The 57671-nt window shown below is 48.1% G+C and carries 51 protein-coding genes and 1 pseudogene (1 of these 52 running past the window's edge); 24 read left to right on the top strand and 28 right to left on the bottom strand.

Annotated elements, in window-relative coordinates:
- The 4 genes in view from LRP50_RS11970 to cysG are tightly spaced (at most 14 nt apart) and all read right to left on the bottom strand, a layout consistent with a single transcriptional unit that may run on beyond the window.
- A protein-coding gene (locus LRP50_RS11970; RefSeq protein WP_274164702.1) for an SLC13 family permease crosses the window boundary here: on the bottom strand, positions 1 to 835 show its beginning. It extends 893 nt beyond the left edge of the window; the window shows 835 of its 1728 coding nt (coding positions 1-835); its start codon is at positions 833 to 835; the stop codon falls past the left edge of the window.
- A 6-nt stretch (positions 836 to 841) separates the two neighbouring features.
- Positions 842 to 2275, bottom strand: coding sequence for a sulfate adenylyltransferase subunit CysN (cysN, locus tag LRP50_RS11965; RefSeq protein WP_274164701.1), 1434 nt, complete (start codon positions 2273 to 2275; stop codon positions 842 to 844).
- A gap of 10 nt (positions 2276 to 2285) precedes the next feature.
- Positions 2286 to 3194: a sulfate adenylyltransferase subunit CysD gene (gene cysD, locus LRP50_RS11960; RefSeq protein WP_274164700.1), complete on the bottom strand. Its 909-nt coding sequence runs from the start codon at positions 3192 to 3194 to the stop codon at positions 2286 to 2288.
- A 14-nt stretch (positions 3195 to 3208) separates the two neighbouring features.
- The gene (gene cysG / locus LRP50_RS11955; protein WP_274164699.1) at positions 3209 to 4630 is read right to left on the bottom strand and encodes a siroheme synthase CysG; all 1422 of its coding nucleotides are present in this window, start codon (positions 4628 to 4630) and stop codon (positions 3209 to 3211) included.
- Positions 4631 to 4953: 323 nt separating this feature from the next.
- Here cysG and LRP50_RS11950 point away from each other — a divergent pair, with 323 nt between their 5' ends.
- Both LRP50_RS11950 and LRP50_RS11945 read left to right on the top strand, forming a co-directional pair.
- Positions 4954 to 6909 carry a bifunctional 2',3'-cyclic-nucleotide 2'-phosphodiesterase/3'-nucleotidase gene (locus LRP50_RS11950; protein ID WP_274164698.1) on the top strand — a complete coding sequence of 652 codons (1956 nt, stop codon included), beginning with the start codon at positions 4954 to 4956 and terminating at the stop codon, positions 6907 to 6909.
- 255 nt (positions 6910 to 7164) lie between these two features.
- Positions 7165 to 7629, top strand: coding sequence for a GNAT family N-acetyltransferase (locus LRP50_RS11945; protein WP_274164697.1), 465 nt, complete (start codon positions 7165 to 7167; stop codon positions 7627 to 7629).
- A gap of 40 nt (positions 7630 to 7669) precedes the next feature.
- On the opposite strand, the gene LRP50_RS11940 is transcribed toward LRP50_RS11945, so the two are convergent.
- Entirely contained in the window at positions 7670 to 8305 is a 636-nt protein-coding gene (locus LRP50_RS11940) for a LysM-like peptidoglycan-binding domain-containing protein (protein ID WP_274164696.1), read from the bottom strand.
- A gap of 337 nt (positions 8306 to 8642) precedes the next feature.
- On the opposite strand from LRP50_RS11940, the gene LRP50_RS11935 reads away from it, so the two are divergent.
- On the top strand, positions 8643 to 9263 hold the full coding sequence (locus LRP50_RS11935; RefSeq protein ID WP_274164695.1) for a BamJ family beta-barrel-assembly machinery protein: 621 nt from the start codon (positions 8643 to 8645) through the stop codon (positions 9261 to 9263).
- 194 nt (positions 9264 to 9457) lie between these two features.
- On the opposite strand, the gene LRP50_RS11930 is transcribed toward LRP50_RS11935, so the two are convergent.
- Entirely contained in the window at positions 9458 to 10390 is a 933-nt protein-coding gene (locus LRP50_RS11930; protein WP_274164694.1) for a LysR family transcriptional regulator, read from the bottom strand.
- Positions 10391 to 10538: 148 nt separating this feature from the next.
- Here LRP50_RS11930 and LRP50_RS11925 point away from each other — a divergent pair, with 148 nt between their 5' ends.
- The 8 genes from LRP50_RS11925 (at position 10539) to LRP50_RS11890 (ending at position 17689) form a co-directional block, all read left to right on the top strand.
- Positions 10539 to 11099 (top strand): rhodanese-like domain-containing protein, encoded by a 561-nt coding sequence (locus LRP50_RS11925; RefSeq protein WP_274164693.1) that lies wholly within the window; start codon positions 10539 to 10541, stop codon positions 11097 to 11099.
- Positions 11096 to 12013 (top strand): quinoprotein relay system zinc metallohydrolase 2, encoded by a 918-nt coding sequence (locus LRP50_RS11920; RefSeq protein WP_274164692.1) that lies wholly within the window; start codon positions 11096 to 11098, stop codon positions 12011 to 12013. Before LRP50_RS11925 ends, LRP50_RS11920 begins: the two co-directional genes overlap by 4 nt.
- A 15-nt stretch (positions 12014 to 12028) precedes the next feature.
- On the top strand, positions 12029 to 12823 hold the full coding sequence (locus LRP50_RS11915; protein WP_274164691.1) for a quinoprotein dehydrogenase-associated SoxYZ-like carrier: 795 nt from the start codon (positions 12029 to 12031) through the stop codon (positions 12821 to 12823).
- Positions 12824 to 13365: 542 nt separating this feature from the next.
- A complete protein-coding gene (locus LRP50_RS11910) occupies positions 13366 to 15174 on the top strand; it encodes a methanol/ethanol family PQQ-dependent dehydrogenase (protein WP_274164690.1) in 1809 nt (602 codons plus the stop codon).
- Positions 15175 to 15299: 125 nt separating this feature from the next.
- Positions 15300 to 15749, top strand: a complete 450-nt coding sequence (locus LRP50_RS11905) for a plastocyanin/azurin family copper-binding protein (protein ID WP_274164689.1) — start codon at positions 15300 to 15302, stop codon at positions 15747 to 15749.
- 81 nt (positions 15750 to 15830) lie between these two features.
- Positions 15831 to 16208 (top strand): hypothetical protein, encoded by a 378-nt coding sequence (locus tag LRP50_RS11900; RefSeq protein WP_274164688.1) that lies wholly within the window; start codon positions 15831 to 15833, stop codon positions 16206 to 16208.
- Between the two features lie 9 nt (positions 16209 to 16217).
- Positions 16218 to 17099, top strand: a complete 882-nt coding sequence (locus tag LRP50_RS11895) for a quinoprotein dehydrogenase-associated putative ABC transporter substrate-binding protein (protein WP_274164687.1) — start codon at positions 16218 to 16220, stop codon at positions 17097 to 17099.
- Positions 17100 to 17104: 5 nt separating this feature from the next.
- Positions 17105 to 17689 (top strand): DUF2380 domain-containing protein, encoded by a 585-nt coding sequence (locus LRP50_RS11890; RefSeq protein ID WP_274164686.1) that lies wholly within the window; start codon positions 17105 to 17107, stop codon positions 17687 to 17689.
- Positions 17690 to 17822: 133 nt separating this feature from the next.
- On the opposite strand, the gene LRP50_RS11885 is transcribed toward LRP50_RS11890, so the two are convergent.
- On the bottom strand, positions 17823 to 18596 hold the full coding sequence (locus LRP50_RS11885; protein WP_274164685.1) for a hypothetical protein: 774 nt from the start codon (positions 18594 to 18596) through the stop codon (positions 17823 to 17825).
- Positions 18597 to 18807: 211 nt separating this feature from the next.
- Here LRP50_RS11885 and LRP50_RS11880 point away from each other — a divergent pair, with 211 nt between their 5' ends.
- The 3 genes from LRP50_RS11880 to LRP50_RS11870 all read left to right on the top strand — a co-directional run bounded on the left by LRP50_RS11880 (position 18808) and on the right by LRP50_RS11870 (position 21240).
- Positions 18808 to 19710 carry a LysR family transcriptional regulator gene (locus LRP50_RS11880; RefSeq protein WP_274164684.1) on the top strand — a complete coding sequence of 301 codons (903 nt, stop codon included), beginning with the start codon at positions 18808 to 18810 and terminating at the stop codon, positions 19708 to 19710.
- A gap of 50 nt (positions 19711 to 19760) precedes the next feature.
- Complete coding sequence (locus LRP50_RS11875) at positions 19761 to 19919, top strand: hypothetical protein (protein WP_274164683.1); 159 nt, start codon at positions 19761 to 19763, stop codon at positions 19917 to 19919.
- Positions 19920 to 20526: 607 nt separating this feature from the next.
- Complete coding sequence (locus LRP50_RS11870) at positions 20527 to 21240, top strand: hypothetical protein (protein WP_274164682.1); 714 nt, start codon at positions 20527 to 20529, stop codon at positions 21238 to 21240.
- Positions 21241 to 21333: 93 nt separating this feature from the next.
- On the opposite strand, the gene LRP50_RS11865 is transcribed toward LRP50_RS11870, so the two are convergent.
- From LRP50_RS11865 to nosP, 6 genes are all read right to left on the bottom strand, one after another.
- A complete protein-coding gene (locus LRP50_RS11865) occupies positions 21334 to 22095 on the bottom strand; it encodes a phosphoadenylyl-sulfate reductase (protein ID WP_274164681.1) in 762 nt (253 codons plus the stop codon).
- Positions 22088 to 23806 (bottom strand): assimilatory sulfite reductase (NADPH) hemoprotein subunit, encoded by a 1719-nt coding sequence (gene cysI, locus LRP50_RS11860; RefSeq protein ID WP_274164680.1) that lies wholly within the window; start codon positions 23804 to 23806, stop codon positions 22088 to 22090. The genes LRP50_RS11865 and cysI overlap by 8 nt, the downstream gene beginning before the upstream one ends.
- On the bottom strand, positions 23806 to 25629 hold the full coding sequence (locus tag LRP50_RS11855) for an assimilatory sulfite reductase (NADPH) flavoprotein subunit (RefSeq protein ID WP_274164679.1): 1824 nt from the start codon (positions 25627 to 25629) through the stop codon (positions 23806 to 23808). The genes cysI and LRP50_RS11855 overlap by 1 nt, the downstream gene beginning before the upstream one ends.
- A 287-nt stretch (positions 25630 to 25916) precedes the next feature.
- Positions 25917 to 26147: a thymidylate kinase gene (locus LRP50_RS11850; RefSeq protein ID WP_274164678.1), complete on the bottom strand. Its 231-nt coding sequence runs from the start codon at positions 26145 to 26147 to the stop codon at positions 25917 to 25919.
- Between the two features lie 82 nt (positions 26148 to 26229).
- Positions 26230 to 28863: a hybrid sensor histidine kinase/response regulator gene (locus LRP50_RS11845; protein WP_274164677.1), complete on the bottom strand. Its 2634-nt coding sequence runs from the start codon at positions 28861 to 28863 to the stop codon at positions 26230 to 26232.
- Positions 28864 to 30132 carry a nitric oxide-sensing protein NosP gene (gene nosP, locus LRP50_RS11840; RefSeq protein WP_274164676.1) on the bottom strand — a complete coding sequence of 423 codons (1269 nt, stop codon included), beginning with the start codon at positions 30130 to 30132 and terminating at the stop codon, positions 28864 to 28866. It abuts the gene before it with no gap.
- Positions 30133 to 30487: 355 nt separating this feature from the next.
- Between nosP and LRP50_RS11835 the strand changes: the two genes are divergently transcribed.
- Positions 30488 to 31156, top strand: coding sequence for a LuxR C-terminal-related transcriptional regulator (locus tag LRP50_RS11835; RefSeq protein WP_274164675.1), 669 nt, complete (start codon positions 30488 to 30490; stop codon positions 31154 to 31156).
- 52 nt (positions 31157 to 31208) lie between these two features.
- Here LRP50_RS11835 and LRP50_RS11830 read toward each other — a convergent pair whose 3' ends face one another.
- The 11 genes from LRP50_RS11830 to pedF all read right to left on the bottom strand — a co-directional run bounded on the left by LRP50_RS11830 (position 31209) and on the right by pedF (position 44574).
- Complete coding sequence (locus LRP50_RS11830; protein ID WP_274164674.1) at positions 31209 to 33245, bottom strand: insulinase family protein; 2037 nt, start codon at positions 33243 to 33245, stop codon at positions 31209 to 31211.
- A 14-nt stretch (positions 33246 to 33259) separates the two neighbouring features.
- Complete coding sequence (gene pqqE / locus LRP50_RS11825; RefSeq protein WP_274164673.1) at positions 33260 to 34390, bottom strand: pyrroloquinoline quinone biosynthesis protein PqqE; 1131 nt, start codon at positions 34388 to 34390, stop codon at positions 33260 to 33262.
- A complete protein-coding gene (gene pqqD / locus LRP50_RS11820) occupies positions 34362 to 34628 on the bottom strand; it encodes a pyrroloquinoline quinone biosynthesis peptide chaperone PqqD (protein ID WP_274164672.1) in 267 nt (88 codons plus the stop codon). The genes pqqE and pqqD overlap by 29 nt, the downstream gene beginning before the upstream one ends.
- Positions 34629 to 34704: 76 nt before the next feature.
- A complete protein-coding gene (gene pqqC / locus LRP50_RS11815) occupies positions 34705 to 35466 on the bottom strand; it encodes a pyrroloquinoline-quinone synthase PqqC (RefSeq protein WP_274164671.1) in 762 nt (253 codons plus the stop codon).
- Positions 35467 to 35580: 114 nt separating this feature from the next.
- Positions 35581 to 36501 (bottom strand): pyrroloquinoline quinone biosynthesis protein PqqB, encoded by a 921-nt coding sequence (gene pqqB / locus LRP50_RS11810; RefSeq protein WP_274164670.1) that lies wholly within the window; start codon positions 36499 to 36501, stop codon positions 35581 to 35583.
- Between the two features lie 181 nt (positions 36502 to 36682).
- Positions 36683 to 36754 carry a pyrroloquinoline quinone precursor peptide PqqA gene (gene pqqA / locus LRP50_RS11805; RefSeq protein ID WP_081796241.1) on the bottom strand — a complete coding sequence of 24 codons (72 nt, stop codon included), beginning with the start codon at positions 36752 to 36754 and terminating at the stop codon, positions 36683 to 36685.
- Positions 36755 to 36918: 164 nt separating this feature from the next.
- Positions 36919 to 39078, bottom strand: coding sequence for a 4Fe-4S binding protein (locus LRP50_RS11800; RefSeq protein ID WP_274164669.1), 2160 nt, complete (start codon positions 39076 to 39078; stop codon positions 36919 to 36921).
- Positions 39079 to 39179: 101 nt separating this feature from the next.
- Entirely contained in the window at positions 39180 to 40688 is a 1509-nt protein-coding gene (gene exaC / locus LRP50_RS11795) for an acetaldehyde dehydrogenase ExaC (protein ID WP_274164668.1), read from the bottom strand.
- Between the two features lie 399 nt (positions 40689 to 41087).
- Entirely contained in the window at positions 41088 to 42854 is a 1767-nt protein-coding gene (locus LRP50_RS11790; protein WP_274164667.1) for a PQQ-dependent methanol/ethanol family dehydrogenase, read from the bottom strand.
- A 133-nt stretch (positions 42855 to 42987) separates the two neighbouring features.
- The gene (locus tag LRP50_RS11785) at positions 42988 to 44028 is read right to left on the bottom strand and encodes a substrate-binding periplasmic protein (protein WP_274164785.1); all 1041 of its coding nucleotides are present in this window, start codon (positions 44026 to 44028) and stop codon (positions 42988 to 42990) included.
- A 93-nt stretch (positions 44029 to 44121) separates the two neighbouring features.
- Positions 44122 to 44574 carry a cytochrome c-550 PedF gene (pedF, locus tag LRP50_RS11780; RefSeq protein WP_274164666.1) on the bottom strand — a complete coding sequence of 151 codons (453 nt, stop codon included), beginning with the start codon at positions 44572 to 44574 and terminating at the stop codon, positions 44122 to 44124.
- Positions 44575 to 44856: 282 nt separating this feature from the next.
- Between pedF and LRP50_RS11775 the strand changes: the two genes are divergently transcribed.
- Genes LRP50_RS11775 through LRP50_RS11760 form a run of 4 tightly spaced genes read left to right on the top strand, consistent with a single transcriptional unit; the run spans position 44857 to position 48509 of the window.
- Entirely contained in the window at positions 44857 to 45999 is a 1143-nt protein-coding gene (locus LRP50_RS11775) for an ABC transporter substrate-binding protein (RefSeq protein WP_337992915.1), read from the top strand.
- Between the two features lie 12 nt (positions 46000 to 46011).
- Positions 46012 to 46989, top strand: coding sequence for a PQQ-dependent catabolism-associated beta-propeller protein (locus tag LRP50_RS11770; RefSeq protein ID WP_274164664.1), 978 nt, complete (start codon positions 46012 to 46014; stop codon positions 46987 to 46989).
- Between the two features lie 6 nt (positions 46990 to 46995).
- Positions 46996 to 47724 (top strand): ATP-binding cassette domain-containing protein, encoded by a 729-nt coding sequence (locus tag LRP50_RS11765; protein WP_274164663.1) that lies wholly within the window; start codon positions 46996 to 46998, stop codon positions 47722 to 47724.
- Positions 47721 to 48509 carry an ABC transporter permease gene (locus tag LRP50_RS11760; protein ID WP_274164662.1) on the top strand — a complete coding sequence of 263 codons (789 nt, stop codon included), beginning with the start codon at positions 47721 to 47723 and terminating at the stop codon, positions 48507 to 48509. The genes LRP50_RS11765 and LRP50_RS11760 overlap by 4 nt, the downstream gene beginning before the upstream one ends.
- Before the next feature lie 111 nt (positions 48510 to 48620).
- Here the strand turns inward: LRP50_RS11760 and LRP50_RS11755 are convergent, their stop codons facing one another.
- From LRP50_RS11755 to dusA, 3 genes are all read right to left on the bottom strand, one after another.
- Complete coding sequence (locus tag LRP50_RS11755) at positions 48621 to 49271, bottom strand: TIGR04219 family outer membrane beta-barrel protein (protein WP_274164661.1); 651 nt, start codon at positions 49269 to 49271, stop codon at positions 48621 to 48623.
- Between the two features lie 164 nt (positions 49272 to 49435).
- Positions 49436 to 49702 (bottom strand): envelope stress response protein PspG, encoded by a 267-nt coding sequence (gene pspG, locus LRP50_RS11750; protein ID WP_274164660.1) that lies wholly within the window; start codon positions 49700 to 49702, stop codon positions 49436 to 49438.
- A gap of 202 nt (positions 49703 to 49904) precedes the next feature.
- Positions 49905 to 50885: a tRNA dihydrouridine(20/20a) synthase DusA gene (gene dusA, locus LRP50_RS11745; RefSeq protein WP_274164659.1), complete on the bottom strand. Its 981-nt coding sequence runs from the start codon at positions 50883 to 50885 to the stop codon at positions 49905 to 49907.
- A 241-nt stretch (positions 50886 to 51126) separates the two neighbouring features.
- On the opposite strand from dusA, the gene LRP50_RS11740 reads away from it, so the two are divergent.
- The 5 genes from LRP50_RS11740 (at position 51127) to LRP50_RS11720 (ending at position 57298) form a co-directional block, all read left to right on the top strand.
- Positions 51127 to 52212, top strand: coding sequence for a site-specific integrase (locus LRP50_RS11740; protein WP_274164658.1), 1086 nt, complete (start codon positions 51127 to 51129; stop codon positions 52210 to 52212).
- Between the two features lie 273 nt (positions 52213 to 52485).
- Positions 52486 to 53553 (top strand): site-specific integrase, encoded by a 1068-nt coding sequence (locus tag LRP50_RS11735; RefSeq protein WP_274164657.1) that lies wholly within the window; start codon positions 52486 to 52488, stop codon positions 53551 to 53553.
- A gap of 157 nt (positions 53554 to 53710) precedes the next feature.
- Complete coding sequence (locus LRP50_RS11730) at positions 53711 to 54334, top strand: recombinase family protein (RefSeq protein ID WP_274164656.1); 624 nt, start codon at positions 53711 to 53713, stop codon at positions 54332 to 54334.
- 529 nt (positions 54335 to 54863) lie between these two features.
- Positions 54864 to 56411, top strand: a complete 1548-nt coding sequence (locus LRP50_RS11725; protein WP_274164655.1) for a ParB/RepB/Spo0J family partition protein — start codon at positions 54864 to 54866, stop codon at positions 56409 to 56411.
- On the top strand, positions 56411 to 57298 hold the full coding sequence (locus tag LRP50_RS11720; RefSeq protein ID WP_274164654.1) for a DNA adenine methylase: 888 nt from the start codon (positions 56411 to 56413) through the stop codon (positions 57296 to 57298). Before LRP50_RS11725 ends, LRP50_RS11720 begins: the two co-directional genes overlap by 1 nt.
- A 28-nt stretch (positions 57299 to 57326) precedes the next feature.
- On the opposite strand, the pseudogene LRP50_RS11715 reads toward LRP50_RS11720, so the two are convergent.
- Positions 57327 to 57671: pseudogene (locus LRP50_RS11715) on the bottom strand (AAA family ATPase); the annotation flags it as partial.

The raw sequence follows: 57671 nt of genomic DNA, 5'->3' as shown, positions 1-57671 counted from the left end.
CTTCAATTTCTTGCAGTGTCGCAACGCTCTCTACATCACCACAAAATTGCAGTTTGTCCCCTTCGCGCATAACGGTGTCGGGACAAACAGGTGCAATGATCTCACCATCTCGCACAATTTCAGCAAGAAACAGTCGGCGCAATGCACGTAATCCATTTTCGGATACGGTGTTTCCTGCCAATGGCGATCCCTTAGACACAACCGCCTCTAACACATAAGGCAAGTCGTCATCACTGTGATCGTCATGGTTAGGCAGCAAATAGCAAAAAGGGATCAAAACCAACAAGCCACCCGCTAAGACAGCAAGACCAATCATGGTTGGGGCAAAGAAGCTCAATGTCGGGAGGCCGGCATTTTCGACAAAACTATTAATAATAAGGTTAGTCGAAGTGCCAATCAGGGTAAGGGTGCCGCCAAGAATTGCCGCGTACGACAGGGGGATAAGAAGACGCGACGGCGCATGGCGGCGGTTTCGTTTTACTGCACCAATCAATGACACGACGACCGCCGTGTTATTGGTAAATGAACTCAATACGGCAGTGGAAAGCCCAAGCTTTGCCACGACAGTACCCAAACGGCCACTGGCGAGTTGCCCACTCACCCAGCTCACCAATCGGGTTTTTTCTAACGCTGCTGACGCAAGGATCAGCATCACCAGTGTTAGCAGAGAACTGTTAGTGAAGTTCCCTGCCAATGCATCAATCGAGATCAATCCAGATTGAAACGCAATGAATGCCACCGCTGCGAATAAGATGGCAGGCTTGATCTTGGTAAACACCAAACCTGCAACCACCGCAAGCAGCAGCCCCACCACCAGAGACTGATCCCAGCTCATGACGGATTATCCCAGCAGCTTGCTGATGTCGCGAGCATTCCAATGAGGGAAATGCTTGCGAACCAGAGCGTTGAGTTCAACTTCGAACGCCGAAATATCGGTGCCTTGAACGTTTGACGCTTGATCTTCAAGCAGCTCACTGATCATGCCCGCACCCACGGTCACGTTGGTCAGACGATCAATCACAATGAAGCCACCTGTATCCGCGCAATCTTGGTAAAGATCAAGTGATACTGATTCTGTTAGCTCCACCTCACATTCGGCAATGCCGTTCAATGGCAAGCTATCAGTGTCAAAGGTTTCCAACGAGTTGATGTCGACTTGGTGACGGATTTTACTCACTGAACCGACAGTTTTCTTGCCCGCAACTTTAATGTCGTATTGACGACCAATCTCTAATGGAGACTCATCCATCCACACAATACTTGCAGCCAGCTTGCTGGTCGCTGTTTGTGTGTCAGCAACAGGGACAATCAAATCGCCACGGCTGCAATCAATCTCATCTTTCAGTGTTAGCGTGACAGCTTGGCCGGCATGAGCAAACTCAAGGTCACCATCAAAAGTAACAATGCGCTCAACCGTCGATGTCTTGCCTGACGGCAACACTTTGACTTCATCACCCGGACGCACAGAGCCGCCAGCAATGGTGCCAGAAAAGCCACGGAAATCGAGGTTTGGACGATTCACATACTGCACAGGCAGACGGAACGGCCCTTTATCTTTGTTGCTGCTTACGTCCACGGTTTCCAGCATGGTCAAAAGCGTATCGCCTTCATACCACGGAGATTGCGCACTGCGCTCAACCACGTTGTCGCCTTCAAGGGCTGACAAAGGAACAAGCTGGATATTGATGTTAGGGTTCAGCTTCTTAGCAAACTCCAAGTACTCCGCTTTGATTTCTTCAAAGCGTGACTCTTCAAAACCCACCAAGTCCATTTTGTTCACCGCAACAATGAACTGGCGAATTCCCAATTGGCTCGCAATGTAAGAATGACGACGAGTTTGATCCAATACGCCTTTACGCGCATCAATCAAGATCACCGCCAGATCACAGGTCGATGCACCGGTGGCCATGTTACGGGTGTACTGCTCATGCCCAGGGGTATCAGCAATGATGAATTTACGTGGACGCGTTGAGAAGTAACGATACGCAACGTCGATCGTGATCCCTTGTTCGCGCTCTGCTTGCAGGCCATCAACCAACAAGGCCAGATCCGGCTTCTCGCCAGTTGTCCCGACTTTTTGACTGTCGGAGTGAATTGCTGCTAGCTGATCTTCATAAATCTGGTGTGAATCGTGGAGCAAGCGGCCGATAAGGGTACTCTTACCGTCATCCACCGAACCACAGGTTAGAAAACGCAACAAGGATTTATGCTGATGCTGTTCTAGGTAGGCCTCGATACCCATCTCGGCCACTTGTTGTTCAATTACGCTGTTCATGCTTAATCCCTTAGAAATATCCCTGACGTTTCTTCAATTCCATTGAGCCGGACTGGTCGTGGTCAATCGCACGGCCTTGGCGCTCACTTGAGGTCGCCACCAGCATTTCTTCAATGATGCCCGGCAAAGTGTCTGCCGTGGATTCAACCGCACCCGTCAGTGGATAACAGCCAAGTGTTCTGAAGCGCACACTTTTGTATTCAACTTTCTCGCCTTCGCGCAATTCCATACGGTCGTCATCCACCATGATCAGCATGCCGTCACGGTCAACCACTGGGCGAATTTCTGACAAGTACAACGGCACAATGTCGATGCCTTCTAGGTAGATGTATTGCCAGATATCAAGCTCAGTCCAGTTCGACAGAGGGAAAACTCGAATGCTTTCGCCTTTGTTCACTTGGCCGTTGTAGGTGTGCCAAAGTTCAGGACGTTGGTTTTTCGGATCCCAACGGTGGTTCTTATCGCGGAAGCTATAAACACGCTCTTTTGCACGGCTCTTTTCTTCGTCACGACGTGCGCCGCCGAAAGCTGCATCAAACCCGTATTTATCTAGCGCTTGCTTCAAACCTTGGGTTTTCATGATGTCCGTGTGCTTTGAAGAACCATGTACGAATGGGCTACAACCCATTGCAAGGCCTTCAGGGTTTTGGTGAACCAGCAATTCAAAGCCGTACTTATCTGCCACTTCATCGCGAAACTTAATCATTTCCTTAAATTTCCAGTCAGTATCGACATGCAAAAGAGGAAACGGGATCTTGCCTGGGTAAAACGCTTTACGCGCTAGGTGAAGCATCACAGAACTGTCTTTACCGATGGAGTACATCATCACCGGATTATCAAATTCCGCCGCCACTTCACGAATGATATGGATACTTTCTGCCTCAAGTTGCTTGAGGTGGGTAAGGGTCTTGGCTTCCATTCTTTGATATTTCCTTAGCCTAAATTAACCACGGACGGTGCATGGATCTCACCTGCCGTATCGAAGGATTGCTTTCCAAACCAGTTCAACTGATCGGCAAGTTGAACCACTTCACCGACGACAATCAATGCAGGTGAACCTACACCTTCCGCCAGTGACTCAAGTTCACTTAACGTTCCCTTGTAGATTTTCTGATTGGTACGCGTACCGTTTTCTATGATTGCAACGGGCGTCTGAGGGTCACGCCCATGCTGAATTAATTGCTCTTGGATATGGGCACTTTTCATTAACCCCATATAGATCACCAAGGTTTGGCGACCTCGAGCCAGTGTTGCCCAACGGAAACTGTCGTCTTCTTTTTTCAGGTGACCAGTAATGAACATCGCCGTTTGTGCATGGTCGCGATGGGTAAGAGGAATGCCAGCATAAGCTGTAGCACCTGCCGCTGCGGTAATGCCGGGTACGACTTGGAATGGCACACCCGCTTCTTGAAGCACTTGAAGTTCTTCACCGCCACGACCAAACATGAAAGGATCGCCGCCTTTCAGACGCACAACGCGGTGTCCTTTCTGGGCATACTTTACCAACATGGCATTGGTCTCTTCCTGAGACACACTGTGGTAGCTTGCGCGTTTACCAACACAAATCAGCTCAGCATCGCGGCGGCAAAGCTCCATGATTTCGTCAGACACCAAGTAGTCATAAAGCACCACATCCGCTTGCTGCATCAATTGCAGGGCGCGAAGGGTCAGCAAACCAGGGTCACCGGGTCCTGCACCAATCAAGGCCACTTCGCCTTGCAGTGACACACCCTTTGTTAGCTTTTCAAGTTCTTCTTTGGCACCGTCTTCATCACCTGCTGCCACCAGCGAGCTAAAGCGACCATCAAACGCCATTTCCCAGAACTTTCTTCGCCCATTTAAAGTGGTGACTTTCTTTTTCAAGGTGTCACGGAAATCACCGGCAAGCTTTGCCATGCGACCCACGTGAGAAGGAATGAGGGTTTCGAGCTTTTCGCGCAACAAACGCGCCAAGACAGGGGATTTACCCGCAGAAGAAATCGCAATCACAATCGGACTGCGATCAACAATAGAAGGAACGATAAAGCTACACTTCGGTGTGTCATCCACCACATTGGCGAGAATGTTTCGTGCGTTTGCCGCTTGCGAAACCAGTTCATTCACCAACGGATTGTCCGTGGCTGCAATCACCAAAAACATGGATTTCAAGTGCTCAGGCGAGAAGCCTTCTTGCACCCAAGTCAACTCACCACGCGCTGCCGCTTCAACCACTTCGCGATCTGCATCAGGAGACACAACAGTGACTGCCGCGCCCGTTTTCATCAGCATGCGTGTTTTGCGCCATGCAACTTCACCGCCGCCAACCACTAAACACGGTCGGCCTTCCAGCTTCGCAAAAATCGGCAAGTAATCCATAGTGAGCGTCCTTTCAATCCTTTGACCATCACTATAAAGAGTTGCTGATATTACTTGAAATTCTAAAATTTCATTTTTTATAACGTTTTGGTTATTTAGCGTCTTTCTCGCGGTTAAAACAGGGCATGTAGTGAGATCACAAGTTTCACGCTTTGCGATGCACAAAGCGTGAGCACCATAAAATTATTTAAAAATCGAGATCACACTAATCAATGAAATGTAACCATTCGAGCTGTCTACTATGCACAATATGCCCATATCCACTCTTTGCATATTGAAGAAATCGGTATTGCCCCTTTGTCGTAGATCCTTAGGAGACACACATGACACTTTCACCTCGACCACTCTCTATTGCTGTTCTATCTGGCCTGCTCGTCATGGCAAGCCCTGCAATGGCAGAGACCATCAAGCTGCGTATCATCGAAACCACAGACATTCACACCAATGTGATGGATTACGATTACTACAAAGACAAGCCAAGCGAAAAAATCGGCTTGGTTCGCACAGCCACCTTGGTGAAAAAAGCACAAGATGAAGTGAAAAACAGTGTGCTGGTGGACAATGGTGACCTGATTCAAGGCAGCCCAATGGGCGATTACATGGCAGCCAAAGGCATTGCAGACGGTGAAATTCACCCTGTTTACAAAGCCATGAATCAACTCAATTACGACGTCGGTAACATTGGCAACCACGAGTTCAACTACGGCCTCGATTTCCTTGACCGCACCTTAGATGGCGCAAATTTCCCTTACGTCTCAGCAAACGTCTTCGATGCCAACACCGGCGAGTCATACTTCACGCCTTACATCATCAAAGAACACACCATGACGGACACTAATGGCAAAGCGCATTTGGTGAAAGTGGGCTATATCGGTTTTGTGCCACCGCAAATCATGGTGTGGGATAAGAAAAACCTCGACGGCAAAGTGATTGCAAAAGACATCAAAGCCACCGCAGACAAGCTGGTACCTGAAATGAAAGCCAAAGGCGCTGACGTGATTGTCGCTATCCCGCACTCAGGCCTATCGCAAGACGAATATAAAGCCATGGCAGAAAACTCGGTGTACTACCTCGCCGATGTTGATGGTATTGATGCCATTGCCTTTGGTCACTCTCATGCCGTCTTCCCAGGCAAAGGTTTTGATGACATTCAAGGTGTCGACAATAAAAAAGGCACCATCAAAGGCGTGGCGGCCGTTATGCCTGGTCGCTGGGGTAGCCATGTCGGCATCATGGATCTTCAATTAGATAAACAAGGCGAAGATTGGGTAGTGACCCCAGTGCAAACCGAATCACGACCGATCTTTGATGGTGAGTCTATCGCACAGGCCGATCCTGCGATGCGTAAGGCACTAGAAAACGATCACAAAGCGACCCGTGAGTTCGTCAACCAGCCGATTGGGAAAGCCAATGACGTGATGTACAGCTTCCTCTCACTGGTACAAGACGACCCAACGGTTCAGATAGTCAACCTTGCGCAAAAAGATTACGTTGAACGCTTTATTCAAGGCGATCCAGATCTAGAAGGTATCCCTGTTCTTTCTGCTGCCGCACCATTTAAAGCGGGTGGCCGTAAAAACGACCCAGGTAACTACACCGAAGTGGAAGCAGGCGAACTCACCTTCCGTAACGCCGCAGACCTTTATCTTTACCCGAACACATTGGTAACGCTGAAAGTCACCGGTCACGAGGTGAAAGAATGGCTAGAGTGCAGCGCTGGGCAGTTTAACCAAATTGACCCAACATCAACGGCGCAGCAATCACTGATAAACTGGGACGGTTTCCGTACCTACAACTTCGATGTTATCGACGGTGTTAACTATCAAATCGATGTCACCCAACCTGCGCGTTATGACAGCGATTGCAACCTCGTTAATCCAGATGCAGAGCGTATCAAAGGCCTGACCTTCAATGGCAAGCCAGTGCAGGCAACTCAGCCATTCTTGGTCGCAGCGAATAACTACCGCGCTTACTTGGGTAAATTCCCTGGCACAGGCAACGATTTCATTGCGTTTGCCTCGCCTGATGAGAACCGCACTGTGGTAGCAAACTACATCAGCAGCGTCACCAAGGAAAAAGGGGAAGTCACGCCAACGGCAGACAACAACTGGACGTTCGCCCCAATTGAAACTGACGCCAAACTGAATGTGATTTTTGAAACCTCACCAAGCGACAAAGCCGCGCAATTCATCAATGCCAAAGGACACTACCCAATGGAGAAAGTCGGTAATGATGATGTTGGTTTTGCTCAGTATCAAATTGACCTGAAAAAACATTAACAGACTGTTAACGCCCTGTTTAATTATTGAAAAAGACCAAAAATAAGACAAAAAACCGCGGCCTTAGTCGCGGTTTTTCATTATCTTATCGAGCAGTTTTGGGGGAATTGGACTAAAAACCTAAAGGCGTGTTTACCTTTTATGTTTGCCCTTCAGGGGGAATCCAACCCTCGCCTCGAAATACTGTTGTATAAAACAGAAAAGGTAAGCGCGTTGTCGCCCAAGATTTTTGATAATTATTAGGATACTAAAACCATGCAATGGATAAGCTTGACCTTTGGTCAGTTGTCTACGCGCCAACTGTACGATTTGCTTCGGTTACGCACCGATGTATTCGTGGTTGAGCAAAACTGTCCTTACCCTGAACTTGATGGTCACGACCTACATCCCGAAACCCGACATTTAATGGGCTATCGCGATGATAAAATGACCGCCTATGCACGCATACTGCCTGCTGGGCTAACATACCCAGAAATCAGTATCGGGCGCGTAGTGACCGCCAATACTGAGCGCGGAAATGGCAGTGGCAATGTCTTGGTGCGCCAAGCCATTATTGAAGCTCATGATGCCTGGCCTGAAGCACCAATCACTATTGGTGCTCAATACCACTTGCGAGAGTTTTACCGTCGACATGGCTTTGAAGAAATTTCGGAGCAATACCTCGAAGACGGAATACCGCACATTGACATGCGAAGAGCAGAAACAAAAACGGCTGCGTAACGCAGCCATTTTTATCGAGATATCGAATTAGCGTAAGCCACTATTTTCGGCGGGCAAAGCTACCGTCTGACAATCTAAAGAAGATCACTGACTGCGTGCCTGCGCTTTCAATTTGAATGATATCGAGATCGCCCTGCGTATCACGCTTAAAGCGCAATAACTGACCCGGCTGAATTTGACTGAGAGGTTTGTCGTCACCTTCAATCGCTGATATTGCGTACAAATCCTTTAACGACAAATTTTGCGCTCGGAAAATATTAGACAGCGTGTCACCACGAGCCACCTCGTAGTTAACCCAATCCGTATCAATGGTTTGTGGCGCGACGACTGGAGTCGATGTTCTCTCAAAGTCAGTATCTTCAGAAGCCGTGTTATTCGAGTTCTTGGTCGATTGAGGTTCATCCAAGTTCAAAGGGACAGCAACTCGCTGCCCATCAACGATAGCGTTAGTTTGCGATGGCTCGCTGGAAGGCCACAACAGCAGTAATACCAGTAACACGGCCAAGGCTGACACACCGATTCGATGCGGCTTTGGTAGCGCGGTCCAATACGGCTTCACTTTCTCTAACGCAGGGCGCAACGCGGCTATCACTTTATCACGCACCTGTTTTATCACCTCGCCCAGAGGCGGCGTGGTGGTTTCCTTTTGGTTTTCACGCTTTCCTTTCAAGGTCATCACCTCTCCCAATTTCCTCATCGGGTCTCGTCCAGTATGCTAAGAATGCTTGTGTGCATAGTAGACTCACAATATCAGCAAAGTGTCAGCGTCATCACATTGAATTCACGCACAATGCCGGATAATTCAAACGCTGTGAAGCGTGTATCGCGGCATGACACAGGCTAATAGTGGTACTGTCCGGCATTTTTAAACCAGATTCAAGTAACACGATTTGTCCCGAGCTACCCCCACCTGTTATCCTTTCACACTTTAAACCTAAACGCGGTGGGGATGTCACATTTCACCCGTGGTTTGGGTGTATACCCGAGTAACCTCAAAATTAAAGAGAGACGACATGTCTGAAGTAAAACTAGAGACCGTAGAACAAAAAGCAAGCTATGGCATTGGCCTACAAATGGGTCAGCAACTGGCTGGAAGCGGTCTGGAAGGACTGAACGTTGACGCTATCGCACAAGGTATCGCAACTGCACTGGCTGGCGAAATGCCTGCAATCGAAGTTGACGAGATCAACAATGCGCTGCGTGAACTGCACACTCAAGCAGAAGCCGTTCGTCAAGAAGCTGCAAAAGAAGCTGCAGCTGGCGGCGAAGCATTCCTTGCTGAAAACGCAAAGCGTGACGAAGTGACCGTGACTGATTCTGGCCTTCAGTACGAAGTACTGGTTGAAGGTACTGGCGAAATCCCAACCAGCGACAAGCAAGTACGTGTTCACTACCACGGCATGCTAACTGACGGCACTGTGTTTGACAGCTCAGTAGAGCGCGGTCAACCTGCTCAGTTCCCAGTGACTGGCGTTATCCAAGGTTGGGTAGAAGCTCTACAAATGATGCCTGTTGGCTCTAAGTGGAAACTGTCTATCCCTCAAGACCTAGCATACGGTGAACGTGGCGCTGGCGCTGCAATCCCACCATTTGCTGCATTGGTATTCGAAGTAGAACTGCTAGAAATCCTGTAATTTCACTGCATTTCTTCAAGCAAAAGCCAGCGTTCGCGCTGGCTTTTTTACCATTGGCATTCCATTGTTTTGCGGGAAGAGTACGGATATCCCGACGTTTTACCCGACCAATCAATTCAAACAACGCAGCATGCCAAACAGCGTAGCCTTTCAAGCGACGCAATGCATCAAACGACATAGCCTTTTCCACTGACCTAATTTGCCGCTTGCCGCTCATCGCCCTCGTCGTCATGCTCTTCATCGTCCCAGGGTAGATGCGTTGTAAAATGCTCTGAGAGAAAGTCCACAAACAAACGCACCTTGGCAGATAGATTTCGATTAAAAGGGTACACCGCCCATACCGCAGAATCACTGGGGCGATACTCAGACAATATTTCGACCAGCTCCCCAGATTGCAGTTTCTGCCTCACGTAATAATCAGGCAACTGCGCCAAACCTAGCCCACGTAGCGTCGCATCCAACACAGCGCTTCCACTGTTACCATGCCAACGACCCTTTGGCTTAAACTGAATCGTGGTGCCATTGTCTTGAAACGCCCAAGACTCCACCAACCCCACCAAACAATTGTGTTCATGCAACTGTTCCAGATCGCGCGGTACGCCAAACTCTTTGATATATGCAGGTGAAGCGCAGACATGCAGTTTCCGCGGCGCAAGTTTCTTGGCCATTAGCGTGCTGTCTTTGAGATCCCCCGTGCGAATCGCCAAGTCATACCCATCATGCACCATGTCTATCACATCGTTTGTGAAGTGAAATTCAACACTGAGCTTCGGGTGAACCTTGATAAAGTCGTTGGTCAATGGCGCGATATACTTTTCGCCAAACACTGACGGAGCAGTGATCTTCAACGTACCGACTGGCTCGGTTTGCATTTGAGTAACGAGCGCCTCTGCCTCACCGAATGCTTCGATAAGATTATTACAGTGCTCAAAATAGGTTTTGCCGACCTCAGTCAGCGTGATCTGTCTGGTTGTACGATAAAGTAAACGTGTACTTAACCTGCCTTCCAACGCATCAATGCGTCGGCTGACGTGGGAAGTTGAAACACCTAACTTTCGTGCGGCGGCGGTGAAACTACCACTGTTAACAACTTCAACAAATTCTTCAACACCACTCCAACGGTTCATCTTTGCTCCACTGAAAAGAAGTTTATTGATTGCTGCAACAATAAAGCCCGCCCTTTGACGGTCTGATTGTTATCCTAAGGTTAATCCAAAATGGATGGCTCTCTGCCCATCTCCTACTAAGGTAGGAGAATTATCGGAAGAAAGTAGTATGAACAGCCACGTTGAAGGAAAGAAAAAGCATCTTAAGTCTGCGATTTTGCTCTGTTTTTGCACATTTAGTGTCATGGCTAATACAGAACCGCAGTCTATGTCGGAGCCCGACAGTTACCGCATGGAGAATTTTCGTGCGCCTGTACCAAACACATTGCAGGGCGCAAACGTGATTGACTCGCCACAGGCGCTCAAACAATTTATCGCTCATCACGATCCACGCTTAATTGACGTTTATCCCGCCCCCAACAAGCCAGATAATTTACCTGACACCACACTCTGGATTGAACCAATAAGAGAAACCTTGCCCAACGCATTGTGGCTTGCCAACGTCGGACACGGCATCATGCCGGACGCTCTGATCTCGCTGTTGGCAGAAAACGTCAAACACTCCCAGCCTATTGTCGTCTTTTGCGAGCCTAATTGCTGGCACTCCTGGAACGCGGCCAAACGGGCACTTGAACTCGGCGCACAAGATGTTTACTGGTACCGGGCTGGTGTGAAGGGTTGGCGTGAGGCTGGGTTTGAGCTAGAAAAACATACACCGATCCGCCCATGAATATCATCAAAGATCTTCTTTTCACGCTGACTGTTTGGCTATTTGCATTCACAGCATCCGCCAACACCCAAGCGGTATTGCCAATGAAGGAAGTGGCACCGGGTATATACTTTCATCAAGGTAAAATTGACGACCTGTTCACCACACAGACAGATCCCGTCGCCAACATTACAGTGATCATTGGCAAAGAAGCCGTCGCCGTTGTCGATACGGGGGGAAGCCGACGAGCAGGTGAAATGCTCTATCGAGCCATTCGCCAAATCACAGCGCTACCTATTCGTTATGTTATCAATACCCATGTACATCCCGACCACAATTTTGGCAATCAGGCGTTCGTCTCCGAACAACCTCAATTCATTGCCCATACTCGCTATGCTGGCGACTTTCATGCCAAGGCCAACTATTACCAACAACGCCTAACAGCACCGTGGTTTGAAGGCACCACCCCTATTGCCGCGACGCATTTCATTGAAAAAGAAACTGAAATCGACTTAGGCCAACGCACCCTCGTGCTAATGGCTCACGAACGCGCCCACACGCGCCATGATTTAACGGTATTTGATGCCACCACAAGAACGCTGATCGCTGGTGATTTGCTGTTTGTTGACCATGTTCCATCACTAGACGGCAGCCTTACTGGTTGGCTTTCGGTTATCAACACGTTAAACGCCATGCCTTATCTACGGGTCATTCCTGGACATGGCCCTATTCAAACAGGAAAAAATGCATTTGATGCACAAACACACTACCTTCGCTCACTGGCACAAGAAGTTCGTGCCGCTATTAATCAAAACATCGATATCAACACTGCCAGCCTTACGGTACTAAGATCCCATGCCGACAACTGGAAACTGTTTGAACAGTTTCACGGACGCAACGTTATTCAGGCATACAAGGAACTGGAGTGGGAATGATAAGAGGTATTCATCATGAACAAGACCCCCGCGTTACTTGCCACACTACTTGCCGCCTTGCTGACTGTTTTTTCGCCGTCGTTGTTGGCACAAAGTCAGCAAGAAAGCGTTAACTGGCCGCTGATACGTGACAGTTTATTTCCGGGATCTCCCCAAATCTTAGAAGATGGCATCGTGGAATTGGTTTCACCCGTTCGCGCCATCGACGCCGCGCTAGTGCCGCTCGACATCAAAGTGAATGTCAGACAAAACGACCCCAATCCGATCAAGCGCATTCATCTTATTGTCGATAACAATCCCTCCCCTATTGTCGGGACCTTCGACATGAGCCCTAACAACGGCGTGGCAAACATCTCTACGCGTGTGCGCGTCAACGCCTACAGCCCTGTCCGAGTGATTGCACAAACCGCCGACGGTAAACTCCATATGACAAGCAACTATGTGAAGGCATCGGGCGGTTGCTCCGCCCCTGCCGGCGCAGATGATCTGCTTGCTCGTCAACGTATGGGAAAAATGAAACTCAAAGATTTAGGAAATACTGATACGCGCATGCTGCAACTGCTGATCAGTCACCCCAACTACAGTGGCCTGCAGATCGATCAAGTCACACGCCACTGGATCCCTTCGGATTACGTCAGCGATGTGCAGATCACCCTCAATGGCGATCCTGTGATGCAATTCAACGGTGGCATATCGATCAGCGAGAACCCGACGTTCACGTTCCATGTTGATGCAAACAAACAAGGAACACTGAAAGCCGATGTTAAAGATTCAATGGGACGAGAATTTTCCCGCGAATGGGACATTTGAATGTGATGTAATAAATCCCAACAAAAAACAAGGGTATTAAGATGTCGTATCTTACTGAAAAGACAGAGACGGCATCTGTGCCTTTGCATTGAAATCTCTCAAAGACCACGTTGACACCCGCAAATTTAATCATTATTTATCAATTATTTAATCGACAAACATCAGCTATTCGACATTGTTGCCTTGCAACAAAAGTGTTGTGCTCCTTTGCTCCTCACACAACCTCAAAAGCTGCCATAAACTCAATTCACCAACGTTTTGATGACGACACTTCATTACGAATGTGCGGCAAGCATTGTCGCTTCATCCGATGTTGGAATGAATTGGCATTCGGGGTCAATGCTGAAACGCGAGACCGCATGTTGTAGATCGCCAACAAGCCATAAACACAATCTTATGCTCCGTCATATGTTGAGTCCTGGCCCAAATAGCGTCCCTCACAACCCGCGGATTGCGCCCATCAAAAATTGAGACAACAAAGGGCTGATGTGCCTTTGAGCACCAAGCGCTCAATAGCACTCGCTGTCACGGAGGAAGTAAATATGATAGGTGTAAAAAGGTTGCGAAGCAGTTTGCTCGCAGTAGCAACTGTTTCCCTAACTCTGCTGTTTCCAGCAGCGTCTCAGGCAAACGACGAGCTATTGAAATTACAGCAAGATCCGGATCAGTGGGTGATGTGGGGCGGTAATTATTCCGGAACACGTTACAGTGAACTAGATCAGATCAATGCAAAAAACGCGAAAGATCTTCAAGTCGCATGGACGTTCTCAACGGGCGTTTTGCGCGGTCATGAAGGCGGGCCGCTTGTGTTGGGTGACACCATGTACATTCACACACCTTTCCCCAACAAAGTCTTCGCGATTGATCTAAAAACCAAAGCGCTGATTTGGGAGTACTCCCCCAAACAGGACTCATCCGTTATCGCTGTGATGTGTTGTGATACGGTCAACCGCGGTCTGGCATACTCAGACGGCAAAATCTACTTACAACAAGCCGATACCACCTTGGTCGCTCTCGATCAGAAAACCGGTGAGGTGGTTTGGAAAGTCGTTAATGGCGATCCTAAATCTGGCGGCACAAACACCAATGCACCATTGGTCGTTAAAGACAAAATCATCACAGGGATCAGTGGTGGTGAGTTTGGTGTCCGCGGTTACCTCACAGCCTATAACACCAAAGATGGCAGCGTAGCTTGGCGTGCATACAGCACAGGACCAGATGACGAAATGCTTGTTGATCCCGAAAAAACCACAGAGATGCTTAAGCCTATTGGCAAAGATTCAAGCCTTGAATCTTGGGAAGGCGACCAATGGAAAATTGGTGGCGGTACCACTTGGGGTTGGTTTACTTACGACCCTGAGCTGAACCTTGTTTACTACGGAACGGGTAACCCAAGTACGTGGAACCCTTCTCAACGCCCTGGCGACAACAAATATTCCATGACCATCATAGCGCGTGATGCTGACACGGGTATGGCCAAATGGCTCTACCAGATGACACCGCACGACGAGTGGGATTATGACGGCATCAACGAAATGATCTTGGTTGATAAAAAGTTCAACGGCAAAGATCGCAAACTACTGGTTCACTTTGACCGTAACGGTTTTGGCTACACACTCGATCGTGCCACTGGTGAGTTATTAGTTGCGGAGAAATTTGACCCTGCTGTGAACTGGGCAACCCATGTCGACATGGAAACAGGTCGTCCACAAGTCGTTGCTAAATATTCCACGGGTCAAAATGGTGAAGATGTTGATACCAAAGGCATTTGTCCAGCAGCACTGGGTTCAAAAGACCAACAACCCGCTACGTACAGTGAGCGTACGGGTTTGTTCTATGTACCAACTAACCATGTGTGCATGAACTACGAACCATTTGAAGTGGCGTACACCGCTGGCCAACCCTATGTTGGGGCGACGCTGTCCATGTTCCCAGCCCCGGATAGCCACGGTGGCCTAGGTAACTTCATTGCTTGGGATGCGGAAAAAGGTGAGATTGTTTGGTCAATCCCAGAGCCGTTCTCAGTATGGAGTGGCGCGCTAGCGACCGGTGGTGGTGTGGTGTTTTACGGCACACTTGAGGGCTACCTCAAAGCAGTGGACGAAAAAACCGGTGAAGAGCTTTATCGCTTCAAAACACCGTCCGGCATTATCGGGAACGTGAATACTTATGTTCACGACGGCAAGCAATACATCGCGGTTCTTTCCGGTGTGGGTGGCTGGGCTGGTATCGGTATGGCCGCGGGTCTCGAAGGTGATACTGACGGACTTGGCGCCGTAGGCGCATATCGTAAATTGTCAGACTACACCCAGCTTGGCGGCGTGTTGACTGTTTTTGCACTGCCTAACTAATCAATACTATAAGGGGAGTTTAACTCCCCTTTTCTCAATTTCGACGCAATGCTACTCGTTGAGTAAAGAGGTTCCCCTCTACACTCAACGTTATCGTTAAACGTTAATGCGAAAAAGGAATTTGTATGGCTAGACGTTTTTTATGGTCAATTTGCTTGTTACTTGGATTAACAAGTCAGGGATATGCAGAAGAATTTGAAATACAGGCTGTCGGCGTGAAATTCGCACCAATGGTCGTGGTGTTGCAGCCGGGTGACCGAGTTTCATGGACAAACATGCCCGCACATCTCATCGAAACCATTGATGTAATGGTGCCTGAAGGCACTGAAAAAATTAAAACCGAGATGGGTGTCGATGTGAGCTTCGTCTTCGAAAACGAAGGGGTTTACGTCTATAAATGCACACCGCACTGGGGGGCGAGAATGGGCGGTGTTTTGTTGGTGGGTAACCCAAGCGACATAGACGGCATCATTGACAGTTACATGGAAGAGATCAAAAAAGATAAGTCATTACTCCCCGCCAAAGGGCTACTGAAGAAATTCCGTAAGCAGCTTCAAGCTCAGGGATTATTGTAAGGCCAATTATTGTTACGCAATAGACGTCGTCACATAGACGTTAACACCAAGACGTCGCAAGTAGATTGCAGGAGGCAGCTTATGTTAAAAGCAGTAAAAACGGTAAGTTCGCTCATTGGTTTGGCACTACTGGCACTCTCCTCGCCGGCGAACGCCAATGACTATCCCACACTCGAAAGAGTCAAATTCGTTCAAGAATGCATGGCACTGAAGGGCGGACCCTCTTACGTCAACATGTACGGTTGTAGCTGTGTGATAGACAAAATAGCCAACCAACTCACCTTTGATGACTATATTCATGCCGATGCCTTCTTGCGCCTGCGTAACATGCGTGGCGAACGCGGTGGCTACTTCCGCTCATCCAAAGACAGCCGCACCGCAAGAGGCGAACTGCTTGCGATTCGCGATGAAGCGGATCAGCAATGCTTCGTCGCCCAACAAATCACTCAAGTCCAATAGGAGGCAAAGATGAACTCGTTTTCTAATCGCTGTATTGCCCTCTTCACTTTGTCACTGGCCTTCATACTCTCTCCGGCATTGGCAGCAGCAAACATCTCAACGCCGTCACCTCTGCCAGACAAGTTAAGAATCTGTGCGGACCCCAATAACCTCCCGTATTCAAACAAAGATCAGCAAGGGTTCGAGAACAAAATCGCTGAACAGTTGGGCGAATATTGGGGACTCGATGTGGAATACGTTTGGTTTCCTCAGCGTATGGGTTTTATCCGCAACACCTTGAAAAATTGGTCAGATGATAACGGTCGATTCGCGTGCGATCTTGTCATCGGTGTTCCCTCTCAGTTTGATATTGCGGCGACAACGAAACCCTATTACCGCTCATCCTATTCGATCATCTTCAAAAAAGATGGCCCACTAGGCTCGGCTGTCACCCAACAAGATGTCGCGACTCTCCCTGACAGCGTAAAAACATCACTGAATATCGCCGCGTTTGCTCCCTCTCCAGCGGTAACTTGGCTGAGAGATAACGGGTTTAAAAGCAACACCTCTTTTTTCCGCATCATGAATGGTGATGGGGAAGATTACCCGGGAAAAATGGTGAACCGCGTTGCTGACGGAGAGTTCGATATGCTGGTGATCTGGGGGCCAATTGCAGGCTATTTTGCCAAATCTCATCCCGATCTTGCGGTGATCTCAATGGTCTCCGAAGGCAGCAATGTATTTGATTTCCCCATGTCGATGGGCGTGAGGTATGGCGAGAGGCCATGGAAAGAAACCGTAGAAATGGCCATGGATGCTAACGCACCTCAAATCGCCATGATCTTAAATGACTACGGTGTTCCCGTTGTTGAAGCCTCATCTAAACCTTTCGGTGGCGATGATGATGACTAACTGTCATGAACAAACATAAGGACAATGCGGTGCCATTTATCGTCAAAAAAACGATAAGTGGCATCAAACCGTTCGTGATCATGTTGTTCATTGCTTTGCTATTGGCTTGGGTGCCTATTGTCTTCGCATCCATCGCGGTATTGGATTTTGAACTCAATGATCTCACCTTGCAGGAGAATCTCAGAGACTCGCAATATAGCAAAAACGCCCCTAATGCCCCAGAGTTAGCCCGCACCGCGACATTGGCGCCTTTACTCAGAAGCACACTCAGTTCACAGTATCACCTCATTGTGAAACCCGTACCTTCCTCGCTTCACGCTGAGGCAGACCAAGGTTTTGGGTATTTATTCTCTCATCCACAAGCCGCAGCCCAGCTAGGGAAAACCGTCGATGCTGAGTGGGTCGTCGTCAGTCGCCTGCATAAACCCAGCTTTCTGTTCGCATACTTAATAACCCATGTTGTACACGTACCAACGGGGAAGCAACTACCTGAAATCATCGTGGAAATAAAAGGGCAGCAACAAACGCTTAATCAACGTGGGATCAATGCATTGGCCAAGAAAATATTCAACGTGGTGCAACAGCGATAAACCTTGAAGTGGCAATAGGTAGCGTAAATAGATGGGAGATGGGAGATGGGAGATGGAAAAATATTAGTCACAGTACCTCAGTAAAGTATCAACATCCTTGTTGGTCGACGACATCCTATCTATATACAAACAATCAGAATTGGTGATTGAACTCTAAACGCCACTCCACACTGCTGCTCGTCGCTGCACTGTCTGAATAATTACCGAATAGGCGCACATTCTGACGGGGATTAAGCTGATAGCTTGCCGCCACTTCGTGATACCAACCATCCATCAAATCAGCCATGTAGTGGTTACTGTTCAACGTATTAATGTACATGGGGTTGTAGTTGAGCCAAACATCATCATTGATGCTGTATTTGGCGTATGTCCCAACCACCATGTAGGTCGAAGGAATCGCATAGCCCACACTGCCGACCGGATTATCGCTGCCACGAATTTCCGCCGTGTCAGTCACGGTTAAGCCTGCGCCCACTAGGGGGTAAAGCTGCAAGTCCCCCATTGGCGGTAGCGCCTGTATGAAGCTGTATGATGCGCTGCCAAGATCACTGGCAAAATCCCAATTCACATCAAGTTGTGAACCCCGCCCTGTCGTCGTATCCAAACTGAAATGGCGATAACGCAAGGAATCAAAGCTGTCGTTTCCATCCAAATGCAACAAATCCCCTGCAAACCCTTTTAGCTCCAAAATATTCATTGCCATGGTATCGGGGTCACCGGTGTCATACGCCATGCCGAGTTTAAAGTTCAGCCCTTGGTCTGTGATACCCATACCGCCTTGGGTATAAACTGCCAATGGATCAGACATGTCTTGCAGTACCTCTTTGTTTTCTTGTGCTAGCAAAGAAGAACTCCCCAACGACAAAGAAACCAAAGCAAAAGCGCGAGAATAAGAAGAGATTGTCATAACGTTTCCCCAGAAATAACAAAGGGGACTTCGGTACGTCCCCTTTTAATTTGCATGTGTTTACCGATACCACTCAATGTCATTGCCCCTCTTTATGTGAAATAAAGGCCGTGTATCGATGTGGAAATGTTACCGAGTTGACACATCAGCTTGAATAAAGATAACTTTATAAAAAATATAACTACTGGCTATGTATTGAGGTGTGACGTTTATGGATTCCAAGCTCGACTTGAACCTGCTTTCAGTTTTCTTAGATGTTTACAGACTGCGATCTATTACGCTTGCGGCGGATGCACTCAACATGACACAGCCAGGTGTCAGCGGGGCATTAAAGCGGTTACAACAGCAAATGGGGGTAGAATTGTTTGTGCGGGAAGGACGTGGTATCAGTCCAACATCGGCAGCGGTTCAGCTGGCTAGCGATATTTCACCGGCCTTTGAACAAATGGCGAAAGCCATGGGCAACATCAATCAGTTCACGCCTCAGCACCATCGTAAGTTCAATGTGCTGATCAATGAAGTCGTCCTCCAAATTCTCCAGCCCTTGGTAGAGCGTTCCGAACTGCTTGGAAACTGCACCATTCAGTTCAACCCAACGCCAAAAAATGAAGAAAACATGCTGGAGATGCTGAGTCTGCAAAAAGCCGATCTGGCCATTGATATCGGCAAAGTCGACGGCCAGTCATACGCCTCCGTACCGCTATTGGAAGAGTCGATGAAACTGATTTGTGCCAAAAACCATCCAAGGGTTCAGAGCACCATCAGTAAAGTGCAGTACTATCAGGAAAAACACATTACTCTGCGCGTTCGTCGATCTAATCTTTATGCAGCAGATTTTTTCACCACGGAAATATTGCAAGAGCGTAAAATCAGCGCTGAATGTGAATCCGTTTTATCCATGATGGCGTTGGTCAGCGACAGCGACTGTATTGCCATGACCAGTGAAAAACTGGCCGGTAAGTATGCCGAGAGATTTGGGTTGCAGGTGTTATCCCCCCCCTTTGAAACACAAAAAGTGGTGCATCAAATCGTCTGGCATAAACGAAATCAGCACAGTCCTGCCAATCAATGGCTGAGAAATACGCTTATGGACCTCACCACCACCACCACATAACAAGCGATACGCCACGTGTAGCGCCACGCAATAACACAGGAGAGCACACCATGAAATCGATGATATTGCTTTTAACACTTCTGCTCAGCGCATGCAGTGCAGATATAGGACGTGGAATAGCGGAAAGTGACTGTTCGAAGATCCGCAATAACGCAGACCGAGAGCAGTGCTATAAAGACGTAGAACGAACGTTTGAGCACTATCCGTAACCTACTATGCGGAATATACCTGAAGGCTTTCGCCATTCATCTCCTGATTGACTCATCAATCAGCGCTGCTGATTTTCACATCAAACCATTCTAGTCAGAAACCCCATTCGGTATAAAAAAATCTCAGCCAGATCATCGCTTAATCGCAATCTCAACAAACAGTAAACCTCACAACCCCAAAAGAAAACAAAACAGAAAACGATGAGTAAATTATTAATTAAAAAAGAAAAATATAAACATTTCATACAGTGACTTTTTATTTGCACATGCCATTAATGAGTAAGCCTGTAATTAACTCCATATCAAAAGTGTTCAAACCAAAATTTTTGCATGAAAAAAAATAATGCGAAAACCACCTAATCATTGCGTTTACACGCCAAAAATAATTCTCAAAATTAAGAAGAAAGCACCATGGAATCGCATTTTGACTGTCATTTTGAAGGTTTCCCGTAATCACCCTGATGACCCAAATTTAAATCGTCTCAAGATTTCACCAGACAGCCTTGACCACATATCCGGCACAAAAGCGCACTAATCTCAGTCGAAGCGGGAAAACAAAGTCCCTTCTTAAAAACATCGACAGCGCGTTATATGGGAGCAACAAGGTATGAAACGGTTAGTGGTAGCAGTACTCGTAGGATCAATCATTCCAATGGCAGCAATGGCGGCTAAAGGTGGCAATGGAAGCACCCCAAATGGAAAACCCTTCCAACACATTCAAGGGCAAGTCGCAGACTTACAATCCCAAATCGATAGCTTAGTGGGACGAGTCGATAGCCTTGAAGGTCATGCTGTGGCTGTTGATGATGCGATTGCAACACTCCAGCTTGAAACACAAGACCTTCAAGCTCAAATCAATAGCACCAACGGCGACGTGTCAGATCTTCAATCTGAGGTCGATCAAAACGGTATATTGATCGCGGCTTTAGAAGCGCAACAAACGCAGCTAGCACAACAACTGGACATGAAGCAAAACGTTATCGACGGATTGTGTCCCGATGGAACAGCAATTAAAGCAGTCAACGACGATGGTTCTGTTGTTTGTTCTGATGCCAGTGGCGGCTTGGATGACCTAGACAGAGTCATCGCCTATAGCTCTAACTACTACTACGCGAATGCCACATGTCCATCTGGCTTTACCTTAACGGGCGGGGGCTTTTCTATCGGGTATTATAATCAGTTGCGAAACTCCTACCCATCAGGCAACACTTGGCATGTCTACGCCAATTATAACTATTACTATTACTACTCGAATGTATATGCTTATGCCGTTTGCGTGAGAGGGACAGGAAGCACCAACTGGCAATATGTTTACAACTAATTAAGTCACGTATTTCGTCTGGATAATTTTTCATAAAAAAAGTGACGCTAGTAAGCGTCACTTTTTTGTTCGTCAATGGCAATATTGAGAGGGTTAAATCCCTTCGCCGTCACCACTCACATCATCTTCATGCAACCCACACTCGCGTTTGAGGCCGAAGAAACGGGTCTCTTCTTCTGTCATGCCTTCTTCAAGTTTACGCGTGGTATGGACATCGCCCACTGACACATAGCCTTGGTCCCACAATGGATGGTATGGCAAGCCATGCTCTTTCAAGTAGTAGTGCACGTCTTTGTTGGTCCAGTCGATCACCGGCAAAAACTTGAACACGCCATTTTGAATACCAAGAATAGGCAAGGTTTGGCGAGAGCTTGATTGGTCTCGGCGAAGCCCCGAGAACCAAGTGCCCACGTTCAGTTGATCCAACGCGCGACGCATTGGTTCAACTTTGTTGATGCGGTTGTATTGTTGAATACCGTCAACGCCTTGCTCCCACAATTTACCGTATTGTGCTTCTTGCCATGCAGAGCTCTGTTCCGCGCGATATACACGTAAATCCAGAGATAACTGCTTGGTTAAGTCATCAATAAACTGATAGGTTTCAGGAAACAAATACCCCGTGTCGGTCAAAATAACCGGTGTATCCGGTTTCTCTTTGACCACAAGATGCAGCATAACTGCAGCCTGAATACCAAAACTTGATGACAAGGCAAATTCGCCCTGCAGATTTTCCAACGCCCACCGAACCCGCTCCTGTGCTGACAGGGTTTCCAGTTCAGCGTTAATTGGCGCCAGTTCCAAGATTTGCTGCGCCTTGTTCAGGCCAAGCAAATCGGACAGTTGAAAATTAGGCATAGAAATCCCTCTTAGAGACTTTCACTTCCGCAATAATGCCAGCGCGGATAACAAAATCACCGAAGCCTTCGCCGTCGTTACGCTCTGTCGCCCAACGGCCAACCAGCGCATCGATATCTTCAAGGATCTGAGCGTCAGTGATGTTCTCTTTGTACATTTTAGGTACTCGCGTACCTTCTCGGTTACCACCTAGGTGCAAGTTATAGCGACCAGGGGCTTTACCCACCAAACCGATTTCCGCCAGCATGGCGCGGCCACAACCGTTTGGACAACCCGTCACACGCAAGATGATGTGCTCATCTTCCAAGCCGTGTTTTTCCAAAATGTCTTCAACGTCTGTCACAAACTGTGGCAAGAAACGTTCTGCTTCTGCCATTGCCAGTGGACACGTTGGGAAGGCGACACATGCCATGGAGTTCTTGCGCTGCTCGCTGACACCGTCGTCAATCAGTCCATACTCACGGGCGATCTTTTCGATCTTCGCTTTGTTGGATTTCGACACGCCTGCAACGATCAAGTTTTGGTTCGCTGTCATGCGGAAGTCACCTTTGTGGATCTTCGCAATCTCAGCCACGCCAGATTTGAGCGGTTTACCCGGGTAATCCAGCAGACGACCATTTTCGATGAATAGTGCTAAGTGGTGCTTGCCATCAATACCTTCAACCCAACCGATGCGATCGCCGCGGTCAGTGAATTCATAAGGGCGAACCGCTTCAAACGTAATGCCGGCGCGTTTTTCCACTTCCGCTTTGAACACGTCAGTGCCGACGCGATCTAGCGTGTATTTGGTTTTCGCATTCTTACGGTTTGAACGGTTACCCCAGTCGCGCTGTGTGGTCACAACCGCGGCAGCAACATCCAAGGTTTTATCCAGTGCAACAAACCCGAGGTCGTCAGCTTTACGCGGGTAGGTCGCTGTATCGCCGTGCGTCATGGCAAGGCCACCACCAACCAATACGTTAAAGCCCACCAGTTTGCCGTTGTCGGCAATCGCCACAAAGTTCAAATCGTTCGCGTGAACATCTACATCGTTTTGCGGCGGAATGACCACCGTGGTTTTAAACTTACGTGGCAGGTAGTTCGAACCCAAAATTGGCTCTTCGTCTTGATGACCTTCTACCTTCTCACCGTCTAGCCAAATCTCCGCATAAGCGCGCGTTTTCGGCAGCAAGTGCTCACTGATTTTCTTCGCCCACTCATACGCTTCTTGGTGAAGCTCTGACTCAACAGGGTTCGTGGTACACAGTACGTTACGGTTTACGTCACCAGCTGTTGCGATGGAGTCGATACCAATCTTGTTCAGCGTTTGGTGCATCAACTTGATGTTCGGCTTCAACACACCGTGGAACTGGAATGTCTGGCGTGTTGTCAGGCGAATACTGCCGTACATGGTGTGCTCAGTCGCGAACTTATCAATCGCCAACCATTGCTCTGGCGAGATAATGCCACCCGGCATACGTGCACGAAGCATCACGTTTTGCAGCGGCTCTAGCTTCTGCTTTTGACGCTCCGCACGGATATCACGGTCATCTTGCTGGTACATGCCGTGGAAACGGATCAGCTGGAAGTTGTCAGCTGTGAATCCACCCGTCACACGGTCTTTCAAATCTTGCTCAATCGTTCCGCGCAGAAAGTTACTTTCTCTTTTCAGGCGCTCGTTATCCGCTAGCGGGCCCAGCTCTGTGCCCAACACAACTTGCTTGTCACTCATTAATACACATCCTTTTGATAGCGCTTCGCCTTACGCAGTTCATTCAAGTAGCTTTCTGCGTCTTCTCGGCTTTTTCCGCCTTGCTGCTCAACAACATTAATCAATGCTTCATGGACATCCTTCGCCATGTGGGTCGCGTCGCCACAAATGTAAAGGTATGCACCTTCTTGTAGCCACTGCCAAACCGCTGCTGATTGCTCAAGGATTTTATGCTGAACGTACTCTTTCTCAGCTTGATCTCGGCTAAAGGCAAGGTCGATATTGGTCAACAAACCGTCTTTTAGGAATTTCTGCCACTCTACTTGGTAGAGGAAATCTTGGGTGAAGGTACGGTCGCCAAAGAACAACCAGTTTTTCCCTTCTGCGCCACGGGCATCTCGCTCTTGCATGAAGGCACGGAACGGTGCGATACCCGTACCAGGACCAATCATGATAAGTGGTGCATTGTCATCAGCCGGCAACTTGAAGTTGTTGTTGTGTTCGATGAACACTTTTACCGATTCAGCCTCTTCCGCACGGTGTGCAAGGAAGCTGGATGCACCGCCAAAGCGCGTGTTGTCACCGTTTTGGAATTCCACCAAACCCACGGTCAAGTGAACTTCTTCACCCACGTCTTCTTGGCTTGAGGCTATGGAGTATAAGCGTGGCGTGAGTTTGCGCAGTAAACCAATCAACTGCTCCGCAGCCAACTTGGTTTTCTTCTCGCCGAGCACATCCACTACTTGGGTATTATTGGCATACTGGCGAAGCTTGTCTTTGTCTTCAGCCAGTTTCTGCAGCTTCTTACTGCCTGACAGCTCTGCATATGCAGCGACTTGTTGTGGGTTTGCTGATGTAACTTCAAACTTATCGGTGAGTGCTTTACGCAGCGACAAAGACTCGCCTGCCACGTCAACACTCTCATCGCCGGTCAAACCCACTTTCGCTAGAATTTCATCGACCAACTCTGCACTATTACTGTAATACACGCCAAGTGCATCACCCGGCTGGTAGGTTAAACCAGACTCACCCAAATCAATTTCGATGTGGCGAACATCTTTGCCAGAATCACGACCGGTGATTTTCTGGTTAGTCACGAGCTCTGCCGCGTAAGGATTTTGTTTGTTATAAGCCGATGCAGCACCTGCAGTGGTTGCTGCGTGAAGAGGAACAACCACTTCATCAACGCCACCACCAATGGTGTCTTTCACTTTACTCAGAACATCTGCGCTCCAAGTTTCTGCATCAGCGTCATAATCCACGTCACAGTCGAGACGCGGCACAATCGCTTTTGCACCCTGCTTAGAGAGGAAAGCATCAAAATCTTTACCGGTTTGGCAGAAGAATTCGTAGCTTGAATCACCCAGACCAATCACTGCATATTGCAGCTTGTCGAGCTTAGGTGCTTTCTTAGACTGCAAGAATTCGTGCAGGGAAATGGCATTATCAGGCGGCTCGCCTTCACCGTTGGTCGATGCCACGATGATCACGTGCGTCTCTTTCGCCAGATCACGGGGTTTGTAATCATCGGCAGAGAACAATGCCACGTCTACGCCGTCAGCTTTCGCGCTCGCTTCCAGTGCTTCAGCAACACCTTTCGCATTACCGGTTTGAGAGGCATAAATAATTGTCAGCTTACCCGCAGGCTTTGCCGCAGTGGCAACCGCTTGAGCAAGTGGTTGTGGGTTGCTACCTGCTGCTTCAGGTGTTTGGCTTAAACCCCAAAAATATCCGCTAATCCACGCCAACTGCTGTGGCGACAGTTCTGCCACGGTCTGTTGAAGTTGACCGATCTGCTGATCGTTAAGCGGGCTTGCCAGTGCAGAAAGTTCCTTGAGTAACATGTCACGACATTCCTTTTCTATTTCGTGAGCATAGATTAGCTATTCGCCGTAATAACTAGAAAGAATAGAAATGCATGTTTTATAACCGCGAGTATGAGCCACTGCGAACTATCAAGCCATTCAGGCATATAAACCTAGTCGCACGGGGAAGCAAAAGTGATCGGATTTTGGACTCGGGTCGCTAAGGCATGGCACTCAATAGATGAAGCACACGTTGAAGGAACAAACACGATTGCCAGAAAGAAAAGCAGGTCTTCTCGACATGGCGAGAAAAAGCGTGGAATGCGTTATACGTCGACGATACGCACTTGATGAAAACCAATATCCAGAGCACTTTCAGTGGCGATATCCACATCACCAAAACACTGCTCTAAGCCGTTACCGTCTGTCAGCGGCACAAGCCCACCTCTCGCATGGCGAAACTCGACAATCCACCCATCGCGGGATAACGAAGGTTCTACCACCGCCTCCACCAGCATTTCCTGACTATAGAGGGAACGAAGTTCTGATTTTGTCATTGCGCCTTCCTGTTCACGTACCAAAACAGAGGGGAATACTAAAAAGCATAGTCGCCCCGACTTGGATGCGCCACAGGCCAAATTATCGATTTCGAGACGCGATAGACGTGTTTTTCAGTGGCAGGCTATCGACATGTTCACCACTCAATAAATGCACCATGGTCATTTTCAACCGCATGGGCGAAATGGGTTTATGTAGCACCAGATACCCGCAATCTCGCGCATGATGCTGCAACTCTTCACTGCGATTAGCCGTCACAATCACGGTCGGTACTGGCTGTAACCGCTGAGCATTGATGGATTTAGCCAGCGCCAGACCCGTTAATTCATTGTCGAGATGATAATCCGCAATCAGCAGTTCCACTGGGCATTGCACGGTATCACAACTGATTTGCAGTTCTTGCAATGAACTGGCGGTGGTCACTTCACAGCCCCAACGCTGTAAAAGCTCTTCCATTGCACGACAAATGTTTTGGTCGTTATCCACCACCCACACTCGCGCTCCTTGAAGCACCACACCACCATCCGTCACCAGAGTTTCTACATTGCGGGCACTCTGAGCCTCCCTTGCTCCGTAAGGGACTAACACTGAAAAACGAGCCCCTACTTCGGGGATGGAATTCACGGTGACAGCATGCCCTAACACACTGGAAATTTTATCGACGATGGCAAGCCCTAAGCCTAATTGGGTATGATGATCATGTCCTGTACTCAGACGTTTAAATTCTTGAAAAATCTCGTTCTTCTTATCTTCAGGTATGCCCATTCCGGTATCGAGCACCTCAATACGAAGTCCATCTCGGCAACGACGACTCCCCAGCAGTATTTTTCCGGACGACGTATAACGCAGGGCATTGGTCATTAAATTGCGAAGAATACGGGCAAGGAGCTGAGAATCAGAATAAATGTAGGCAGAGCTCGGCACATAACGTACTTCGACCTGACTGCCCTCTGCGGCATGTGAAAAATCATGGGCGATATTATCCAGCAAATCACTAACTGGGAAAGACTGCTTGTCGGCCCTGACCACACCAGCATCCAGTTTAGATATATCAACCAGCGTTGTGATCAATGACTCCACATCTTCCAAGGAGTGAGTGAGGGAATTCACCAATTGGCGTGCAGACGGGGACATCCGATGGCTGAGTAACGATCCCAAATACAATTGGGCGGCATTGAGGGGTTGCAACAAATCGTGGCTTATCGCTGCAAGGAATTTGGTTTTCGATAAATTCGCGCGCTCCGCCTCTTTCTTAGTTTCCAGCAAGCGCTCTTGGATCACTCGACGCTCTTCAACTTCATCCTGCAGTTGGCTGTTGAGTGCTTGCAACTGCGCCGTCCGCTCTTGCACACGAAGTTCGAGGGTTTGATAGGCCTGCTCCAATTTCGTCGCGTTTTGGCGGCGCTCGGTAATGTCCCAATTAAGAACAAATAACCCTGTAATTTTTCCGCTCGACGACTGGTTCGGCACATAGCTTTTTACCACGTAACGCGCTTCACCGCTGGCATTGTATTCATCAATTTCAAACACCACAGACTCACCAGAAAGAGCACGTTCTACATAAGGCTTCAACGCCGCAAACTTGGATTGGCTGCGAGAAATTGAAATATGCTGCCCTAGCAACTCACCCGGCGGGAAGCCATACCATTGGTCATACGCTCGGTTGGTGAATTGATACCGAAGATCGTCACCCACATAAGCAATCAAGGCGGGCACATTGTCAGTAATCAACCTGAGCCACTGCTCTGTTTCACGCAACTCTTTTGCATCAAGGTAGCGCTGCGTAATGTCGGTGTAAGTATTGACGTATCCGTCATCGTCCATGGCATGACTGCGCACTTCGATAACCCGGCCATCGGGCAAGGTTTGCACGCGGATCCCTTCCGGTGGATGCGTCCCTCCCAAACCAATGCGCCACAAGGTCATGGGGGAGTCTGCGGTTAACGCTTCAATATGCGCGCCATTGAGTTGCGTTTGAGCGAAGCCTGTCATGGCAAGAAAGCGCTGATTGAACACTTGAATATCACCGGTATGGCTCACCATGAGTACACCTTGCGACAAGTTATCGACCATGTTTTGCAAGACACGACTTTTCTCTGCCATTGCCGCTTCAAAGCGTGCCGTTTCAGCCAGCTTTAACTGTGTGACGTCAGAGTAAAGCATCACCATCCCGCCATCACTCGTTTCTCGCTCTTTGATTTGCAGCCAGCGATCATCGTGCAGCTTGATAGTATGCCCATTATGGTTTTCACCAGCTTCACGCACGATCAAGCCGTGCTCTTCGGCGAGTCTGCGAATTTTTTCAGGTGTCAGAGCGGGGGTATTCAGTGAAATAGCATTATCACGCCAATAGCGCTGAAAATGGCTATTGGAGTACACCAGTTCACGATTGGGATCGTACAAAGCAAAGCCATCAGAAATCGATTCAATGGCATCGATAAAACGCTGATGCGCTTTCTCTGCCTGTGATTTGGCCTGCGACAGTTGACGGTTTGTGGACTCAATGGATTGCAGCGCATGATTCAGCTCATCGGTTTTCTCTCGTACCTGATCGGCCAGTACCACCGAATGTTGGAAAGCCCCCCAAGCATCTAGCTGACCACTACCTCCTTGTTCGACGCGACGAACCAATGCATCAATCATCTTTTTCTGACGAGCGTTCTCTGTTTTCAGCGCCGCGATTTCTTGTTCCAGTGCTTGCTGCTTTTTGTTCACTTACCCTACCTTCCTCTCGGCATGACCGTCGACGCGTTCGTCAGAATGGACCTCAGGGTGTTCGCTATTGGCATCCGCAAGGAAAGGTTTAGGAGACTCAGGCGGTCGCCCGATCATTACACCGGTTAAGGTTTGGTTCATATGTATGCCGTTTAGCTGCTCGCCATACGTATTAAATCCGATTAATCGAAATCGCGAGAACATAGCTTTCGCTTTGTCCCGCATCAAGGCTTGCTCGATTTCTAAGCGACGCAAAAAGCAGTCACACCCTAATGTCAGTTCGAGCTGGCCGATACGGGCTTCGATGGCACTGAGTTTCTCTTGGGTATCTGCAAACAAGTCGCCCGGTTTCATCGCCGTCACCACGATGCCATCGTCCACGGCGCAATAAAAATCCAGGCTCAGATCGTCATTGACCTTCTGGATTGAGCGCACGTAATACTGATCGCCAATAAGTACTGCCAGCGGATGAAGGGCATAAATTTCAGGGCGAAGATCTTCTAACGTAATACCCACTTCTCGTGCATAAACTTGTGCTGCAGGTTCAGCGTTAAATTCATACACACGCCGCGCTGCACAATCAGCTTCCGTCACCACTAATTTACTCTCAAGACTTTCTATGTGGTGGGTGGTGAAAACTTCGAACGGGCAATGCGTGTTGAACATCACCACAATCGCTGATTCAGTATGAAATGCGCCATCACTGTAAACATGGGTATTGGCAAGGTTGATATCATCTCCCGCTGAACCACCAAAGTGAGGTAAACGACCTAACGCAGTGTCTAGCGTTACCAAAAAACGCTCTTCGTTGGGGGATAACCCATCAATCAAGGTCAACACGAAGGAGTTACTGCTGATTGGCGCTTTCTGATCTTGCTGACACGCATCCACCAAAGAGCTCACACATAATTGAGCGGCCTGCAGGTCGAACTCTTCCAGCGGGACTCGGGCACCTGAGACTTTAAAATCACGACGAGAAAAACCCAGTGCGCTGATACTGCTTTTGGCATAGCCAGATTGCGTAATTTCACCCGCAGAGGTACACCCCATCACTTCGCAATGAGAAAACGCGTGGTTGATTTCTTTACCGAGCGATTCCAAATCGTAGACTGATGAGCAAAAAAACAGCACAAAGCCTATCTCTTCGTTATCAAGCTGAAGCGCCAATTCATGCGCAGCCTTTACTGCATCCAGTTGATAGGATGCAGCACGATAAATAGCTTGTTGATTGTCTGAAGTTTGAGTTACTGATGGTTGAGCTGCTGCCATGTCACCCTCCTGCTCGCGCATCATGTTGAGCGAGTCCGAATCCTGTTGCGTATGTTTTAGTTTACTCGCTCATGAGGAAATTAAGCCTCATACTTAGGAAGGATATTTACATTTTTGCAAAGTCAGCAGCCCCAAATTTTCAAGAATGTGACACCATATGGTCACAAGTGGAATCAGGGTCACTACACTGAAGAGCGTGTGAAGGCGTTTGGTTGCGTATGGTGGGATGACACGTCTTACACATAACCTGCAGAAAAAACACGATAAATAATGCGATGTCAGTTTATCCAGCAAAAATAATAGTTGTAAGCCCTGTCAGGAAGATAGCGGTGCGACTACTTGAAAGGACTGTTTTATGTACAAATTTCTCGTTGCCGATGATCACCCTCTTTTTCGTGATGCCTTAATCTCCGTTATCCGGGGACGTTACGAAGAGTGTGACATTCTTCAATCAGAGGACATTGAGCACACGCTCGTGCTGGCGGACGAACATACAGATTTAGATCTCATCCTACTGGATTTGAATATGCCCGGCATGGCCGGCCTCAAAGGGCTGCTTGAATTGCGTAATCAATTTCCGACCATTCCCGTCGCCATTATTTCCGCAGAAACCAACAAACAAATCATTCTTCAAACCATTGCTTACGGCGCCGTCGGCTTCATCGCAAAAAGTGCACCTAGAGAAAAAATGCGAGAGGCGTTTGAGCAAATATTGGACGGTCACGTCTATCTTCCGGCTGATATTATTCGTGCAGAAAACGATAAAAATAGTGGCCACAGACGTAACGACGACCCCCAGTTTTCACCCGAAATGTTGCATACCCTGACGCGACGCCAGTTGCTGGTTTTGAAATCCATGGCACAAGGCGCTGCAAACAAACAAATTGCCTATGACCTCAATATTTCTGAGACTACGGTGAAATCTCACGTCTCAGCGATATTGAAAAAACTCGGTGTTCACAATCGGATCCAAGCGGTGGTTGGCGTGACTAACATCGACTTCGATCGCTATTTAAGACGCTAACCCTTACTCCACTCTGATCACCGTCAACAATGGAATCTTCAATATATTAGGGTCAGTGCAAGGTAGCGTGCTTTAACGCATAGAGCACTTGAGTTGCCAACTGCGCCAAACTGGCGGGCGAGACGACAGAAAAATCCAATGCCACACTTCGCCCAACGGTATTGAGTAATGTCTGATGAAAACGCGCATTTGATTTGTTGTATCGCGCCGAGACCAGACCCAATCCACCATCACAAACCTTCTCGATATCATCTTCGTCCAGCGGCGAACATAGCGTTTCAAAGGCGTTCAGCAACGCAATGAAGCTAACACTAGGGTCGCTATCCGCCACGGAATCAAACGTCAATTCGTAACTCATTAAATCAAACGAAACACCAAGGCTATAACAGCGACCACCAAGTCGTCGCTGCAAGATCAAAGAAGACGCCATCACGGCTTGCCCCAAAGCAGCGATCGTCCCCGCCTCTGTAGTATGAGGAAAAGATAACGCGACATGCATAGCGGTTTCATCATCGCGATGGCTCGCCATGATGGTGCCAGCGCGAAACACCGGCACACTGCCTGCGCAGTTCAACACAATACCTTGTGCGGTGTGTTGCCACTCTGCATCCATCGCGTGGATCTCATTCGCACTTAAGGTGTGATGCCAAAAATGGCGCAATAGCGCCATATCGCTTTCTGGTAAATCGACCGTCAGCCCCTTCACCACTGCATTGGCGCAGTACCACTCTTTAATCTCTCCCAAAATGGGCTTGCTCTGCATCCACGCCCACCGCAAAGTTCGCTGCTCACAAAGCTCAAGCCAGCGCGTCAAATCGGCGCGGGTTTTTGTGTCTCGTGCATTGAATCGACACAATATCGCTAGGCGAACCAACGGTGGGCACGGCGCTATCCACTCACCCTGACATTGTTTGTCTGTAAACGAGAATGTCGGCAGCTGCTCGCACACCTCCCCTTTTAAATAAGGGGGTGCAAACGGCGTGGTTGAAAATTGGTGATACAAACGCTGTAGGCCATCCCCCCAGCGAGTGGCCATGCGCTGGCCTTGCTGAAGCTTAAAATAGCCGGATTGCCATGCGGTACGCTTAGCCGATAAACGTTGGCGCGCTCCTTCAACTAACTGCTCAAGATCAGATAATGAGCATTGCTGCGAAACACGAAATCGCAACGCTGGGGCTGGTTGAAAATCGTTATTCAGAGGGAGTAACTGCGCACCTAGCTCACTCAAGGGTTGGCGATATTTCAGTGAACTTAAGGTGGCGTGCAGCACCGCCGCCCAATGAGAAGATAACGCCAAAGATTCAATACGCTCATCGTCTTTTTCAGCAACAACGTAAGAGAGAATATCTTGTTCACTTAGCGTAACCGAAAATGGTGTTCCCACGCCGTCTAACGCCTTAGAAACTTGACGCCACAGCGCCACCATCGGCCATGATCCCGCCGTGATGAGTAAGATGTTTTCAGGGCGATAATAGTGATGGTGGTAACGGCGAAGCGCCGCAATGTCCAACTGCGTGATGGTATCTGGCATACCGCCAAATAGCGGGGCACGTGGCACACAATTTACCGCTTGCACCGTGGAGGCATGAAAATGTTCAATCCTCATGTATTCGCTGATTTCACGATACAAGGTGCCTCCATAATCATCCCCTAAAGGATGGAAGATCTCTTGCTCAAAGTCCTCCAAGGTCAACTGGGGTGACAACACGCTGTCAGCAAAAAAACCGATCCCACGTAACGCAGAATGGGGATCATAGCCTGACAAATGAAAACGTGTGGATTCCTTTTTCGTACTGGCATTAAATTCCAACAACGCCAACTCGCTGCGTAATGAGAAAAAGGTGTCGCTATCGGGGAACCGCATCGAACCACGCAAGACCATATGCTCAAGCGCATGCGTGATACCACTATCATCTTCGACGGGGGTGGGCACCACCAGCGAGGCACTTAACCGTTGATCCTCCGATGCGGCATGATGCCAATGCATCATCCCACTAACATGACGATAGCCCACCCATCCGGTGTCCAGTTGCTGATCCTTTGGCGGCAGCAAGATCCAATCCGGCGCAGCGGGGTGCGGTTTCGCCATAAATGTTCCTTAGGTCATGGTTTCACAGAAAGGATCACCTGGCTGTTCTTCACGGTTCGCGCTAATGCCATGCTATGGCAGCCTTGGTTGGCCTTAGCCACTGCCTCTTCAATCACATGATGATCGGGAGACTTACTGCAAACCGGATCTGCGTTAGCTGGGTCCCCCGTCAGCAACATAGCCTGACAACGACAACCGCCGTAATCCTTTTCCTTCTCATTACAGCTTCGGCAAGGTTCCCGCATCCAGTCAAATCCGCGGAAGTGATTAAAGCTCTCAGCGTCATACCAAATATCCGAAAGCGAGTGCTCTTTCACATTTGGATGCGGCAGATCCAGTAACGCTGCACTATGACATGGCAGTGCTAAACCATCAGGGGCGATATTCATGAATATATTGCCCCAACCACTCATACATGGCTTAGGCCGATCTTCATGATAATCCGGTGTCACAAAGATGAATTTTGGACCGTCCCCTTGCTGTGAGTCGCGCAATGCGTTGACTTGGGCTTCGGCTTGTTCAATTTGCGTGCGGGTAGGTAACAAGGCATCTCGGTTATGCAGCGCCCAACCATAATATTGCGAGGTGGCCAGCTCGACGAAATCAGCATTCAGTTCAATGGCAAGTGCCATGATAGCCTCAATCGACTCAATATTTTGCCGCGTGATCACCACGTTCATCACCATCGGAAAACCGTGTGCTTTCACCGCATTAAACATGGCTTTCTTGTGCGCGAATGCGTGCCGTTTTCCCGCGATCGCATCACTTAAATCCGGATCCGCAGATTGAAAGCTGATCTGAATATGATCCAGGCCCGCATGTTTGAGTGCTGCAATGCGCTTTTCCGTTAAGCCAACCGCGGAGGTGATCAGGTTGGTGTAGTAGCCCAGCTGATGAGCGTGAGCAACCAATTGCTCTAGGTCTTTGCGAAGCAAAGGCTCGCCACCCGAAAAACCCAGTTGTACCGCTCCCAGTTCACGTCCTTGTGTCAGTACGCGACACCACTCTTCCGTGGAAAGCTCATCTGCCGCATCTCCGAGATTAAGTGGATTAGAACAGTAAGCGCAGTGAAGTGGGCAGCGATAAGTCAGCTCTGCCAACAACCAAAGCGGGGGATTAACAGCGCTCGATCCATTTTTTGTCATAAGCCACCTCCACAAATTGATGCACATCGTCTGCTAAATCCGCACCGGGGAATTTCTCTTCAAGCAATGCAATCACTTCACCGACCGCACGAGGCGAAGCAAACTGCGCTAAGATCTCCGCGGCACTGTCACTCAGTTTCACCATCCCTTCAGGGAATAACAGCACATGGCAATCCTGTGCTTTTTCAAACTGCATACGAAACATGGTATTTCGTTGGTACTTCGCTTCATCCGTCACGCGTTGTCACTCCTTGCTTCCTGCCACTTTTATACGCCAAAGCTCCCTGCCATTGATCTTAGTTGGCGATCAGCCTTTATGATCGATCCAGCGCATGATGCCAAACTGGCTTGTCGGTAATACCCACATACGGTGGGCGCTCAAATTCATACGCCATGCTAATGGCATCTAACAATGACCATAGAATATCGAGCTTAAATTGGAGAATGTTGAGTGCTCTTTCTTGCTGTTCAACGGTTTGAAAATGATCGAGCGTGATCGACAACCCATGCTGCACATCACGACGAGCCTGACTTAACCGTTGACGAAAATACGTTAATCCTTCGGGGTCAATCCACCCATAATGCGTTGGCCACGAGTCCAACCTCGACTGATGAATTTCGGGGGCAAACAACTCGGTTAGTGAAGAACATGCAGCTTCTTGCCACGTGGCACGGCGAGCAAAGTTCACGTAAGCATCCACGGCAAACCGCACGCCTGGCAAAACCCATTTCTCATCAATCACATCTTGGCGGTCCAAACCAACGGCTTCCGCTAAACGCAGCCATGCTTCAATGCCACCCCATTGGCAATCCAGACTCTCATGTCCATCATGATCAAGAATGCGTTGTACCCATTCTCGGCGGATCGCGGGATCGCGGCAATTCGCCATGATGGCAGCATCTTTCACCGGAATGGATGTTTGGTAATAGAAACGGTTCGCCACCCACGCTCGAATTTGCGCCTTGGAGCAGTTGCCACTGTACATAGCCTTATGGAAAGGATGATGAATATGGTAATACTGCCCTTTGGTGAGCAGTGCATGCTGAAAGTCTTCTCGGCTCATCGCGTTCGTCATCATCCCTCCTTGGGTTTATGTGATTTTTTATCTGATTACTTTTATGTGATTGTTTTTAGTTCTGGCGCCAGAGAGTCTTTCACCCGACCAGATACTCAAGTCATCAAATAGCACCTAAACAGTGATTGTCATTCCGTCAAAGGCGATGTCGACGCCTGCATCTAATACCGCTTGGTGCTCATCAGAATCAGGGTCCAAGATCGGGTTAGTATTGTTAATGTGGATCAGCACTTTTCGCGGTTTTTCATACTGTGACAGCAAAGACAACATGCCGTTTTCACCGGACACAGACAGGTGCCCCATGTCACTGCCCAGCGACACCCCAAGCCCTTCTCGGATCATTTCATCGTCCGTCCACAACGTGCCATCCATCATGAGGCAATCGGCATCAGCCATCGCCGCCAAAACAGCTGGATCATCATTCGACCCAAGGCCTGGCGCATAAAGTAGGGATTTTCCAGTGTGGGTATCAGTGATTTTTAACCCGATGTTATCGCCGGGGCGCGGGCGGTTGCGGAAAGGGGAAAATGGCGGTGCATTCGACGTTAACGTAATCGGGGTAAAACGTAATGCCGGCACCGCCGGAATACTCCAGCCTTCAGAAGATTGTGCGTCGACAGTGTGAGTGCGATATCCCCCTTCCCAATGTTTCATCATCGACAAGATGGGATAACTAGTACTGAGTTCTTCAGCCACTTCTGACGTGCAATACAAATCCAGTGGAAGGCCTTCACGCAGGATGAGAAGCCCTGTCGTGTGGTCAATTTGTGCATCAGTGACAATCACTGCACAGACTGCAGAGCCACGCGCTCCCGTTGCTTTAGCTAGCTGAGGCGTGGCATTAATTTGTTGGCGGATATCAGGGGAGGCATTAATCACCACCCAGTGTTCACCGTCATCGCTCACCGCAATGGACGATTGGGTGCGAGGTAAGGCTCGGCTGGTACCATCTCTTACAGACTGACACATGCGACAATGACAATTCCACTGAGGGAAACCGCCTCCGGCGGCTGAACCAAGCACCACTATCTGCATTCACCCACTCCTTTGCTTGTGACATATCCATTCAATTCATTATATTTTCTATATCGATTTCTGTACTGACTGGGCATACCCACCACTGTTATCTGCAACGCGTCTTACAGCTATCGATATATTCAGAAAAAAGGCATAAAAAAAGGGATGCACCCTAAGGCGGCATCCCATTTCGACTCTCTCAACGATTGCTGATATAGAGGGTGACTTCGAATCCGAGTCGCAGTTCTGTGTAGCTAGGTTTTTTCCACATGGTGATTACTCCTTGTACCAGATACTAAAGTGACAAAATGCTCGCCACCGACATTTAGCGTAATAACAAGAAGGAAAACTACCAATCCTACTTTGTGATGATTTCTCTACTCCGAGACACAATAGACTTTTGCCAAATCAGGGAAAGCTGTTGCAATGCGCCTCTCACCCCTGTGTTTTGTGTGAAGAAACAACCACTACCACACTTTCCGCTTTTGAGGCTGCCGCATTCAAAGGCTCTACTTGGATGGGGGCGGCCCTTCGCGACGTTCGATTCTTGCCGTATTTGTTTGCCACGCAGCGATGCTCATCACTGACAATCGCCAAGCACTCCAAACACTGAACACACTCGTTGTAGTCAATGTGCCCTTCTTTGCGGATAGCATGAATACCGCAGTGTTTTTCACACAAACGACAGGGACTCCCACATTCGCTTCGGCGCGTTAGCCAACTGAATAAACGAAAACGTCCAATCACTGCCAACCCTGCTCCTAACGGACACAAATAACGGCAATAGGCTTTGTGAACTCGAGCGCTCACCAGCAGCAAGAGCACGGCATAAAGCACAAAGGGCCAAGTGCGCTCAAACATTAAGGTGACCGCGGTTTTAAAGGGCTCGACTTCTGCCATGGTTTCCGCAAGCGACAATTGAAAAAAGGCGGTCCCCACCAACACCAACAGCACGCCATATTTCAGATAAATAAGCCGTTGATGTATAACCTCACTCACCTTCCACTGGCGCAGACGGCATTTCTCCGCGACCACCGCCACCAGTTCTTGCATTGCGCCAAAAGGGCATAGCCAACCGCAGAAGAGACCTCGTCCCCACAAAAACAGGCTGATAAACACGTACGTCCACAGCACAAACAAAATCGGATCGAGCAAGAAGACACGAATATCGAAGCCATTCCAAACGGATAGCAACAAGGTGTAGATATTCACCACGGACAACTGGCCTTGGGCATAAAAACCAATAAAGGCAGTCACAAATACCAAAGAAACCAAGCGCACTGGCGTCAAATAACGGCTAAACCGAGCCAATCGATGTTGAAACATGAACACGCCGGTTAGCAGCGTCAAATACACTGCAACGATGACAATCTCTGCGAGCCTGTCTTTCCAAATTCGTAGCCAAAGAGGCAGCGGTGGTTCAGGTGGCGTTACGGCAACTAACACGTCATCAGGCAACGAATATAGACTGTCGACGAAGACATGTTCCGATTCCAGATGGTTTTTTACCAATTGCACTGTCATTCCCACAGAAATAGGCAGTGATGGGTCAAACCCACTTTGATCAGAAAAGGTGAAAATATTGACCCGCTCAAACGGAGCAAGGGGTAGCGCAAAACCTGCATGTTGAAGATGAAACAAGTCGGCATCGCGCAATGACAACGGGCTGTCTTGCTGGCGCAAAGAAAAGCGAGCGGGTGTTGTACCTGCCACAAAATCGTCTGCCACGAAGTGATACGCACCTCGAGAGCCGACCAAAATGGCAATCTCGCTTGGCGCTAGTGAATCCATCACGCGCTGATATTCCACCTCTCCTAACACGTTTTTTCCCACAAGTGGAGGGTTCAGCACGACCAGTGTGAGATCAATAAACGGCGTACTATCTGGCTGCTCTGGATCCCGCGCCTTTTCAAGCCGCGACACATTTACGCCAAGTGCGGAAGCGGCATCCTCATTACTCAGTTGCCAGTGATACAGCAAGCCTGCATCGGTTAGTTGTTTTAAAGTTTGAGGCTGAAACGCGTTAGTGTTGAATCTGGCCTGCACCGCCGTTCCAAACCCCGTTAGCCTTGCCTGCGCCACTTTTCGTGCGGCGGCCATTATCGTGTCATGCACCACCATGACGGACACAGTCGCCTTGGTCACACCATCAAAATAAACAATATCGTCACTGGCAATGCGCTGCTGATCGCTACCAACCAACACCTGCTGCTTCAGCGACAAGCCGCCATATTGATCAATGAAGTCCACCAGCGGTTTTTCGCCAAGACCGTGCAAAAAAATAGGTTCATGATGACCTAACAACGAAAGGCCGATGATGCGCCCTTCGGTATCGAGACCGACACGAAGATTGATACTGTCGCCAGAAAAACCGGGGAAATCGGTCAAGTCATCGGTTTCAAACAGGTAACCAATAGGCTGATCGAGTTGATAAATTTCGGTAACGGGAAGGGTGTCGCTGGAAGCTTTCATCCGCGTCGCACGGGGAAAGATCGTCGCCGCATCGTCGCTCACTTCTAACCAAGATTCGGCAGAGACAATGAAAGGCAGTAAGATCAACAGCAACCACAGAAATACGGTACTACGCCATCGCATGACTAACCTGCTCATAAAAAAAGCGGGGGTTCACAACCCCGCAAAGCTATGTATCAGGCAGCGCGGGGAGGTCGCGGCTGCCTTCTACGAGCGGACAAGGACTAGAAGAAACCTAGCGGATTAATGTCATAGCTCACCAATAAGTTTTTGGTTTGCTGATAGTGGTTGAGCATCATTTTGTGCGTTTCACGGCCTATGCCTGACTTCTTGTAACCCCCAAATGCCGCATGAGCAGGATAGAGGTGATAACAGTTAGTCCACACACGTCCGGCTTGAATTGCACGGCCCATGCGGTAAGCACGGTTCACGTCACGCGTCCACAGACCGGCACCCAGACCGTATTCGGTGTCATTCGCAATAGCGAGCGCTTCCGCTTCGTCTTTAAACGTTGTCACAGCGATCACTGGGCCAAAAATCTCTTCTTGGAAAACACGCATGTTGTTGTCGCCTTTGAAGATGGTAGGTTGCACATAATAGCCCCCACCAAAGTCAGCCGACCCACCGCCTAATAACAATTCCGCCCCTTCAGCACGACCAATATCCATGTAGCTCAAGATTTTTTCGTACTGCTCATTCGAAGCCTGAGCGCCAACCTGCGTCTCAGTGTCCAACGGATTGCCGTGCTTGATGGCATTCGCGCGCTCAATCACTTTGGCAATGAACTCTTCGTAGATACTTTCTTGAACCAGCACGCGAGAAGGACAAGTACACACTTCACCTTGGTTAAAGAAGGCCAGTACGCACCCTTCAACCGCCTTACTGATAAATTCATCTTCTTGCTGCATCACATCTTCAAAATAGATGTTAGGTGACTTACCACCTAGCTCAACCGTTGATGGGATAAGGTTATCTGCAGCGCAGCGTAAAACATGGTTACCAATTGCCGTAGAACCCGTGAAGGCGATTTTGGCAATGCGTGTTGAGGTCGCTAGTGCCTGTCCCGCTTCTGGACCCATGCCGTTAACAATGTTCAGGACACCCGGTGGCAACAGATCACCAATGATTTCCATCAACAACAAAATACTCGTCGGCGTTTGCTCTGCCGGTTTTAATACGATGCAATTACCGGCGGCTAAGGCTGGGGCAATTTTCCATGCAGCCATCAGCAGAGGGAAGTTCCACGGGATAATTTGGCCAACAACACCGAGCGGCTCGTGAATGTGGTAAGCCACGGTATTGGCGTCGATCTCTGCCGCCGACCCTTCTTGCGAACGAATGCAGCCTGCAAAATAGCGAAAGTGATCAACACATAAAGGGATGTCTGCATTAAGGGTTTCGCGCACGGCCTTGCCGTTTTCCCATGTTTCTGCCACCGCCAAATATTCGAGATTAGCTTCAATGCGGTCAGCAACTTTCAGCAAAATATTCGAACGCTCAGTGGCTGACGTCGCTCCCCACGAGGCTTTCGCTTGGTGCGCTGCGTCAAGCGCGAGTTCAATGTCTTCTGCACCAGAGCGCGGGATTTCAGCAATGACCTCTCCCGTACAAGGTGAGGTGTCTGTGAAATACTGTCCTTTGATTGGCGGAACCCAGTCACCGCCGATGTAGTTAGCATAACGCGCCTTAAAGTTAACGACGGCTCCGTCGGTATTTGGTTTTGCGTAAATCATCTGTCCACCCCTATTGGCGATTGTCTCTGTGTCGTCCCTAACATGTTTATTCGCAACAGTGTCAGGCGTTGTAGATAGAGTATGAAACTCTCACCGGATCTCTCCATCGCTCCATGGTTGGCAAAATCTCATACTTTGGAGGGAGATGAAGAGTGTGGGTGACGCACAATCCGACGATTTACGGGCCCAGCGGTTAGATGGAACACCCGTCAGACTGGCTTTTTTGATGGCAACTCAAGCGATCATTTACACACTTCGAGCTCATCGCCATGGCACTGAATCCATAGCACTGAAGTTGAACGCAAAACACGAAAATGCCGAGCTTTTGCTCGGCATGATTCGATGTTACGCATATCCTTATTCAGCGAGAATTATCCCACCGAGAATACGTACGACGGTTTAGCTTTTTGGCAATTTGAACGTCCACACCATACCGCCTTGGTTGAAGTTCTTCACACGTTTCGCCACATCGCCACCCCAAAGTGGCACCGCGCCACCCCAGCCTGACAAGACGGAAATGTATTGTTCACCGTCCATTTCCCATGTGACGGGGCTACCGACAATGCCGGAGCCAGTGTTGAACTTGTAGAGCACCTCACCCGTTTTATCATCCAATGCGAGCAAGTAGCCCTCAGGGTTACCCGTGAATACCAAACCGCCCGCCGTGGTTAACACACCGCCCCACAATGGCGCGTAGTTTTTGTATTCCCACACGCGCTCACCGGTTTTCGGATCATAGGCACGCAGCACGCCAATGTATTCTTCGTTCAGAGCTTTAATGGTAAAGCCCGCTCCAAGGTACGCAGCGCCTTTTTTGTAGGCGACCGGCTCATTCCAAATGTCCATTTGCCATTCGTTCGCTGGCACATAGAACAAGCCCGATTTTTGGCTATACGCCATCGGCATCCAGTTCTTACCGCCTAAGAAAGACGGTACCGCTACCACGGTTTCTCCCTGCTTACCGTCTTTAACATCATTGGGATCGCCAGGACGATTGTCCTCAACATACTGAGGTCGGCCTTTGTCATCGAGCCCCGTCGCCCAGCTGATCTTGTTGACGAATGGGAAGCCACGAATGAAATCACCATTGGTGCGATTCAGTACATAGAAAAAGCCATTTCGGTCAGCGGTCGCCGCCGCTTTGACTTGTTTGCCGTTTTCGGTGTAATCGAAGGAAATGAGTTCGTTCACACCATCAAAATCCCAACCATCATGTGGCGTGGTCTGAAAGTGCCACACAATTTTTCCGTCATCCGGGTCGATCGCAAGGCGAGATGAAGAGAAAAGGTTATCCCCCGGACGCATATGTGAGTTCCACGGGGCAGGGTTGCCCGTGCCAAAGAACAGCAAATCGGTATCAGGATCGTATGTGCCGCCTAACCAAGGCGCTGCGCCACCGCTTTTCCACAGATCAGCTGGCCATGTTTGTCCCGGCTTTCCACCTGAAATCCCGTTTTCGATTTTTTTCCCGTCTTTGTAGACGTAGCCCATGTGCCCTTCAACCGTTGGACGCTCCCACACCAACTTACCTGTCTTCGCATCATACGCTCGCACTCTTCCTACAATCCCGAATTCACCACCGGATACACCTGTAATCACATTGCCTTTCACAATAATGGGCGCAGCGGTGATCGAGTAACCGTCTTGGTAGTTATCAACGGTTTTCTTCCAGCGAACTTTGCCGGTTTTCGCATCCAAAGCGACAAGTTTGGCGTCTAACGTCCCGAAAATCACCAAATCGTCATACAAGGCAACACCACGGTTGATCACGTCACAACATGGCATGATGCCATCAGGCAAACGCGCATCGTACTGCCACAGTTCGTCACCCGTGTTCACATCAATGGCGTAAACACGAGAATACGAACCTGTCACGTACATGACACCGTCTTTGACCATGGGCTGACTTTCTTGCCCACGTTGTTTTTCACCGCCGAGTGAGAATGCCCAAACAGGACGAATTTCTTTTACGGTGTCGCGGTTTATCGAATCAATAGGACTGTAACGCTGCCCTCGAAGCCCGAGACCATAAGTCACTATATCCTCAGGGGTTTCCTGATCGGCGAGGATGTCTTCGTCCGTGACACCCGCATAAACCGGTGTGGCGGTTAACGCGAGTGATAGCGCAGCATAAATGCCGCAGCGTTTAAATGACTTTGCTGTCATGGGAATACCTCATTGTTGGTTCACTGCTTGGGTAAGCTTGTCGTGTGGTTGTTGTCATGCCTGTTGCTGCCGCTAATGGGCTCTGTCGATAAAACAGACAAGCAGGCGCGAAATGTCTTGTCGTCACAACACCTCAAGGAACATATGCCACCGTATTGCTTGCTTGTGGTGAAATGCCCTCTTCGACGTCGTCTTCTGGTTCAGGTAGATAACGGCTCGGCAATTGATAACGAAGACCGTATTTTTCACCCCAACGCAAAACATCGCCGTTTTGTATGTGTGCGACCACGATGTCTTCCAGTGCATATGCCAACTGACGGTAGTTTGTGTGCACTGCGATACCAAGTTCCCACTTGGCCCGACCAAGTAAAGGGAAAGCCAGTTCGGTGAGTTGCATGTCGCTGACGTGCAAGTTGCTGGTGTTGTTACTTATTTGGGGATGGCGAGATGGCTTTACCTGTTGAGCGCCTGACGACGCATTTTTTTGGATGGGATTTCGTTGAATGACATGGTGTGAGGCTGAGGATAAGGCGATATGGTTGAGCCATTGCAGCTGCGAACTCATGCCCAGCACCATGCCAACATCACCTTCCGTGAGCGCGGAAAACGCATCTTCCACGGAAGGAAATGTTCGGCTGTTGTCGCGGAAGCGGCCGCCGTATGCGGTGGTCAAATAGACTTGCGGTACGGTATCCACTTCCACGCCAACGGGGTGATACATAAAACGTGCGGCGGTTTGAGGCTTATCAAGCTGATTGGCATCATACGCCAGCAACCAACGCTCTTCCTGGTAAGGCGCAAACATATGCACCAGCTCGTGCGCAGGTAATCCAAGATCGTCACGTTGCATTGCGAATTGTCTGTCATAAGGCACTCGCATCATCACATCAGCTTTCACACGACGACCGTCTTCGCTGGTCAGATTCATGCCTTTCCACAAGTAGTTACGCATGTCGTCTTCCACCGTTTCATCCGGTGTCATCCAATGCAGCTTCAATGTCACGCTCAAGCCTTTAGCCAAAGCCTTGGCCAGCTCAATATCAACACCTGCGGGCGCTCCTTGTTCATCGACAAACGAGTAGGGAGGGAAGTCGCGATAAACCGCGATGGTGATCTCCCCCCTCGCCTGAATGTCGTCATAGGACAGCGCAAAGGAAGGCCCTGCCTGCAGCATCCATGCCGCTAGCAGTGTTGAGAAAAAAGCGCGCACCCGCATTTGCAATCGCATGGATGTGACGTGACCAAATAGGATCATCTTCGCCTCCTGTTAGCCGTTTTCTGGCGCCACAGATTCAAGCCAAGTACGAATGGCCCACAAGGCTTCTTGATTGAGATGCTCTGTCATTTTTGGCATGTAAACCGCCCCATTTCGCACAGCCCCGTTTTGCACGCGGTAGATATACCACTCATCCCCATCGTAATCGGGCGACAACAAACGAAGATCTGGGGCAATACCGCCAGAGATCCCTTCAAGGCCATGACAACGTGCGCAGTTTTGGTTATAGGCCGATGCCCCGATGCGCTCGATTTCGCCGCGCACATCACCCGTTTGTTCACGATAAGGATTGGTCTCTGTCCATTCAGAGCCCAATACGGGAATGCTGGAGGTATCAATAGATTGTGGGGTGACATCGCCATGAGCGAAAACCAGTTGTGACCCAAGAGCCGCTACGAGAGCGACGGCGGTGACTAAGCAAATATTGCGTTCAACCTTTTCCATGTTGCGCTAACTCCTCTTTCAACCAGTACGTTTTTAAAACACGCTTTATTCGGTACTGGGAGAAGTGTAGGAGCGGCAATGCATTGAGAACATGCTACAAAAGCGGGGATATTTCTCATTCTTTGGGAGGATTTTTTTAAAACAGAGACCCCTTGTTTGGAAAAAGAAGACCACACTGCTTACAGTCATAACGGAATTTGATACGGAGCGATTCAGTCAATGGATAGACATGATTCACAGGTCAGAAATCATTTTACACCGTGGTTTATATCGCTGATTGCTATGCTTTTTTCGTTTATGTCACAGGCCAGTGTTAACGTCGACATCGGTCTACTTCGACAGCCCGTAGATACGTCTACGTCAGCGCCTGTTTACCTCCGAGAGCCTGAAAACAACGGAGAAGCAGGCGCCACATTGTCGATCAGTGATGCCAATGGCACAGGCAAGTTTTTAGGTCAGAAGTACACGCTGCGCGTTGAAACCAACGCTGACAACAATCAACTCAGCACCACCGCAAACCAGTGGTATCAAAGCGGCGTGCGTTTTTTCTTAACCGATCTCGACACACCATCGTTCGTTGCCTTACGCCAAGCGCTACCGGACGACGCCGTTCTGCTGAATGTCGGCAATCAAGACGATGCGTTGCGCACGTCAACATGCCTACCCAACACCTTACATTCCGTGCTTAGCTATAGCATGCGCGCTGATGCCATCGCCCAATGGCTAAGGGTTCGTCGTCTCAATCGCGTCTTTTTAGTCACGGGAACCACGCCTGAAGATGAGGCATTTTTAGCCGCCGTCAAACACACATTGAACAAGTTCAACCACAAGGTAGTGGCAGAGAAAGTATGGAATTTTGATACCGACCTTCGCCGCACGGCATCAGCAGAATTGCCTGTGTTTACCCAAGCGAGCGATTACGACGTGGTGTGGGTTATCGATGAAAGCAATCTGTTTGGACAGCATTTGCCTTACAACACTTGGTTGCCTCGCCCTGTGGTTGGCACGCATGGTCTTCGCGCCGATGGCTGGCACTATGTGATTGAACAATGGGGCGCGGTGCAACTTCAGAACCGCTTCAGCGAACTGTTTTCCCGATCCATGAGCGCCAAAGACTACGCGGCGTGGGTGGCCATTCGCTCAATCAATGAAGCAGTGACCGTGTCCAATACGGCCGATGCCAACCTCTTGCTGCCTTTTATTCTCGGCTCCCAATTTCAGCTGGCAGCCTACAAGGGTCGTAAGCTCACGTACCGTCCGTGGAATGGGCAGCTTCGCCAAACTGTCCCACTGTTTGACGATCAAGCGCTTGTCACCTCCGCGCCATTTGACGGGTTTTTGCACCCCCGCAACGAATTAGATTCTTTGGGCGTTGATCGCGCACAAAGCCAATGCCGCTTATACCCTTCCTTCGATAACGAATAAGGACGTCACGTTATGACTCTAACTCGAACCCTGCTTGCTATGACGCTTGCCGCCATGCTGGCAACGCCAGCGATAGCCAAAGAATTGGCCTATGTCGCCAATGAGAAAGACGATACCCTGAGTGTGATTGATATGGACACGATGGAGGTCATCAACACCATCTCTGTAGGCGATCGCCCGCGTGGTATTGAAGTCAGCAAAGACGGTACGCAACTGTACATTTGCGCCAGTGAATCTGACACCGTACAAGTGCTCGATCTGGCGACCAATACCTTGGTGGGTGAATTGCCGTCAGGGGAAGATCCTGAACTATTTGCCCTTCATCCGGATGGCAAACGTCTTTACATCGCCAACGAAGATGATGCCTTGATGACGGTGGTCGACATTCCAAGCGCAAGTGTGATCACGCAAGTTGAAGTGGGTGTCGAACCCGAAGGGGTCGCCGTCAGTCCGGATGGTAAAATGGCCATCATTACCTCCGAAACCTCCAACATGGTGCACTGGATAGACACAGAATCTAATACCATGGTGAATAATACCTTGGTGGATGCGCGTCCTCGCTACGCAGAGTTTACACCTGATGGCAAACAGCTTTGGGTTAGCGCCGAAATTGGCGGCACGGTATCGGTCATTGATACTGACACCAAGGCCATCATCAAAAAAATCGGTTTCGCGCCAAAAGGCATCCACAAAGATAAAGTGCAACCCGTTGGGGTACGTATTACGGCAGACGGTAGCACCGCATTTGTCGCATTGGGCCCTGCAAACCATGTCGCAGTGGTCAACACGGATACATTAGAAGTGGAAGACTACCTGTTGGTCGGTCGCCGCGTTTGGCAAATGGCATTTAATGGCGCTCAAGACAAACTACTCGCCACCAATGGCGTCAGTGGTGATGTTTCCATTATCGACGTACCCAATCGTAAAGTGCTGAAAACCGTTAAAGTCGGTCGATACCCTTGGGGCGTCGCTGTCCAAGGCGCGAACTAACTGCCCATGATTGAGGTCAGCGATCTTACTCACCACTACGGCGCGCGCCTTGCGCTTAATGATATTTCCCTATCTCTCGGGCAGGGATTACACATGCTGCTTGGCCCTAATGGCGCAGGAAAAAGCACCTTGTTTTCATTACTGACTCAACTGACTCCAAGTCAGCAAGGCGACATCAAATTACTCGATAAAACTCCGAGTAGAAAGACCATGGCAAAGCTGGGCGTCGTGTTCCAGCAAAGTACGTTAGACATGGACCTCACGGTGGCGCAAAACCTCAGTTATTACGGCGCGCTGCATGGTTTCAGCAAAGCACAAAGTATGAGTAAAGCTGCGCCCTTACTGGCGCACTTTTCTCTGTCAGATCGCTTACATGACAAGGTGCGCTCATTGAATGGCGGGCATCGCCGCCGAACCGAACTGGTTCGCGCTTTGATGCACTCCCCGTCAATACTGCTATTGGATGAACCCACCAGCGGGCTTGATCCCAAAGCGCGTAAATCTCTGTCTGATGCGGTGCGCGCCCTTTGTGAACAGCAGCCTCTGTGTGTGCTTTGGGCAACGCATTTAATTGAAGAAGTGGATGACGATGATGATGTACTGATTTTGCATCGCGGAAAGCTGCAGGCACACAACAAAGCCAGCACGCTGCGCACTCTGCATCAACACCCGACATTGGCAAAAGTATTTGCCGCATTAACCCGCGACAATGACAACTCGGAGATAGCCCAGTGACCTATTGGTATGCCTTTGTAGGAATATGCTATCGCGAATGGCTACGCTTTTTTTCTCAGCGAGCACGCTTCGCAGCGAGCCTTGTCAGGCCACTTCTGTGGCTTGTTGTGTTTGCGGCTGGGTTTCGCGCGGCGCTTGGCATTGCCATCATGGAGCCCTATGCCACTTACATCAATTACGAGGAATACATTCTCCCCGGATTGTGCGCCATGATCTTGCTGTTTAATGGCATGCAAAGCTCTTTGTCGATCGTCTACGACCGTGAAATGGGCAGCATAAAAGTGCTACTTACCAGCCCGCTTCCAAGGCCATTTCTGTTACTTTCTAAACAAGTCGCCAGTGCATTAGTAAGCGTACTTCAAGTCGGCGCATTTCTTGTCATCGCAGCGTTATACGACCGGCCACTTGAGCCCATGGGGTATGTTATGGCTATTCCCGCTCTGTTTCTCACGGCCTTGATGCTCAGTGCGCTGGGGATTGTGATTGCCTCACGCATTCGCCAATTGGAGAATTTTGCTGGGGTGATGAATTTCGTCATCTTTCCAATGTTTTTCCTTTCCTCTGCACTCTATCCACTTTGGAAAATGCAAGAAGCCAGCGTCTGGCTCTATGATCTCTGCCGCTTCAACCCTTTCACCTTTGGTGTGGAATTGATCCGATTTGCGCTATACCAACAACTCAATGTTACGGCATTACTCGTGGTGTTCGGTTGCACCTTGGTATTTGTTGCTTTAGCCGTGGCAGGCTTCCAGCCGACGCGAGATCAGGGTAAGGGAAAAAAATAGGAGATCGGAAAGAAGAAAGAAGAAGAAAACGGCGCAGCTGCCAACGCCAATATCTAGTCATAAAAAAACCGCGCCGATGCGCGGTTTTCAATACTTCATTGCTCAGGGCAATTAGAAGTTCAGTTCAACGCCACCGAAGAAGCCATCGTTCATGAACTTGCCGTTGTTAGCGCCAAAGTAGTTGAAGTCGTAATCTTGAACACGGTAGCCCGCTTTAAAGTTCAGATCCGCAGCAACAAGACCTAGCGTAAACAAAACACCCGCTTCTGCGTCTACTGTGCTGGTTTCGTCGTAGCTACCAAAGCTGAAGGTACCGAACAGAGACACTGGCGTTGCAGGAATGCCTAGACGCACATCACTGTATACTGCTGGCTGCCACTCATCAAACTGATGAACACCAAAGTTACCATCAAATTTCTGCAGATTTAGACCGATATCGAAAGAGATCAGATCGTTATCCAGAATCTCGTAGTAGGCAATAAGATCGTACTGAGTGAAATCAACGTTCGGCGTGTTAGCACCTTTAGAATCAACACCGGTGTAACGGATTTTCGCGTTAGGAACCAGTGGGATAAAGTGCTCAAATGCCACGTAGTAAGAGCCCTGAACACTTGTATCATCAGCACGCACGTCGTTGATTTTCGCATCTGCATACCAAGCATCAACACCCGCTTTAGCACCCAAAAGCACTGCAGCTTGTGCAGGCATTGCAAAAGTTGCGGCCACTGCCAAAGCAGCAAGAGAAAGGTTTAGTTTTTTCATTGAAAGGGCTCCGCCTAACATTTTTCGGTTTATGGTTTGCGAGCACTATAGCAAAACTGATACAAAAATTCCGCACAAACTGCCGGATTTTTATGCGGAATCATCAATATAAACCTAGACACGATCAGGAGAGCCAGCCCCCTGATCGTCGCGCACATCGTCACCTAGTAGCGACGCGCTCGTGCATTACAGCGTGAGCGTTTGTAGCAGTAATCACGGGCATTTTGTGCCGTTTTATCACGCCCTTTCAACAACCAAATCACAACTGCAATCAAGAGGATCCACGGCAGCATTTTAAACACTAGCCCAATCATACCGGCCAGCGCCATGACAACAAAACCAACAACCATCGCGGCAATCACACCGATAAAGCTGATCCCTGTCGCTAACAATGCAATGGTGAATCCCACCAGAAATAGAAACTCAATCATCAGACCCTCCTAAGGTACTCAGTGACAATTCTTATACTGAAAAGGGTATTGCACGAAGCAGGCCAACTTTTAAAGTTTATATTTTTCAATAAGATAATAAAAAAGGCGTTATCCAAAACAGATAACGCCTTCGAAGAATTGGTAAATCACACCAACTAGTGCGGTATTTTTAACCACTCATCATTTCACAGACATGATGCCGTTAAACATTCAACTCAGCAGGAATTTTTGCCAATGCCGCTTCTAGCACTTCCACGCCGGAGCCTGGCTTGTGTGCGTTTTCACTGATGTATCGACGCCATTGACGTGCTCCAGGCATGTTTTGGAACATGCCCAGCATGTGACGGCTGATATGATTTAAGTAAGAACCTTTGCTCAACTGCTCTTCAATGTATGGGAACATGGCTTTAACGGCATCGCTGCGTTTAATGATAGGCGCGTTGCTTCCAAACAGACGCTGATCCACTTCAGCCAGCATGTACGGGCTTTGATAAGCTTCACGACCTATCATCACCCCATCCATAAATTTCAGGTGTTCTTCCGCTTCGTCGAGAGATTTGATGCCACCATTAATGCCCATTGTCAGGTGCGGGAAATCTTTCTTCAGTTGGTAAACGCGTGGGTAATCCAACGGTGGAATTTCACGGTTTTCTTTCGGGCTCAAACCTGAAAGCCATGCTTTACGTGCATGGATAGTGAAGTTGTCACAGCCTGACTTTTCGTTAACAGTGCGCACGAAATTCACCAAGAACTCGTAACTGTCTTGGTCATCAATACCAATGCGGGTTTTCACCGTGACGGGAATATCCACCACTTCTTTCATTGCTGACACACATTGGGCCACCAACTCAGCTTCACCCATCAAGCAAGCACCAAAACGGCCGTTCTGTACACGATCTGACGGACAACCGACATTCAGGTTAATCTCATCATAACCGCGCTCAACCGCCAACTTGGCACAGGTCGCCAGATCCGCTGGATTTGAACCGCCCAACTGCAACGCAACAGGATGCTCTTCTTCATTGAACAACAAAAAGTCGCCTTTGCCATGAATGATCGCGCCCGTTGTCACCATCTCGGTATAGAGCAACGCATTCTTTGACAATATACGGTGGAAGTAACGGCAATGGCGATCGGTCCAATCCAGCATCGGAGCGACAGAAAAGCGGGCAGTAGGATACATAGTTAATTTCTCACTAAATTTCAGCGTCTTAGCTATATATTCCACTATAGCGAAGAAAAACAAATCTCAATGGTGACTCGCTTTTTGTCCCCAAAATGTCCCCCAAGGGACAAAACAGGGGACACGAAAAGAGCGTGCGAGCTTGGGAGGCGGGATTATACATACCGCCATCGGGCGCTTCAAATTTAGTCAGCTTAATAAGCACCAACAACCTCTCCATTAACTAACGGAGAGTCAAAACATGGCAACAGTATCAATTGAAAAAATCGCGAGAAAGAACGCAACAAAATTCAAAGCAAGAGTTCGTCTGACTAACAAAGGAAAGCGGCTATTCGAACAGTCAAAGACTTTTACCACAGAAAGGCAAGCCAAGTCGTGGGCAAAGCAGTTGGTCAAACAGCTAGATAGCGAGGGAGTCCCTCAAGAAAAAACAGCACCTAAGACCATACTAATTGGTGACCTAATTACTGAGTATCTCAACGATCCCATTACTTCTGCTGATTTAGGTCGTTCAAAACATGCCGTGCTCAGCCGTCTGAGAGCATACGACATTGCTCTTGTGCGTGCTGATTTACTTACTGCAAACGACCTCGTCAATCATTGTCGAGTCCGCAAAGGAGAGAATAGTAGCCCTCTGCCTCAGACCATTTACCACGATATCACTTACCTAAAAAGCGTGATTGATGTGGCTGGTCCTATGTTTGGTTATGAAGCCAACACAAAGGCACATGATGAAGCTATTCCGTCACTGGTCAGATACGGACTAATCGGCCGCAGTCAACGCAGAGAACGACGTCCAACAAAAGACGAACTAGAGATTATGGAGCGTGGCCTAGCAAAGAGGCAATCACATCGCTGTGCCCATATTCCTCTCGTCGATATTTTCCATTTGTCGATTTTGACCTGTATGCGTCTAGGTGAAATCACACGTATCACTTGGAGAGACGTTGATCTTTCAGCTTCGACTTTGACTATCCGAGATCGCAAAGATCCAAGAAACAAACGCGGCAACAACTGCACTATTCCTTTGTTTCCAGAAGCTCAGGCCATTGTTGAGCGCCAGCCTAGAAATGAGAATTGCATCTTCCCCTATAAAAAGGAATCAATTGGTGCCGCTTGGCAGCGGGTCTGTATAGAAGAAGGCATTGAAGACCTTCGCTATCATGACCTTCGCGCAGAGGGAGCGTGTCAATTGTTCGAGCGTGGACTCAACATAGTGGAAGTTTCTAAAATCACAGGTCATAAAGACATCAATGTGTTGAACAATGTTTATCTTCGATTGGGCGTAAGTAATCTTCACAGCCCTCGGGCGATGAAAAAACGCTAATTTTTATTATTTTTTGAGATATGACTCGAGAAGTGGGATGAGTTGAATTTTATAACTTGATCTTAATTATTGAAATTTGTAGTGCGATTTACACTCAGGTGTTATTCATCGTCAAGACCGTTTTTAACAGGCTTTAACCCTTTTCGAATATGCGTATTTTTCAGGAAAAAGCCCGCAATTTACATGCTAGATGTACCCGATTGCGAGCTTTTTCCTGAACCCATATTATCCATCTCAAACGAAATCCCCGCATTTTCCTGAGGCTTGGATCATTTGGCGACAAAAGCTATTGAGCAAGTAAACACCCAACGAGGCACGAGATATAAAGCTCGGGTAAGGGTGACCTCAGGTGGAAAAACACTAGAGCAGTGCTGTAAGACGTTTGATACCTACCAAGAAGCTGACAAATGGGCAACGAAGGCTAAACAAACTGCGGAAAGAAAGGGTGTTGAGGGGCTACGTGAAATCAAGATGACTAAGTCTATTTTAATCGGTGATGTCATCGAGATGGTATTAAACAATGAGCCAACTTCGAATCACTTAGGGCGATCGAAGGAGGCGAACCTAAGAATGCTGCTCACGTATCCCATAGCCAAACTTCCTGCTGACTCTTTGACTGCACAAGATCTATTTGAACATTGCAAACTCAGGCGCGAAACAGTGAAAGCTCAAACAGTGTCCCATGATATTTCGAACTTGTGTACAGCCCTTAAGGATGCCAACACATTTTATGGTATCCCGACTGATCGCACTGCTTTTGACAGTGCACGTTCATCTCTCCAAAGGCATGGGTACATCGCCAGAAGCGCTGAACGTAGTCGGCGCCTTAAATCAGGCGAACTTGAGCAAATTTCCGGTGCTTTGAAAGCAATAAATACTAATTCAAAGCAACGCATTCCTCTTCAAGACATTATGGAAATAGCAGTCGATATTGGATTAAGGCTTGGTGAAATATTAAAGCTACACAGAGACGACATTTGCAAAAAAACACGCACAATTACGGTACGCGATCGAAAGCACCCCAAAAAAAACAAACGGCATACTGATATCTTGGACGTGTCAGATAAGTTATTAGATTTATTACTTAATCAGCCAGAAAGAGAGGATAACTTACTGTTCCCATATAGCTCCAAAGCTATCGGTTATAAGTGGCGCAAGCTAACTAAAGACCTCGGTATCGTTGACTTGCGCTTCCACGATCTCCGGACTGAAGCGGCATGCCGTATGTTTGAGGCAGGATTAAGTGCTATTGAAATATCTAAAATCACGGGTCATAGAGATATAAACGTTTTGAATAACCACTATCTTCCGCTATGTGCTTCACTACCCAAAGCTGCATGAACGGTGTCATTGGCTACAAGACGATGTGTGTGCTTTTAGTTAGTACCTAATGACAACATCCACCAGCATCAAATATGTGGTCATACGTGTATTCTTTTAATTGGCAATCTGATTTTGAATATCTTACGTTGGCTACACAAACTAAAAGAATACAGCAATGACAGAAATCGCCTACCTACGAGTATCCACGAAAGACCAACAGATCGTTTCGCAAGAAGTCGACATCCGGAAACAGTTCCCCAACGCTCAAATCATGCCAGAAGAACATGGTACAAGTGGAACGGTTCCCGCCGCCGAAAGAGTCGTATTATCAAGGCTAATTGACCCCATCCTTGGGCTTCGCAAGGGTGATGTCCTCATCGTCTGGTGGGTAGATAGAATCGGTCGTGACTATGAAGATGCTGAACGAGTAATACGCGAATTGCTTATTCGAGGCGTAATCATCAAGACCTTAAACCAATCACGCACGTTTGCTTACACTGGTGACACCATGACTGACATGATCACTAATATACAAATTACGATGATTACTGCTATGGCAGCAGCAGAACGTGAAACCCGTCTAGCGTCAGCGGAGGCTGGCAGAAGAGCATTACGTGAGTCCGGTAACTGGGGAGAGGCATTTCAAGGGCGCAGACCCAACTCAGGCAAGATGAAGGGCAAGCACGAGCAAATACTCACGCTCCTATCGGCTGGTCACTCTATACGCAAAACCTCTGTTTTAGCTGACATTTCAATATCAACGGTTCAGAGAGTTAAGAAAAACCATAACCTGACTTAGAGATACGCCCTTTGTTGATGACAAGTGCAGAACGCTGAGATGCTTCTAAGCACAATAGCTGCGGGATGAGCGCTAAGCTCGATATCCGTATCAGTGACATAGCTCTTCTAAGCCTAAGGCGGCTGTCATCTGTAGCATAGAGTTGGCTTGCTATTGTAGTGGACAATTCATTCAGAACAGAAGGAAATCGGCCTAATTTACTGTCTCGAATGAGTTGACCGCCACATTAAGAGCTCTATGGAACCAAGATTCTTAGCCAGATTGAGAATAATTCGAAGTAAAAGAACTTGATTTTTTATGCGAGTTAAATGCAATTGAGACTCCAAGGTCACCCTGAACCGCTCCTTGAGTTTCAAATGAACATATAAATGACCAATACCATTGTTCTTACAAACAGTAAATAATACTACACAGCAGTGATTCTTTGTTCTGTATGAGATTAAACATCCAAAATGATAAAAAATGTGCTTAACATACGCCTTTATATGTATATCATCACATTATATATGCAATAGAAGGTTTATGAGACATGGCCGGCAACACAAATAAGTGGTGGGAGAAGCGAACACCACGTTCTGTTGATTATCTCAAATTATGGCAAGAGAACCCTCGTTTTGATACGGCAGAAAGTCAATCAAGAATCAAACTTGCTGATTTTGCGGAAGAGATTTGCAGTGAACCTTCTGATAAAACGGGATTTTTTGAGTTAATAAAGTCAATTGTCAAGCTTGGCTTTATGGATTTTGAACCTATTGTTGTTTGGAAAGATGAAAATAATCGTTATGTGGTAGCAGAGGGGAATCGTCGAATTTTGGCGCTCAAATTACTTAGAAGCCCCGACAAGGCACCTAAATCGATACGTAAGTTTATATTGCAACAGTCACATTTAATCGTTCGAAAAGAAATCGAAAAGGTACAAGTATGTGTAGCACCAAACCTTGAAGCTACACGCTGGTATGTATTACAACGACATTCAACAAGCTCAATTCAAAAACCTTGGCAGCGTTTACAACAACAACGCTTTATCGTGGGTTTATATGATGAATACAATCAAAATATAGAAAAAATTATATCTATCACAGGCTTCACTCGTTCGGAAATCATTCTAGCGTTACGATATGTTCAGCTACGTGACCTTGCTACGCGAAAACAAGTCACAGACCTCATGAGCATCGAAGAAAAGGAATTGATATATAGTAATAGAATATCAATGACTATCCTTGAACGGTGGTTTGCGAGTGAGTCAGTTCGTGAGCGCTGGGGAGTTCAGTTTGATGGTATGAAGGTTAAGATCACCTCGAACGAGGAAAGTTTCTTACATGCATATGGTAAGTTTTTAAAGTTGATGTTCAACGTTGAGCCGAACGATTTGAGCTTTGTTGTGAACACCCGTTCGATTCCTGAAAAGAACGAAGAAATTTTCAAGGTACTACCTGAGGTCACCTTTCCTAAAACACAAGAAGAAACAGTGCTAAATACATCTATTCCCCCTGAGCAACCACCTCAAGGGAAAGACAATGATGTTACAGGTCAATACCTTAGTAAAGAGGTACCAGAGCATAGTGATAACAATGGTGATAGTAAATTGTCTTTGGTCGTGAACTATCCACCGGTAAAGCATAAGAACGATAGGCGTCGCATGGTCACACCACAGACAACTATAAATGTACATAGTGCAAAACTTAACAGTCTATTTAATGAGCTGAAAAAAGTGCCTGTTCACCTTTATACGCTTTCAGCATCGATTACTTTACGAGTGTTCCTAGATCTTTCAGTAGACGACTTTATTCGTCGAAATGGGCTAGAGAAGAGTGTGGCCACACAGTACAAGAAAGACTACAATCATACTATATTGCAGCAACGCTTAAAGTTTCTGTGCGATAACCATGTGGGTGAAACACAAGCTAACAAGGTTATTAGTAAGCTTCTTCAGCCGAAAAATGAACATAGCTTAGACACGCTAAATAGTTATATGCATGGGCATGAAACCCACAAAATTGATTATAGATTTGTAAACGGCTTTTGGGATATGCTTGCGCCCCTGCTCAAAGTCCTAATTGAACTGAAGGAAAGATAATGTTTCATTCACCGCTAAGGTATCCGGGTGGTAAGTCAAAACTTACTGCTTACGTCGTCGAAACTTTGAAGCTCAACGAGCTTGAAGGAGGAACGTATGTGGAACCATTTGCTGGTGGATGTGCAATTGCATGGTATTTGCTATTAGAAGGGCATGTTGAGAGCGTTTGGATTAACGATCTAGACCCTGCTATTCATGCTTTTTGGTACAGTGTGATAAACCGTACAGACGAACTATGTCAGCTTATAGAAGATACAGAAGTAACCATTGAAGAATGGCACAGGCAGAAAGCAATCTATACCAATGACAGGACAAACTCTCTTCAGCTAGGGTTTGCAACGTTTTTCTTAAATAGAACCAATCGTTCTGGAATTATCAAAGCTGGTGTAATTGGTGGTTTAGAGCAAAATGGTAACTACTTGTTAGATTGCCGATTTAACAAAGAGAGATTGATTGATCAAATTAAAGCTATTTCAGTACGTAGACGTAATATAATTCTAACTAATCTTGATGCTACGCAGTTTATAGATGAATATCTTCCTTCAATTGATGGTCCATGCTTAGTCAATATTGATCCTCCTTACTATGTTAAAGGTAAAGGTCTATATCAAAACTTTTTTGAGCATGATGACCACTACTGTTTATTCAGAAGTGTGAAAAACATCCAGCACCCATGGATTGTAACATATGACGATGCGCCTGAAATATGTGGGATTTATGCCGAATTTGAGCCTCAAGTCTTTGGGTTAACATATACGGCACAAACAAAAAGGAAAGGTTCTGAAATAATAATACATAGTAAAAAAACAAAAAAAGTATTATTTAAACCTGATGTTAAATTTAATGAAATTAAAAAACTACAGCGGTTAGGAAAGGAGATATTTTAATAAAAGCCCCGATTAACGAGGCTTTTAATTATTTCAGAGCGGATTCATACACATTTTTGAATTGTTCTACGAAGATCTTTTTATGTTCAGGTATAGTCTCTAAGTAGTGTTTATATACGTTGTTAGCCCCTCTCCCCCAGCCCCCTAATTTTACTTGTTCTAGATACCATTTTTTTGCAGTAACTCTATTTGCTTTGATATCTTCTACATCGTAGTTTTTAAAGCAAACTTGATGTGAATAGTGAGCATTTTTCTGCCTCCAAAATGGGTGCGCGTCGGGCAGTGCGTCAAGGAATTCTGCCAATAAGCTCTCAGGGTTCAAGTCTCCTGGTAGGCATATATAGTTTTTTAGTGTTGCAGAGCCCTTGGGCAG

The sequence above is a fragment of the Enterovibrio gelatinilyticus genome (assembly GCF_028683095.1).
GTDB classification, from domain to species: Bacteria; Pseudomonadota; Gammaproteobacteria; order Enterobacterales; family Vibrionaceae; genus Enterovibrio; species Enterovibrio gelatinilyticus.
The sequence above is the reverse complement of the archived record's forward strand: the minus strand, read 5'-3'. Positions and strand labels throughout refer to the sequence as shown.

Coding starts and splice junctions, on each gene's coding strand:
- LRP50_RS11770 (WP_274164664.1), top strand. CDS start 46,012: ATGACTCTAACTCGAACCCTGCTTGCTATGACGCTTGCCGCCATGCTG.
- LRP50_RS11895 (WP_274164687.1), top strand. CDS start 16,218: ATGAACTCGTTTTCTAATCGCTGTATTGCCCTCTTCACTTTGTCACTG.
- pqqC (WP_274164671.1), bottom strand. CDS start 35,466: ATGACGAACGCGATGAGCCGAGAAGACTTTCAGCATGCACTGCTCACC.
- LRP50_RS11830 (WP_274164674.1), bottom strand. CDS start 33,245: ATGGCGAAACCGCACCCCGCTGCGCCGGATTGGATCTTGCTGCCGCCA.
- LRP50_RS11755 (WP_274164661.1), bottom strand. CDS start 49,271: ATGAAAAAACTAAACCTTTCTCTTGCTGCTTTGGCAGTGGCCGCAACT.
- pspG (WP_274164660.1), bottom strand. CDS start 49,702: ATGATTGAGTTTCTATTTCTGGTGGGATTCACCATTGCATTGTTAGCG.
- LRP50_RS11800 (WP_274164669.1), bottom strand. CDS start 39,078: ATGCGATGGCGTAGTACCGTATTTCTGTGGTTGCTGTTGATCTTACTG.
- cysD (WP_274164700.1), bottom strand. CDS start 3,194: ATGGAAGCCAAGACCCTTACCCACCTCAAGCAACTTGAGGCAGAAAGT.
- LRP50_RS11915 (WP_274164691.1), top strand. CDS start 12,029: ATGAACAAGACCCCCGCGTTACTTGCCACACTACTTGCCGCCTTGCTG.
- LRP50_RS11855 (WP_274164679.1), bottom strand. CDS start 25,629: ATGTTACTCAAGGAACTTTCTGCACTGGCAAGCCCGCTTAACGATCAG.
- cysN (WP_274164701.1), bottom strand. CDS start 2,275: ATGAACAGCGTAATTGAACAACAAGTGGCCGAGATGGGTATCGAGGCC.
- LRP50_RS11790 (WP_274164667.1), bottom strand. CDS start 42,854: ATGACAGCAAAGTCATTTAAACGCTGCGGCATTTATGCTGCGCTATCA.
- LRP50_RS11785 (WP_274164785.1), bottom strand. CDS start 44,028: ATGCTGCAGGCAGGGCCTTCCTTTGCGCTGTCCTATGACGACATTCAG.
- pqqB (WP_274164670.1), bottom strand. CDS start 36,501: ATGCAGATAGTGGTGCTTGGTTCAGCCGCCGGAGGCGGTTTCCCTCAG.
- LRP50_RS11885 (WP_274164685.1), bottom strand. CDS start 18,596: ATGACAATCTCTTCTTATTCTCGCGCTTTTGCTTTGGTTTCTTTGTCG.
- pqqE (WP_274164673.1), bottom strand. CDS start 34,390: ATGACAAAAAATGGATCGAGCGCTGTTAATCCCCCGCTTTGGTTGTTG.
- LRP50_RS11945 (WP_274164697.1), top strand. CDS start 7,165: ATGCAATGGATAAGCTTGACCTTTGGTCAGTTGTCTACGCGCCAACTG.
- LRP50_RS11950 (WP_274164698.1), top strand. CDS start 4,954: ATGACACTTTCACCTCGACCACTCTCTATTGCTGTTCTATCTGGCCTG.
- LRP50_RS11850 (WP_274164678.1), bottom strand. CDS start 26,147: ATGACAAAATCAGAACTTCGTTCCCTCTATAGTCAGGAAATGCTGGTG.
- LRP50_RS11920 (WP_274164692.1), top strand. CDS start 11,096: ATGAATATCATCAAAGATCTTCTTTTCACGCTGACTGTTTGGCTATTT.
- dusA (WP_274164659.1), bottom strand. CDS start 50,885: ATGTATCCTACTGCCCGCTTTTCTGTCGCTCCGATGCTGGATTGGACC.
- LRP50_RS11910 (WP_274164690.1), top strand. CDS start 13,366: ATGATAGGTGTAAAAAGGTTGCGAAGCAGTTTGCTCGCAGTAGCAACT.
- LRP50_RS11870 (WP_274164682.1), top strand. CDS start 20,527: ATGAAACGGTTAGTGGTAGCAGTACTCGTAGGATCAATCATTCCAATG.
- LRP50_RS11740 (WP_274164658.1), top strand. CDS start 51,127: ATGGCAACAGTATCAATTGAAAAAATCGCGAGAAAGAACGCAACAAAA.
- nosP (WP_274164676.1), bottom strand. CDS start 30,132: ATGGCAGCAGCTCAACCATCAGTAACTCAAACTTCAGACAATCAACAA.
- cysG (WP_274164699.1), bottom strand. CDS start 4,630: ATGGATTACTTGCCGATTTTTGCGAAGCTGGAAGGCCGACCGTGTTTA.
- LRP50_RS11775 (WP_337992915.1), top strand. CDS start 44,857: ATGCTTTTTTCGTTTATGTCACAGGCCAGTGTTAACGTCGACATCGGT.
- LRP50_RS11865 (WP_274164681.1), bottom strand. CDS start 22,095: ATGCCTAATTTTCAACTGTCCGATTTGCTTGGCCTGAACAAGGCGCAG.
- LRP50_RS11925 (WP_274164693.1), top strand. CDS start 10,539: ATGAACAGCCACGTTGAAGGAAAGAAAAAGCATCTTAAGTCTGCGATT.
- LRP50_RS11890 (WP_274164686.1), top strand. CDS start 17,105: ATGAACAAACATAAGGACAATGCGGTGCCATTTATCGTCAAAAAAACG.
- LRP50_RS11725 (WP_274164655.1), top strand. CDS start 54,864: ATGGCCGGCAACACAAATAAGTGGTGGGAGAAGCGAACACCACGTTCT.
- LRP50_RS11935 (WP_274164695.1), top strand. CDS start 8,643: ATGTCTGAAGTAAAACTAGAGACCGTAGAACAAAAAGCAAGCTATGGC.
- cysI (WP_274164680.1), bottom strand. CDS start 23,806: ATGAGTGACAAGCAAGTTGTGTTGGGCACAGAGCTGGGCCCGCTAGCG.
- LRP50_RS11875 (WP_274164683.1), top strand. CDS start 19,761: ATGAAATCGATGATATTGCTTTTAACACTTCTGCTCAGCGCATGCAGT.
- exaC (WP_274164668.1), bottom strand. CDS start 40,688: ATGATTTACGCAAAACCAAATACCGACGGAGCCGTCGTTAACTTTAAG.
- LRP50_RS11720 (WP_274164654.1), top strand. CDS start 56,411: ATGTTTCATTCACCGCTAAGGTATCCGGGTGGTAAGTCAAAACTTACT.
- LRP50_RS11905 (WP_274164689.1), top strand. CDS start 15,300: ATGGCTAGACGTTTTTTATGGTCAATTTGCTTGTTACTTGGATTAACA.
- LRP50_RS11880 (WP_274164684.1), top strand. CDS start 18,808: ATGGATTCCAAGCTCGACTTGAACCTGCTTTCAGTTTTCTTAGATGTT.
- LRP50_RS11900 (WP_274164688.1), top strand. CDS start 15,831: ATGTTAAAAGCAGTAAAAACGGTAAGTTCGCTCATTGGTTTGGCACTA.
- LRP50_RS11730 (WP_274164656.1), top strand. CDS start 53,711: ATGACAGAAATCGCCTACCTACGAGTATCCACGAAAGACCAACAGATC.
- LRP50_RS11765 (WP_274164663.1), top strand. CDS start 46,996: ATGATTGAGGTCAGCGATCTTACTCACCACTACGGCGCGCGCCTTGCG.
- LRP50_RS11835 (WP_274164675.1), top strand. CDS start 30,488: ATGTACAAATTTCTCGTTGCCGATGATCACCCTCTTTTTCGTGATGCC.
- LRP50_RS11940 (WP_274164696.1), bottom strand. CDS start 8,305: ATGACCTTGAAAGGAAAGCGTGAAAACCAAAAGGAAACCACCACGCCG.
- pedF (WP_274164666.1), bottom strand. CDS start 44,574: ATGGAAAAGGTTGAACGCAATATTTGCTTAGTCACCGCCGTCGCTCTC.
- LRP50_RS11930 (WP_274164694.1), bottom strand. CDS start 10,390: ATGAACCGTTGGAGTGGTGTTGAAGAATTTGTTGAAGTTGTTAACAGT.